A 57671-nucleotide genomic window follows, 5' to 3' on the forward strand; every position below is an offset into this window, starting at 1 on the left:
AAGAATGATAGCATCCGTTTCTCCAGGAACAGAGAGGTTATCAGAATGATATTTCCCTATAATAAGAGGTGGATATCATTTTTTTTTCGTACATTTGCAGTCATAGTGGAGAGTATTAAACTTGTACTCTTACCAACCAGTTAGGATTCATAATGGATAATAAAGAAGCGACATTAGAGTTAGGAACGAAGCCTGTAGGCAAGTTATTGGCACAATATGCAATGCCAGCTATGATAGCTATGACAGCCGCTTCGCTCTATAACATCATTGACCGTGTCTTCATTGGGCAGGTGGTTGGTCCTTTGGCAATATCCGGACTGGCGATAACTTTTCCCTTCATCAACCTTGGTGCAGCCTTCGGAGCAGCCGTTGGCATTGGTGCATCAACGGCAATCAGTGTGAAACTCGGGCAACGTGACTATGCAACAGCACAGAATATCCTTGGCAATACGGTGACATTGAACCTCATTGTCGGTATCTCTTTCTCCATTGTATGCCTCCTTTTCCTTGATCCCATCCTACGTTTCTTCGGTGCAAGTGACGCCACTATCCCCTATGCACGTAGCTTCATGGAAGTGATATTGGCTGGAAACGTCATCTCCCACATGTACTTTGGTATGAATGCTCTGCTGCGTGCAGCATCCAAACCACGGCAGGCAATGATGGCAACCATCTTCACTGTCTTCATGAACATTGTCCTGGACGTCATCTTTATATGGTGGTGGCATTGGGGAATACGCGGTGCAGCCTTTGCAACAGTTATCTCTCAGGCACTGGCTTTGTGCTGGCAGATGAAGCAGTTTGCCGATCAGAAAGCCTTACTTCACCTGAAACGGGGTATCTATCGACTGAAGAAGCATCTGGTAGAAAACATCATTTCAATCGGTATATCCCCCTTCCTGATGAATACCTGCGCATGTATCGTGGTCATCTTCATCAACAATCAGCTCGTCCGATACGGTGGTGACCTTGCAGTAGGAGCCTACGGCATAGCCAATAGCATAGCGATGATCTTCATAATGTTCATCATTGGATTGAATCAAGGTATGCAACCGATAGCCGGTTATAACTATGGTGCCCAGCAAACCGACCGTCTTATGCGTGTGTTGAAGTACGCTATCATTGCCGCAACATGTATTATGGTTACGGCATGGTTGATAGCTCACCTTGCACCTTACTATTGTGCACGTATGTTTACGACAAGTCCTGAACTGATAGAGCAGGCTATTAAAGCCTTAAAGATAAACATGATGATGTATCCAGTCATAGGTTATCAGATGGTAGTAACGAACTTCTTCCAGTGTATTGGTAAAGTGAAAATCAGTATTTTCCTCTCCCTCTCCCGTCAGTTGTTGTTCCTTATTCCTCTGCTTCTCATCCTTCCGCAGTTTTTCGGACTGAATGGAGTATGGGCATCTCTGCCTGTGAGTGACATAACAGCAGCCATTACGGCAGCTATCATCATGACGATTTACATGCGACGCATACGTCGTCAGAACGTAAAAGAAGTGAAACAATAAATGATAATCTAAAGATATGGATAAGAAACTGATAATAAATATTGGCCGACAGATAGGTAGTGGCGGTCGTATTATAGCAAAGATGCTTGCCGAAGAGTTCGACTGTCAGTTCTTCGATCGTGAGATTTTGAACCTTGCAGCCAAGGAAAGTGGATTCTCGGAGAAGTTCTTTGAGCAGAACGATGAGCAGAAAGGCTTCCTGAAAAGCCACTTCCATATTCATCTTCCGATGCTGGCTGACAACAATTTCTACAAGAGTAACTTCTCTCAGGAGAGCCTTTATCAGTTCCAAAGTGATGCTATCCGCGAGGTAGCAGAGAAGTATTCACGCTGCGTTTTCGTGGGTCGGACGGCTGATTACATCCTTCGTGACAACCCCAATACGGTCAATGTCTTCATCACGGCATCGCTTAAGACACGCATTGCCAACGTATGTGAACGCCGTGGATGTACGGAGGAAGAAGCACGAAAGATCATTGAAAACGGTGAGAGTGAGCGTGCCAAATATTACAATTACTACACAGCCAAGACGTGGGGATACGCTGAAAGCTATGATCTTTGTATCGATGCAAGCATCTTAGGACTGGAAAAAACCAAGGACTTGATAGCAGATTTCATAAGAAAAAGGTGAAACACATCGGTATAATATCAGATACTCACGGCTATTGGGACGATAAATACGAGTATTATCTTGGCGAATGTGACGAGATATGGCACGCTGGTGACATTGGTTCCATGGAGGTTGCAGACCGCTTTGAAGCCATGAAACCCATCTTCAGGGCTGTGTATGGTAACATTGACGACTATGATATGCGTGCTCGTTATCGTGAGATACTTCGCTTCAAGTGCGAGGATGTCGACGTACTTCTTAAGCATATCGGAGGTTATCCTGGGCGTTATGACCGCTCAGTGCAGAGCATGCTCTACGCATCTCCGCCTAATCTCTTCGTAGACGGGCATTCACACATCCTTAAAATACAGTTTGACAAGACGCTGAACCTTCTCCATATCAACCCAGGAGCAGCCGGAATGAAAGGCTGGCACAAGGAACGTACATTGGTAAGGTTGACCATTGATGGTAATAAATTCACTGATTGTGAAGTTATAACATTAGGAGATAAGACGTCACGTATATAATATAATAATGTATAAAGCCTGATTATTATTAACAGAAAACAAATTAATAGATATCGATATGAAAACTTACTTAGTAACAGGTGCCGCCGGTTTCATTGGCGCTAACTACATCAAGTATCTGCTTCACAGGAAGTATGAGAACGAGGACATCAAGGTTATCATCCTCGATGCATTGACTTATGCAGGTAATCTCGGGACAATTAAGGACGACATTGACGACAAACGCTGCTTCTTTGTGAAGGGTGACATCCGTGATCGTGAGCTTATTGACCGTCTCTTTGCTGAGAATGACATTGATTATCTTGTTAATTTCGCAGCAGAAAGCCATGTTGACCGTTCTATTGAGGACCCACAGCTCTTCCTTTCAGTGAACATCTTGGGTACACAGAACCTCATGGACGCAGCACGTCGGGCATGGGTGACAGGCAAAGATGCCCAGGGTTACCCTACATGGAAGGCTGGTAAACGTTATCATCAGGTATCAACAGATGAGGTATATGGCTCACTTGGTGCTGAAGGATACTTCACTGAGAAGACTCCACTGTGCCCACATAGCCCCTACTCTGCCAGCAAAACAAGTGCTGATCACTTCGTAATGGCTTATCGGGACACCTATCATATGCCTGTAAGTATCACCCGTTGTTCTAACAACTATGGACCTTATCACTTCCCAGAGAAGCTCATTCCGTTGATAATCAACAATATTCTTGAAGGTAAGAAGCTTCCAGTCTATGGCGAAGGACTGAATGTTCGTGACTGGCTTTACGTCGAAGATCACTGTAAAGCCATTGATATGGTGGTACGAGAGGGGCGTGAAGGCGAAGTATATAACGTTGGTGGACACAACGAAATGAAGAACCTCGACATCGTAAAGCTCACCATCAAGACTATTCATGACATGATGGAAGCTGACAAGAGTCTGCGTTCTATCCTCAAAAAGCAGGTGAAAGAGGCCAATGGAGACATCGATATCAGCTGGATTAACAATGATCTCATCACTCATGTGCCTGATCGTCTGGGGCACGATGCCCGCTATGCCATCGATCCTACAAAGATAAAGGATGAGTTGGGATGGTATCCTGAGACCAAATTTGCTGATGGTATCGTTAAAACTATCCGTTGGAACCTCGACAATCAGGACTGGATTCAGGAGGTAACATCGGGCGATTACCAGAAGTATTACGATATGATGTACACCAAAAAAGGAAGATAAGACATGTAAACATAGGGACAAGCTCATGCAGCTTGTCCACCTTTTTATGATAAAACCTTCTCTCACATGAAGAAAATCCTACTATTAGGCTCAGGAGAACTGGGTAAAGAGTTTGCTATTGCAGCCAAACGTGCAGGGCAATATGTCATTGCTTGCGATAGCTATGACAATGCTCCGGCTATGCAAGTGGCTGATGAATCGGAAGTAATAGACATGCTTGACGGTACAGCACTTGATGCTGTGGTGAGTTTTCACAGCCCAGATCTCATCATTCCAGAGATAGAAGCGATACGGACAGAGCGTCTTTTGGAGTATGAAAGACAAGGTATTCAGGTCGCACCATCGGCTCGTGCCGTCAATTTCACTATGAATCGGCGGGCAATACGTGACCTTGCAGCACGCGAACTGGGACTACGTACTGCCAAATACTTCTATGCTAAGACTTACGAAGAGTTCCGTTCAGCCGCTGATGATATTGGTTTCCCATGTGTTGTGAAGCCTTTGATGAGCTCAAGTGGGCACGGTCAGAGCTACGTTCACAATGATGAAGAGCTTGAAGAGGCGTATCGTAATGCCATGGAGGGCGCTCGCGGAGATGTGAGAGAGGTCATAATAGAGGAGTTTATAGACTTTGATAGCGAGTTTACGTTGCTAACTGTCACGCAGAAAGACGGTCCAACACTCTTCTGTCCACCTATTGGTCATATCCAGAAGGGTGGTGATTACCGTGAGAGTTGGCAGCCTTACGCTATCTCTGAGGATGCTTTACGACAGGCAGAGCACATTGCTGATGAGGTAACACGGGCTCTTACAGGGTATGGTATATGGGGAGTTGAGTTCTTCCTGACCAAGAAAGGTGAGGTAATCTTCTCTGAATTATCTCCAAGACCACATGATACGGGTATGGTAACATTGGCACATACAACGAATTTCAATGAGTTCGAACTGCATTTTCGGGCTGTTATGGGACTGCCAATCCCTGCCATTCACCTTGAACATGCTGGTTGTTCAGCTGTTATCTTGTCACCATTTGAGTCGGGAAAGCCACTGTCTTACAACTTAGAAGATGCCTGCAAGGAGGACCGTACACGCCTTCGCATCTTTGGAAAGCCCGTTGCTCATGTTGGCAGACGTATGGGTGTAGCCCTTTGTTATGGGGAAGTTGGGACCGATATGGATGCTTTACGTGACAAGACAAAGCGTGTTGCAGCCACCGTTTTGGGTACTGATCCCTACATGAAGAAGTAATATTTGAAGGCATTTCGTCGTTATATAACAAAGAAAAGCAGTACTTCCATAGTTCATCAGATGATAAACTGATAGGAAAAAGCAGTACTTGCATAGGTCTTTAGTTGATAAAATGATGGAGAAAAGCAATACTTCTTTAGGACAGATAATATCACTTCCGAAGGTTGTTGACCCACGTGGCAACCTCACAGTAGCGGAGAATATGAAGGAAATACCCTTCCATATCTCTCGTGTTTATTGGACTTATGATGTCCCATCTGGCTCCTTTCGCGGTGGACATGCCCATAAACACTGTCGTGAAGTTATTGTTGCTGTCAGTGGATCGTTCACCATTACGCTCGACAATGGACGTGAAAAGAAGTCTTATACACTCAACCGACCCTACCAAGGACTGCTTGTTGACACTGATATATGGCGCACACTTGATGATTTTTCATCAGGTTCTGTGTGCCTTGTGTTGGCAGAAGACCTCTTTGATGAGGATGATTACATCCGTAATTACAAAGATTTTATTGACTATTTAAAGCAGAAATAGCTATGAAACAGCGCTATTATTCTAAAGTAGATGCTTGGCTTTTCATCGCTTTAGCAGCTCCTTTCATCGCCTTGGTATTGTTTTTTATCGTTCCAGAAGACCCATTTAATGACGTATGGGAGCTCATTATACCCACTATTATTGTTGCTTTCTGCTACTTGATAATCTTCCTTTGCCTTCCATGTTACTATGAAATTGATGGCAAATACTTAAGAATACGAAGTGGAATCATCGTAAAACGCGATCTGCTTATCCCTGAAATTCGCGAAGTTAAGGACTCTCATGACCCGATTACTGCCCCTGCTATGTCTTTAAAGCGTATCTGTATAACAACGAAAGGCGGTTCTGAAGCACTCATATCACCAAAGAATAAAGAAGAGTTTATTGCTTCTTTACTCCGTATCAACCCTAATATTAAATGTTCAAAGTAAGACAATACACGAGAGAGGACGAACTTGAATGGAATAACTTCGTAGAGAATTCGAAGCAAGGAACGTTCCTTTTCAATCGTTCTTACATGGATTATCATGCTGATAGGTTCCATGATTGCTCGTTGATGGTCTATAGGAAGGACCGACTCTATGCCCTTTTGCCTGCCAATAGGGTTGATACTACGCTTTATTCACACCAAGGACTGACCTACGGAGGACTCATTACGAATGCAGAAGCTACTGCTGTGGGGGTGTGTGAAGCCTTTCTTGAAATCAATAAATACCTCTATGGCATAGGAATACAGCATGTTTTGTATAAGTGTATGCCCTGGATTTATCATAGGATACCGGCTGAAGAGGATTTATATGCACTCTTTCATGTATGCAAGGCACGTCTTATACACCGTTATATAGCATCTACTATCGACCAGACAAACCCCATTAAATGGCGAAAAGACCGGCAACATGGGGTTAAGAGTGCATTAAAAGAAGGGTTGATCATTGAGCGTAAGAGCAAGGATCTGGACTTGTTTTGGGATATTCTCACGAACAACTTACAGGCAACTTACCATGCCAAACCTGTCCATACACTTGAGGAAATGACATTATTAACCCATCATTTCCCTGATAATATACCCCTATACATGGCTCGACAAGGTGATAAATACCTTGCAGGAGTACTCCTCTACGTCACATCTAACGTTGTTCACACGCAGTATATATCAGCAACAACAGAAGGAAAGGAACTCCATGCCGTTGATGCTATCTGTCATCAGATCATCAAAGAAGACTATAAAGATGTGCACTTCTTCGACTTTGGTACTTCAAATGAGGATTCTGGAGACTATCTCAATGCTGGTCTTATCCAGCAAAAGGAGGGCTTTGGCGCACGAGCTGTATGTTATGACCAATATGAATGGGACATAACAGAAGATATTCTAACCCCTTATTCCCTACCGACAATACGAAAACAAGATGATTGATTACCTCTCTTTAAAGCGCATAACAGACTTACATGCTGCTGAGATAACGGCAGCTGTCAACCGAGTTGTGGGTTCAGGATGGTATCTGCAAGGACAGGAGACGCAGCAGTTTGAGACAGAATACGCCCAATACATAGGTACTAAGCACTGCATAACATGTGGGAACGGACTCGATGCATTGTCTCTTATCCTTCGTGCTTACATGGAATTGGGATGCTTAAAGGAAGGAGATGAGGTCATTGTACCCGCCAATACGTATATAGCAACCATCCTTTCCATCACCGAAAATCGGTTGGTACCAGTCCTTGTAGAGCCAGATATCAACACATTAGAGCTTGACGAACGACTCATAGAACAAGCTATTACATCGAAAACACGTGCTATTATGCTCGTACATCTCTATGGAAGATGTGCCTATACACCCCTGATTACCGAACTTTGTCAGCATCATAAGCTCCTGCTTCTTGAAGATAATGCACAGGCACATGGTTGTTATTATAAGGAGAAACGCACTGGAAGTCTTGGCAATGCAGCTGCCCACAGCTTCTATCCGGGTAAGAATCTCGGTGCATTGGGTGATGCTGGAGCAGTCACAACAGATGATGAAACGCTGGCAAAGACCATAAGAAGTCTTGCAAACTATGGTTCTTCCCGAAAATATGAGTTTACTTTCAAAGGCAGAAACAGTAGGATGGATGAGATACAAGCGGCTGTCCTGCGTGTCAAACTACCCTATTTAGATGAAGAAAACCGCCGAAGAAAAGAGATAGCAAGGCTCTATCAATCGGCTATCCATCATCCCAAGATAACGATAACGGCTGATAACGACCGTGATAACGTCTATCATATCTTTCCCATACTATGTCCTGAACGGGAGGAAATGCAGCTTTATCTGAGAGAAAAGGGTGTTGGAACGATGATCCACTACCCCATTCCGCCCCATCAACAACAGGCTTATCACGAATGGAACAACAGACATTATCCCCTTACGGAGCGTATCCACAGAGAAGAACTGTCACTCCCTTGCAATCCAACGATGACGGATGACGACTGCAAATACATTATAGAACAAATCAATCATTACCCATCAAACTTTTAACCCAAATGAGAACAAGACATTATCTCTCATCGACGATGTTGGCATTGATGGCATTAAGCACACAAAACACTGATGCTTCGTGCCTCCGAATATCCCCTTCAACAGTGCTCAGTTGTCCTGCTGATGCTGTAAAACTACTATCAAAACGTCCGAAAGAGGCTGACAGACTGTTCCGATCAGAAGCTGTTGAGAAAGAAATACAACGCATTCTGCGTCAGATAACCAATAAACGACTGGCATGGATGTTTGAGAATTGCTTCCCAAACACACTCGATACCACTGTGCATTACAGTGAAGACGACAAAGGAACACCCGATACTTTCGTCTATACAGGCGACATTGCAGCCATGTGGTTGCGTGATTCCGGTGCACAGGTGTGGCCTTACGTACAACTGGCAGGCAAGGATAAGAAGCTGAAGAAGATGCTTGCAGGAGTCATAAACAGACAGATGAAGTGCATAAACATTGACCCTTATGCCAATGCCTTCAACCAAAAGCCCGACCCGAAAGGCCCTTGGATGACTGACGATACGGCTATGAAGCCCGAATTGCACGAAAGAAAGTATGAGATTGACTCCCTTTGCTATCCCATCCGACTGGCTTATGAATACTGGAAGGTGACGGGTGACACGAGTGTCTTTGGTGAAGAATGGATCAAAGCCATTGAGAATATCCTCAAAACCTTCCGTGAACAGCAGAAGAAAGACGGCAAAGGAAGTTACAAATTCCTACGTGTGACGGACAGAGCACTTGATACTATGAACAATGCAGGCTGGGGTGCACCCGTAAAACCTGTGGGATTGATAGCTTCAGCATTCCGTCCTTCGGATGATGCAACGACCCTTCAGTTCCTTGTTCCCTCCAATTTCATGGCGGTTTCATCATTGCGTAAGGCGGCAGAGATACTCAATAAGGTGAACCACAACGACAATCTTGCACGGCAATGCAGTGATCTGGCAAACGAAGTGAGTGCAGCACTGAAGAAATATGCCGTCTATAATCATCCGAAGTACGGTAAAATATACGCCTATGAGGTGGATGGTTTCGGCAATTACTTCCTTATGGACGATGCCAACGTGCCCAGTCTCCTCGCAATGCCTTATCTTGGCGACGTCAGTCAGGACGATCCTATCTATCAGAACACACGCCGCTACGTGTGGAGTGAGGACAATCCCTACTTCTTCCGTGGTAAGGTTGGAGAAGGAATAGGCGGTCCGCACGTAGGATATGACATGGTTTGGCCAATGTCAATCATGATGCGTGCCTTCACATCGCATGATGATAAGGAGATAAAAGAGTGTGTTGAGATGTTAATGAATACGGATGCTGGCACAGGATTCATGCACGAGAGTTTCAACAAAGATGATGCTTCAAAGTTTACACGAGACTGGTTTGCATGGCAAAATACACTCTTTGGTGAGCTCATCATAAAACTTGTAAATGAAGGAAAGGTAAATCTTTTGAATAGTATTAAGTAACAAGTAATCTTCTATATAACCTTATAACACAGAGAATAGGCAGATGTGGGATATTACACTATATAATAAAAGAAGAAGTTGTACGTTATGCGATATTTAAAGAAAACAAAGAATAAATCGAATATTTTACGTTCTTTAACATTAAATATTTGCATGTATAGTTTAATTCCCATATCTTTGCAACGTGTTTTTCATGGTATTAGATTATTAAGGTTAGAAGATTAGTTGTTGTGAAACAAGTAATCTTTCAGTCCCAGACCAACAGTCTGGGACTTTTTTTATTTCTATTGGTTAACACTTTATTTCCTTCTATGGTTTGAATCACGGCTCCTACCCATTTTTAACGTCTTTTTACAGCACTCGACTGGTGAGGTTCTATGCCTCAAAAGGGCTGAAATATTGTATTAAGAAAAGTCCTTACATATTTTGCACTACTAATGAATGGAAATCAAAGGAAAATGGTTCATTTTCACTTTTGTAACCATCAGACAATCAATAGCTTACAGAAGGCAAAGTAAAAGGTGCCCTTTTGCGATGTAAAAGACGCCCTTTTGCATGGTAAAAGGGCACCTTTTGAAGTGTAAAAGGGCATCTTTTAGAAGGCAAAAGAGCATGTATTGCTATCCTATCATGACTTTTCATTTACATTATCTCCATCAAACGTGTACGAATATGGGCTAAAACGACTGTTGAATGGCGTCCTTTCGGCTCTTCATCCTCCATGAAACGCATGGCAATCTTTGCTTTTTCATCCTTGTATTGCATGTGACAGACCTTTCGTTTCCAATCAGTCAGCAAAGCATTACAGTCTGTTTTCATCATCCCTCTCCCACTGATGACATACGCATCTGTGACAGTTTCATGCACGTTTTATTGCTTTTATTCTTTTAATATGGATACAAAAGTAACAAAAATATTCTAATATCGAATAAAAGAAGATGATTTTCTGTGTTTTTAATGATATTTTCCTGCAAAACAGAATATATATACAGTAATTCTGTAAGAAAGGCTTTTATGATTGAAGCGTGCCGTTTTTCGTTTGAAACATCGTACCTTTGCATGCCGAAAAGAAAATGATGAGAGAATTATTTGTTCACGACAGAAGCGTTATGACACCACAAAAAAGTATTTTTCAGCGCCCAGTATGGGTTACAGTCTTTGCTCTTACGGCAGCCATAGCATGGGGTTGGGCATATCCATTGATAAAGTTAGGATTCGGAGAATTTGGTATTACACCTGACATGACAGGCTCAAAGATGCTCTTTGCAGGCATTCGTTTCTGTATATCAGGGCTTATAATCCTCTCTATTGCTGGGGTGACAAAGCGTGAATTTAAGGTTCGTGAACGCAGTGACTGGTGGTATATTCTTCTTTTCTGCATGCTGAACACCACCCTTCATTATGCTTTCTTCTATTTTGGACTGTCGCATAGTGAAGGTTCACGAGCAGCTATTCTCAACTCATTGAGTGTCTTTTCGGTTGTTATCTTCGCTTGTTTGTTCTTCAAGAGTGACCGTATGACAGCCAATAAGGTTATTGGTTGTATCATAGGCTTTGCTGGTATCGTGTCATTAAACCTTGGTGGAGCTGACAGTGGACGCTTTTCTTTGTTGGGCGATGGCATGATTATCCTCAATGCTCTTTGTGGTGCATCAGCCTCTTTGCTGATTCGTGGATTGGGAAAGCGTGTTGATGTGTTCGTAGGAACGGGTTACAGTCTTGCTATTGGTGGGACTTTACTGGTTCTTCCTGGTATCTTTTTAGGTGGAGAATTCCCCATGGTAACAGCCACGGGAAGCCTTTATTTGGTATTACTCATCGCCATTAGCACGATGGGCTTCACTCTTTACAACAAGCTTCTTACGTGTAATCCCGTTGGAAAGGTTGCCATTTACAATTCTCTGATACCTGTTGTGGGGGCTGTTACTTCTTGTTTATGCCTTGATGAGCAGTTCCAAATAAAGTATGTGATTGCTGGTGCGTTAGCAGCTACGGGTATATACATTATTAATAGGAGTAAGTAAGTGGATGAGTTGAGTGCTAAATGTAATATTCTGCAGCATCAACCAACCCCATTCTCATGGCATAACGGATGGCTTCATAGACGTTATTGACGCCTAATTTACGGAAGATATTCTTGCGATGTGTGTTTACTGTGTGGAAAGAAGAAAAGCGTTTCTCCGCAATCTCACGTGTTGTCATGCCCAAAGCAATGTCTTTCAGAATCTCAGTCTCGGTCTTTGTCAGTTTAGTCGACTCCTTATCGGCAGCAGAAATAGGCGTAAGTAACATCTCGGTAACGTGCTGACAGAGGTAACGTTCACCCCTTAAAGCATATTCAATGCACTGTTGTATCTCCGACATGCGGGCATCTTTCAGAAGAATACTTATCTTATTGTCCATGTTAACAACGCTTTGAATGAACTCAAGGCTAAGATCTTCACTCCAAAGAATGATGTGTGCACGTGGGAAACGCAGTGTGATGATCTGCAAATCAGTCTCTCCCACAAAGTCGAAGAGCGTGTAATCAACAATAATCACAGACTCCGGCTGTTCCTTTAATTGTGCAATCAGTCCGCTTTTATCGGTTACCATTTGACAGGAACATCCATCAATCTGAGACAGAAGATAAGTTATTCCTGCCCGTGTGATGTCTTGATTGTCTGCAATAATAATATTTCTCATTCCGACGATAGTGTTTATTACTCTCCTATAGAGCACAAAAGTAGGGAAAAAAGTCGAGATATTGAAAAATAATTTGTAAGTTTGCAACAATAATAAACACTTTATCTAAGATGAAAAAGATACTTATTTTTGTTGCTGGACTATGCATGTCACTTGCTGCCAGTGCACAGATCCAACGCCCGAAGCTGGTGGTTGGTTTAGTTGTTGACCAAATGAGATGGGATTATCTGTACTATTACTATAATGAATATGGCACAGATGGCTTGCGAAGACTTGTTGATAACGGGTTCTCTTTTGAGAATACTCACATCAATTATGCCCCTACTGTCACCGCCATAGGACACAGTTCAGTATATACAGGGTCGGTTCCTGCTATCACAGGTATCGCTGGGAACTACTTCTTTCAGGATGATAAGAATGTTTATTGTTGCGAAGATCCAAACGTGAAGAGCGTGGGTTCAGATAGCAAAGAAGGACAGATGAGTCCGCACAGACTGCTTGCTTCTACCATAGGAGACGAACTTCAGATATCTAATGACTTCCGTTCGAAGGTCATTGGAGTGGCTTTGAAGGACCGTGCATCTATCCTTCCGGCTGGTCATGCAGCTGATGCCGCTTATTGGTGGGACACTTCTGCAGGGCATTTCGTTACCTCTACGTTCTATACAGACCATCTTCCACAGTGGGTTATAGACTTTAATGAGAAGAATCATACCGCCCCTAACTTCAATATCAAGACCTCTACACAGGGTGTTACCATGACTTTCAAGATGGCAGAGGCAGCATTGAAGAATGAAAACCTTGGTAAAGGGAAAGAAACTGACATGCTTGCAGTGAGCATTTCATCAACAGATGCCATCGGACATGTCTACTCTACACGTGGAAAAGAGAACCATGACGTGTATATGCAGCTAGATAAAGACCTCGCACACTTCCTTAAAACACTTGACGAACAGGTGGGTAAAGGCAACTATCTGTTGTTCCTTACGGCTGACCACGGTGCTGCTCACAACTACAATTACATGAAAGAGCATCGCATTCCAGCTGGTGGTTGGGACTATAGGCAGTCTGTTAAGGACCTCAATGGCTATCTTCAAGGTAAGTTTGGCATTGCTCCTGTCATGGCAGAGGACGACTATCAGTTCTTCCTTAACGACTCTTTGATAGCTGCATCAGGCTTAAAGAAGCAGCAAATCATTGACGAATCAGTTGAATACTTAAAGAAAGACCCACGATATCTGTATGTTTTCGATGAAGAAAGGATATCAGAAGTAACGATGCCACAGTGGATTAAGGAGCGAATGATCAATGGTTACTTCCGTGGAAGGTCTGGTGAGATAGGTGTAGTGACCCGTCCTCAGGTCTTTGGAGCCAAGGATTCACCAACTTATAAGGGCACTCAGCACGGTCAACCGTTCCCTTATGATACACATATTCCGTTCCTTTTGTATGGTTGGAACGTGAAACACGGAGCTACAACACAGCAGACTTACATCGTAGATATCGCTCCAACGGTGTGTGCTATGCTGCATATTCAGATGCCAAATGGATGCATTGGTACCGCAAGAAATATGGCTTTAGGCAATTAAACAGTAACAATCAACGTTTAATAGACCAAGAAACAAGAACTTAAGAGTAAGTAAATGCACATTGCAATTGCAGGAAATATTGGCAGCGGGAAGACAACTTTAACAACAATGCTTGCCAAAAGATATGGTTGGACACCACGGTTTGAGTCGGTAGACTATAACCCTTACATGGAAGATTACTATAAAGACATCAAGAGATGGTCGTTTCCTATGGAGGTTTTCTTCCTGAAAGAGCGCTTCAAAGACCTCCTTGAGATAAGCAGAAGTAAGGAGTCTGTTGTGCAAGACCGCTCCATTTACGAAGGAGTATACGTCTTTACGGAGAACAATTACGCCATGGGGAACCTTGAAAAGCGTGATTATGAAACGTATATGGAGCTCTTTGAGGACATGACAGACGTTGTTCAATACCCTGATCTGATGATTTATCTTCGGTCAACGGTGAGCCATCTTGTCACAAACATTGAGAAAAGAGGACGTAAATATGAGCAGACAATACCCTTAGACTACCTCGAAAACCTCAATAAACGCTACGAAAACTTCATTAATGAGAAGTATAAAGGACGCGTATTGACCATTGATGTGGATGAACTTGACTATCAAAATCGTCCAAAAGACTTTGGTTTTATTACTGATAAGATTGACCGTGAACTCTTCGGACTGTTCAATAATGCTTGCAAATAAAGGGCATATTACTGAAAGAAACAAAAGCGATTACATTCAAATAAACATTCAATAAATACTTCTATCATAAGAGAATATGCATATTGCAATAGCAGGTAACATCGGAGCAGGTAAGACAACACTCACCAAAATGCTCGCTAAACGTTACGGATGGAAGGCTCATTTCGAGCCTGTTGACGACAATCCATACCTGGAAGATTACTATAACGACATGAAACGATGGTCGTTCAATCTCCAGATATACTTCCTTAACAAGCGATTTCGTGATGTTGTAGACATCTCAAGGTCACAGGATACAATCATACAGGACCGTACTATCTTTGAAGATGCACGTATCTTCGCCCCTAATCTGCATGACATGGGGCTCATGTCTGAGCGTGATTTCAATAATTACTCCGACCTTTTCGAACTCATGATGTCGTTGGTGAAGCTCCCAGACTTGCTCATTTACATCAGATGTTCCATCCCTCACCTCATTGATCACATACAACAACGAGGCAGAGAGTACGAACAAACAATGCGGATAGACTACCTTCGCGGTCTGAACCAGCGTTATGAGGACTGGATAAAGACCTATAAAGGGCACTTGATGATAGTAGATGGTGACACAACAGACTTCCAATGCAACCCTCAAGACTTCAAGAAAGTCACCGATATGATTGATGATCGACTCTTCGGTTTGTTCCCAATGGAATAAGAAAAGGGAGGAAATTGGATTCATCGTGTGCGTTTATTTTGGCATGATAATTGATAGATTAAATAGTAAAGAAAGTATTAATTGCGCCTGACATACTTACTTTCGTTGGGCGACAGATAACATTTAGATATTACAATGGAAAAAGTTAAGACCCTTATAATTGGTAGTGGACCAGCCGGTTATACTGCTGCTATCTATGCAGGAAGAGCGAATCTGCAGCCAGTTCTTTACTCTGGACTACAGCCGGGAGGCCAGTTGACTACCACAACCATCGTTGAAAACTTCCCAGGATTCCATGATGGCATTGATGCTAACCAACTAATGATGGAGATGAAGCAGCAAGCTGAGACGTATGGAGCCGACGTTCGCGATGGTTCTATCGTAAAAGCAGACCTTAGTAGTCGTCCTTTCCACGTTGAAGATGAGCGTGGTAACCAGATAGAAGCTGACACTCTCATCATCGCAACAGGTGCCAGTGCCAAGTATCTGGGCCTTCCTGACGAGGAGAAATACCGTGGTCAAGGTGTCAGTGCATGTGCTACCTGCGACGGATTCTTCTATCGTAAGCGCACCGTAGCAGTAGTTGGTGGAGGCGATACTGCCTGTGAAGAGGCAATGTATCTGTCTGGTTTGGCTAAGAAAGTGTACATGATTGTGCGCAAACCACAGCTCCGTGCAGCTGAGATCATGCGTAAACGTGTTACTGAAAAAGAGAATATTGAGATTCTATATAACACCAATACCGTTGGACTCTTCGGTGATGACGGTGTTCAAGGAGCACATCTCGTACGTTTCAAGGGCGAACCTAACGAAGAGAAGTTCGACATTGCAATCGACGGTTTCTTCCTTGCTATCGGTCATACTCCTAACACTGACCTCTTCAAAGGGCAACTTGAGATGGACGATCATGGGTTTATCGTGACGAAACCAAAGTCAACTGCCACCAATATTGAGGGTGTTTACGCAGCAGGAGACGTTGCCGACCCAACCTATAGACAAGGTGTTGTGGCTGCAGCAACGGGTGCTATGGCTGCCATTGAGGTGGATCGATTCCTCCAGAAACAATAAAATAACAGTCCCGTTTCCTCTTTTTACAGAAGAGAAACGGGACTTTTTATATCAAATAGAGACCATTTTCTCTGAAGGGACACCACCCGTCAGACCATTCAAGACTAAATATAATCAGATGAAACCAATGCGAAACTTGTTCTCAATCCTATGTACGCTTGTTTTTTCCTTCATCGTTCAGGCTGCGGGCTGCAGCATTCTGATGTCGGGAATGACGGCTTGTACCAATAAAACAAGAACCATTATGCAACAAAATGATTCCGTAACATTGCCCAAGAAGCATTATTCCAAACCCAGTGATGCCACTCTCCGCAAGTTGCTTACACCCGAACAGTATGCCGTAACACAGCATGCTGCCACGGAACGACCGTTCAACAACGCTTACGACCATGAGTTCCGGGAGGGTATATATGTTGATATCACAACGGGAGAGCCGCTCTTCTCATCAACAGATAAGTATGATTCAGGCTGTGGATGGCCAGCTTTCTCAAAGCCTATCGCCCCGAGTTTAGTTACCAATCACACCGATCGTTCTCATGGAATGGTGCGAACCGAGGTCAGAAGCAGCACGGGTAATGCCCATCTTGGCCATGTCTTTGACGACGGACCAGCCGAAACGGGTGGTAAACGATATTGTATCAACAGTGCTTCCCTGCGCTTTATCCCTATTGAAGACATGAAAAAGGAGGGTTACGGGGAGTATATTAAACTATTAAGACCTATGAAAGAAATCTATGTAGCAGGTGGATGTTTCTGGGGAACAGAGCATTATCTGAAACAAATACATGGCGTTACGGCAACAGAAGTGGGTTACGCCAACGGTGTTATCAAGAATCCAACGTATGAAGAGGTGTGCACTGACAGGACAGAGTTTGCTGAAGCCGTGCGCATAACGTATGATCCGAAGGTGATAAGTCTGAAGTTTTTGCTTGAACTTTACTTCAAATCAATCGACCCAACAAGTGTGAATCAGCAAGGAAACGACCGTGGGACGCAGTATCGTACGGGTGTTTATTACACTGATCCAGCTGATCTTCCCGTCATCAAGCAGGTGTTTGCCGAGGAAGAGAAAGCCACTAAGGGCAGACTTGCAGTAGAGATGGAGCCGTTGAAGAACTTCTATAAGGCAGAAGACTACCATCAGGACTATCTCGACAAACACCCAACAGGCTACTGCCATCTGCCCCAAGCACTCTTCGAGTATGCTCGTAAGGCAAGAGAGAAGAAGTAATCTGCAGACGAAAAAGCAATTGATTGACAGCTTTGAAAAGACCTTACAAATGTTCAAAGCATATCACTTCAAAAACAAGAGAAAACGTCTTGTTTCCTACTTTGTAACTATCACGTAATCAAACGATTACAAAAAGCAAAATAAAAGGTGCCCTTTTACGATCTAAAAGGGCACCTTTTGCGTTGTAAAAGGGCATCTTTTACCATGCAAAAGGGCGTCTTTTACATTGCAAAAGACGCCCTTTTAAAATCCAATAGTGAAATACTTTGACACCAGTAGTTTATTTACTGGTTGCCAAACCACTACGTTTTGGTCGTTTATAGGACCGATAATCATCCAGTTCTATCTCTACATCTGGTTCCACAAGTGCCCCTTCAGCAGGCAAACGGAACTTCATGTACTTGATGTTCAGTCCGCGTTCAATCCATTGGTTCTCATAGTAAGTATGAATACCAAGTATCTCGTGCGTCTTATCATCCATCTGATTGTCAGCCCTACCCTGCTCTGTCAGCTCGTTACCATAGAGGTCTTCCGTGCGGAAAAGCACTGGCAGATGGTTCACATCAACCATATATGTGGTGTAAGTGAAAAGGAAATTGGAATCAGTTTTCAGATGAACGATACCTCCATCAACCAGGAATCTTCTGTAACGCTCCATGAAGAAGGTTGAAGTAAGGCGCTTATGCACATTCTTCATCTGTGGGTCAGAGAAGGTAAGCCATATCTCCTGCACCTCGTTTTCGCCGAAAAAGCGGTCAATAATCTCAATACTCGTGCGCAGAAAAGCAACGTTCTCCAGTCCTTCTTCCAATGCCTGCTTGGCACCAGTGTATATTCTCGCCCCTTTGATGTCAACTCCGATGAAGTTGATGTCAGGATAAACACGTGCCAATCCTACGGTATACTCACCCTTTCCACAGCCCAATTCAAGAACAATGGGGTTATCATTGTGGAAATATTGCTCTCTCCAGTGACCTTTCATGTCGAAAGGTGTGTCGCTGATCACGCTGAATGGGTACTGAAAGACGTTCTTAAACGTCTCCATTTCCGCAAATTTCTGTAACTTACCTTTACTCATACGTGCAAAGATACAACAAAAATAAGGAATGACACGTGGCTTATTGGCATTTTTAATCAGATGTTGCTTACTTTACAAGGACCTTCTTCGTTGTTCCGTCAGCCCGTTTTACGATGTTCAAACCTTTCTGTAAGTGTTGCAGTCTGCGCCCATCAACGGTGAAATAGCTCTCTTTTGAAGCATCATTCGCCGTGATATTCTCTATTCCGTCAGTGACAACTACGGTGCTCATCGGTGCACTGAGATACTTCTTTCCCCCCTCTTCATAAACCATTATGACGGTAACATTCTCAATGTTCGGGTCATAGAAGTGCAGGATACGCTGATCATCACTCTTCTTTATGTCGTCATTCTTCTTGTCAGAGTAGTTGAATGGGATGTCGGTGATGTCCTTTTCAAGATAGTAATATCTTGACTTCTCAAAGGTAAATGGCGTCTTACTGTCGTTGAGATATATGTTATAATACATCTTTTCAGGGTTGAGATATTTGCCATCCACACTTACATTCTTTACGTAAAACGCCAAAGTGGTTATCTTTTGTGTGTAATCATAGCTGTCAGCAGCTGAGCAATAATGCAGTTTCGGTGTCTCTGGCTTGCCTGCAACAGCCTGATAAGGAGTCAGAACAAGCTCTTCATAGCTCTCAAGGTCAACCATTGGCATGTTCGTAGCACTGCTTTTACCAAACATTATCTTAAGGATATTATTGGCGGTAAGCACTCCCGTGGCTGCATTCACACTGAATTCCAGTTCGTTAGTGGCAGCTGCTGCATCATTGAAGACGGCTGCATAAGTGTGATAAGCTGATGTATCATTTGAAAATCTCATGTAATCTGTCGCCTTCGTCACGCCCAAATACTGGTTGGAAAGCATCACAGCCTTGTCGCCTTGACGTGTTATTTTCACCCATACATTGGCAAGTTTCTCACTCTTAAAGAGTCCTTTCAGATAGATATCATTCCCTTCTACGGCAGCATCTATCAGTCGTGGCGACGTGTTTTCCCGTGAAGTAACCGTGTACTGTACGTTCTGTGCAGTGTTAGGAGGTGTAATAAGCTTGTCAGTAGAGGTCTGAATCGTCACATTCCAGTCACCATAACGACTCTCCCACTCGTCCTCTCCGTAGACAACTCCTAATATTTCGTTCTTCGAACCAGCACCTAACATCTTCAAAGTCTTCCCATCCCAGGTGTATTCCATGTAGTTTTTGCTGGCTTCAACAACCTTATATTGGTCTTTTCCAGTAGATATCATACGGTTAAGTTTGAAGATTCGCTCCGTGTTTCCACCTTCTTCGTCATCGTCATCACCACCATCGTTGTCCTTAAAGATTATCTGTGGCAGGACAGCCTTGTATCTTCCTTCGCCCACTTTCTCCAGTTTCAGCCATGAATTGCTATTGAATCCAGAGAGCGGATTGTATACATAGAGATATCCGTCATCGCCTTCCACAATCTTAGATGCCAAGCCTTCGTACTTACCAGGCTCCATACTCGTCCAGCCTTTCTTAACCCATGAGTCGCTATTGCGGTACATGTTGTCGATAAGTTTCCCTTTCGGAGTAGTAAAGATCTGTGCTGAAGCAGTGAGATTCAGTGCCAAAGCACAGATAAAGAATAAAGTTTTCTTCATAAATATGTTATTTTAGATATTATTAAAAACGTTCTCTCTGTTAGAAATCATAGCCTAACCCAACGGTAAGATAGCTGTTTTTAGCCTCCGTTGTACCCAGCATGTAGCTGCCATTCAGGCGCAATCCCTGGTACTTAATGCCTGCTCCCACGGTGAAATGGCTAAGGTCATGATTGCCATATTCATAGCCTGCACGCACTGAAAGCATCTTGTTATAGGTGTATTCTGCGCCAGCGCCAGCCATGGTCATGCTGTGATTGTCAACCTCACAATAGTAACTTGCTGATGCAGCTATGCCTATTTGATGCTTGTCAGACACATCCACTGTCAGTGCTCCACCGCCTGTTATGTGTGTTGGCATTGATGTCTTATAGCCGTTTCCATAGTCGAGTTTTGGACCAATGTCGGCAACTTTAGCATCAATCATAAGCTTTGCAGGACAATTTAAGACGTTGATTTCATTGTTCTGATAGGCTCCTCCGATGGTAAATGCTGCTCCATTGGCATTCTTTGAGAGGTGACTGAAGAGGAAACTCCCCGTTGCATAAGCTGAGAAACCATTGCCAATCAGGTAAGAATAACCAAGATCAATGGTCCAATCATAGGGCTTATAGTCCTTAGTTGGGTTCCCAAGCATGTCGAATCCTTTGAGTTTCAATCCGCCAGCATACCTGAATCCTGCAAAGACAGCATGTCTTTTGGCAAGTTTATAACCCATGGTTGCAGCGTACAGACCGTATCTTCCCTCTATATCTTCATCCTTTTCGAAGAGAGAAGCAGACACATCAGCCGTCCATTTCTTATCAATCGTGAAGAAAGCAGCAGGGTTTGTGTATAGGAACATCCCTTCAGCAGCTACCGAAGCATTGCCCATTGCTGCTGTTCGGGCATCAGTATTCATCGTTAAGATGGGCAAACTCTGCCCCTGAGCATCAGCCTTCACAGTACAGAAGAGTACTGCGAAAGCTGTTATCATCATGTGTTTAATCTTCATTTTCATTGTGATTATCGTTTAATAAACATCTGTGTGTGCTTTCCTTTGCTTGTATGAACGGTGAGTTTGTAGGTCCCTGGATGCAGAGTTGACAGGTCCATTGTGGCTACATGGTCCTTGTCAGGTGTCACTTCTGTCTGCTTCAAGCGTTCTCCTACAGTGGAACTGATGATCATTTCAGCCTGCTTCACCTCTGGGTTGAGCAATATGTGAATGTCTTTTCGTACTGGAATAGGATATACAACATACACAGGAGCCGACTTTTTCTCGACTACTCTTACCTGGAATGAGCCTTCTGAAGAGGTCTGCTGACCGTCTGATGCAAGGATATTAACACGTGTTACGCCCGTCTTCAATGGTCTCAACTGTAGGTTTTCATTGTTTATTGAAGCGTCAGCGATACCGTTATTCATAACATTTGCCTTGTATGTAAGCTGCTTGTTACCACTGTGTGTGTAGTGATTGTTCAGAGAAAGACTTACAGAACCCTCATCCAAACCAATGATATAGTTATCAAATGGTGTCTCTAATGTCGGTGGAACATACTTAAGAATACGGAAAGGGAGTGTCTTAACAGTAACTGCACCTAAGTCATCAGTGAATATAAACGAGCAAGTATAGCTTCCTGGAGCAAGGACTGGGACTATATTGACCGTCACAATGCCGTGGTTCAGACTGTAAGATACACCCTTTGTCTCACCATTAGTCTTCATACTCCATTCCTGACCATCAGGGTCAGCAACCTTAAAGTTGAATGTTTCCTTGCCATCAGTGGGCACATCAAGAATCTTTTCGGGGAAGTCTGTGACCTCAGGAGCATGGTTCAGCTTCGTTTTACAGTGCTGAATGACTGGTTGAGAACTGTTTCCCCAACGGTCAACAGCCACTATTGCAATGTTATAAGACTGATCATCTCGGAGGTTATCAAAGGTGAAATGCAGTGTTTCACCTAACTTATGACCAACTGCATTGACCTCTTTGTAAGTCATATTCTTGATGTTTTCCGTCGTCAACTCATCCTGACTGATGTACAAACGATAGAAAGTAGCAGTCTTATCTTCGTCCTTTACAACACTCCATGTTGCTGTTATATCTGTGAAATCAGGTGTTAGTCTGAGAGAATTAACCTCCTCTGGGGCAATCTTTGTATCTGATTCAAAGGCTGCTTCAGCATCAATGAAACCATTACCCAGCTTGTTTTTATAGGTAGGATTCAGTTCATTGATGTTATAAGGACGGTAAGCTGTGGTCAGACGGGTCTTCAATTCCTCATTGGTAAAGCCCTGTTTACCAAAGTAAGAAGCAATAAGTGCAGCAATACCAGACACATGTGGACATGCCATAGACGTCCCTTGGAAGTATGCATAGCCTGATGCTGCCTTGCTTTTAGGCACCGTACTGAGCACACCTGCTTGTGTTCCGAAGGTGTCTTGGTCACCTCCTGGGGCCGTAATGGTCACCCATTTGGCATAATTACTATAACTTGCTTTACTGAAATCCCATGCCATTGCAGCCACAGATACCACCTTTGAGTAGCAAGCGGGGTATGCTGAGAAGTCCTTATTCTCGTTACCTGCAGCAAAAATCACCACTCCTCCCTTCATAGGAGAGTCTGCTTTCTGTTGTCCGGAAGCGTCACATCCAGCGTTCTTGATGAAGTAATCGATTGCTTCCTTCAGCATTTCAGGCATCTCAGTGACGCCAGCTGTAGACGAATAGCCCCAAGAATTCTGGCAAATAACAGCCCCATTGTCCGCAGCATACTTGATTGCAGCAGCTGCATCACCCTGTTCGTTCTTGTTACGGAATATCTGGCAGCTCATAAGATGTACCCCACTGCCAGTCGAACCATCACCACCAGCGATACCAGATACGCCCTTTCCGTTGTTATTTCGTGCTGCAACAGTACCTGCAACATGGGTCCCATGCCCTTCATCATCAGGTTCAATGGTACCTCCAACGACGTCTGTTGCCTCTACGAAGTTATATCCATTGACATCGTCAACGAACCCATTTCCATCGTCATCAACGCCCGGTTGCCCGTTTTTCTCCTTCTCATTGACATAGAGATTATCGACCAAATCCTCATGCGTAACGTCTATTCCACCATCTACAACGGCTACAATGACATTGCTTTTACCCGTTGTATACTTCTCCCAAACAGGTAAAACGTTACAGTCAGCACCCTTTTTAGCGCGTGGACTGATGGTCCCATCATTATAATAATGCCATTGTTTCGACAGTAGAGGGTCATTGAAAGCACTGTTCCCCGACCGTGTCTGCATGCCAGAAGCTGATCCTTCGTAAGGCACAAAGGTCTCTTTTGGCTGTGAGATAGGCAAGATTCGCTCTGCAAACTCTACCCCTTTCACCTTATTAAAGTGCTCAATTACAGCTGAAACATCCTTACTCTCATCGAAATATATGGTGTACCATCTGTCAAGACCTGCTGCCTTGGTGCGTGCTTCATAGACTCCTGCGGGCTTAAAGACCCTCTCCATCCTGTAAGCACCAGCATAATTCATTGCCGAAAGCATAGGAGAAGGAACGCTCTGCATATCTATTTTCCCACTGCGAGTAGCTGGAATGGCACGTGTAGCAGCCTCGGTCAGCTTCACATTGATACGTCCTTTAACAGCAAAGACATTCTTATCAATGATCACAGAACGTGTGTTGGAATTGGAAGAATCCGTCTCCAGGCTATCCTGACACGATGTTGTGAGCATCAGACCAGCAACGGCACACGCACATAAGTATATAATCTTCTTATTCATTGCATTAAGATTGAAAGTTATTTCCTTGTTTTGTATTCCTTAATCATGCGTTCTATCTTCGCCATTCTCTGCTGTCTGCTACCTGCAAAGAGCGATGGCTTGTAGAGAACACTTATCTGCATGACTGGTTTTCCATCATTGACATCGGAGTATTTTCCGCCAGATATAGCCAGAGTTAGATAGTCTGAACGACGTGCATAGACGTGATGTCTACCGTTATAACTCACAAACTCGAAACCATTTGACGTGAGTAAGTTGTCAAATTCACGTGTGATGAACCACTCATTGCCGTACTGCCAGATGCCCAAGTTAGGCTGACTGAAGCTCAAGATGTACTGTTCAACACTCCCAACCATATCCGCTGCAGCTGGATTATCCCCACCTCGCATATAGAAGAAGTAGGTTCGTGCCACCTGAACAGGGTCGGTTGTCTTGTAAACAATAGCTTCAATCTCTCTGTTTCGGGATACTTGTCGCTTCACTTCCTCGCTCTTTTGTCCTGCTTCAAACGACTCAACATCACTGATTTTCTTGTCTTTCTGATTCAAAAGAGCCAACGGTCCGAGGTCAAGATGTGTGAAAGTATCATACGGACGGTCCTGTGTATGGATCTGATCAAAGAACAAAACAACACTGTTATTGCTCTCCATGATGTCCACATCCATGGTCATCTGGTCCTTGATATTGACGTAATGATTCGTGTCTTTAGCGTCTCTTGTATAGCCATTTGCCGTAAGGAACTCCTGGAAAGCTTGTGATTTCACAGCGTCAACACCCTCTTTCACCAGTGAACGGGTATATATACGAGTAGCCGTAGAGTGCTCTGTATCATGCACATAAACAACATCTTTAAACAAAGGCGACGGTGTTTTGAAGAAGTAACTCTCCTCATAGATACCGTTATCAGGGTCAGGTGAGCCATACTCCGACAGTATACTACCTCGTCGAATCTCGTAATCCATCATCTTATGGAGGCTGAATGGGTTCCCAGGATTGCATGCTAAGATGAATAAAGCCACACCCGGTTGACGGACAACAACGCTAAAGGGCTTTTCACCAACAGTCAGTGTGAGGGTCGTTTTCCGCTCTGTTGTTGTGTAATTAGGCTTTGAATAGAACTTCAAAGCATGCTTCTTCTTCACAATCTGCAGCCAATCAGTGGTTTCATGCTGACGTAATTCATACGTATTGTCACCGTTTCCGACATCAACAGACGTTGTCCCACCAGCCTGAGGCAGCATAATCTCACCGTTAGCAATGCTCAATGTGAAGTCGGAAGAGCTTTGTGTCACTGCTATTTTCTCAACTGCTAGACCGCCATCAACAAGGATGTAACTACTACGTTCAGCCCCCGTGGTGTTCGGATCAGCCTTTACTGCAATCTGATTTCCGCTCACTGTGAGGTGAATCCACGCCTTTGGTGTTGTAGCAATCCACTCTTTACAGTTCGTATTCACAGTGATTGTCTGTTCATCAACCTGTCCGGAGAAGTTAATCTCCTTCTCTGAGACATTCAGATAGGGTTGTTCAAAACTGTCTTTCTCGGCACATCCCGCCATCAATGCTACCAGCATACTGAGCAGAGAGAGCCGAAACAGTTGGTATATATTTGTTATACGCATATCCTATTATATATAAGGTGTAACACACTTCATTAGAATTTCAGTGCCTTTTTGGCTGCAACAAACTTCTGTTCCATCCTCTCCTGTGCCTTAACAGCCTTGCTTCCTGCACCAGAAACGGTAGCATCAAAGTTGTAAAGAAGTGCCAAAACAGGTTGATTATTGTCCAAAACGCAGGTCACATCAATAACAAGATGGTCGCGTTCACGTGCAAAGAAGTGGTTATTACCTGATGAACGGAGGAAAGAGAAGCCCTCTTCACCGAGTTTCTTGCGTAACTCTTTCGTCACGATCCACTTCGTTCCGTACTTCCATACACCAAGACTTGTGTTCTTAAAGATAAGTGCTCCAATCTGTACACTACCTAAATTATCTGGGGTTTTACCGTCTTTATCCGTCGTATAGAACACATGAATACGCCCATAGGCTGCCATTGGATCCGTATTATCCTTCAGAGTATATTGCAATTGTGATACTTCTGTGTTCTTATATTCGTTCATGGTGCGTTCTTCTTCCTTGCTTCCAGCATTCTTTTCATATGCTTCAACATCGGCAACCTTTACGTTCGACTTCTGTAAAAGCTCAAGCGGATAGTAAGGAAGAGCATTGAATGTCTTGTAATCCCCCACCTGTTTAATGATTGGAGTGAATGTAAGATTAACGCCTTCATTGCTCTCTTTCTCAGAGATATACACCTTCAGCGTCAGCAATTCCTGCTCATTGGTGTACTCTCTGTCCGACTCGGAGTTACTTCTAACATAGCCATTGTCCATGAGGAACTTATCAAAAGCCTTGTCTTTTACTGCTGCAATGGCTTTTGAACCATCACCAACAGTGATGATCTGTGACGGTGTTATACCGTCTGAACTGCAGTACTGAATGAGGGTAAAGATAGGAGAAGGTGTGATGAATGTGTACATCTCTTCCAGTCCGTAGGCTGGCATTGCAGCCTGATACTCGCGGAGATAACTACCACGTCCAAGCTCATACTCCATTATTTTGTGCACATCCTGCGGAGCACCAGGGTTTATTGGGACGATATAACGTTGTATTCCAGCCTGTGAAACAACGATCTCACGGATGACACTACCGCTCTTTGTATAGAGTTTCACCTCACGTTGCTGATAGCTGTCGTTGCGTTCTGCAACCAGTTTTATCTCCTCTTCCGACTTGATAATCTTCAACCAACTGACCTCTTCACTGGGTGTCACATCGTAAACGGCGGCGTTTGTAGTGACATCAACAGTCTTTTCACCACCCGTTTGAGGAAGGTAGATAGCCGTAGGAACGACATCGAGCGTCACGTCAGCAGCACTCTGGCGCACCTCAATCTTAGCCGTTGCACCGTTAGCGTTGACGATGACATAGCCCGTACGCTCTGTTCCCATCGTGTTTTCGGTAACTTTCACCTTCAGAACGTTGGCATCCTGAACCACTGAAAGCCAATCACCTTCCTGTGGAGACGACGCTATCCAGTTGCCTTGATTGGTCGTTACACTGATGGTTCTTTCGTTTACACCCTTGTCAAAGGCAATGCTGTTCTCCGAAAGAACTAATGTTGGCGACTCGAATTCATCTTCCTTTGCACACGAGAACATACAAAGAAGAATGCTTCCTAACAATAGGAAAAGAATGTTTTTTTTAAGATTCATACTCTTCAAGGATTTAATCAAGATAAAAAATATTTAGATTTTGTTTCGTAAACATGGTTGTCAGACTTACTTATCGTAAGCGGAACGGATACTGATTATTATGCTTCTGTTTAGGCTTTTATTCAGATTAACATTGCAAATATATTATATAATAAGGAAAAAAGCAAGTTAATTCCCTTAAAATGCCTTTTCGTTTCGGTTTTGTGATCACTTTCTTTCGGTCTATATTCAGTATTTATAGGGTAAGTAAAATTATTGTGCAAAGGTACTTTCTTCCCACAAATGCAACAATACCTAATATTAAGTAAATTTTAAAACAGTATTGTGAAAAGTGCTTATCATGATCCCTTATGTAATGATTTATTCACATATGGAAAGTGAACTACGCCCTTTTGCATTGTAAAAGGGCATGTTTTGCATTGCAAAAGGGCATGTTTTACATTGCAAAAGGGCATCTTTTACACTGCAAAAGGGCACCTTTTACGAGCCTGTTTGCAACCTATTGATTTTCTGTTGGTTACAAAGTTGATTTTGAAACATTTTCGATGAAAATACAACTTATCATGGTCTGATTATTGTAAGATTATTTCATAATATGCAATCTACAGTTCTCAGTAAGTCAACTGACTCCCTTTGTCTCTGCAGTCATACCCCCTCTCCTTCCCTGATTATACTAATTTAATCGTTGGTTTTGATTTTTTTATCCATTCATAGGCTATGTTAAAGAGATTAATTATACTTTTGCAGTGTATTTAACGACAAATAGAGAGAACGTAAACGAAAAAGGTTTAAGCATGGATAAGCAAGTTTTTCAAACTGATTCCCGCCAACGTTGGAATCGGTTCAAGTGGACATTACGTGTTTTAATAACGATAGCCATACTGCTGGGAGTGGTATTCGTGGCAATGTTTGCATTGGAAGGTAGTCCGCAGATGCCCTTCCGTCACGATTACCGAAGCGTTGTTTCGGCAAGTGAACCACTATTAAAAGACAACAAGAGAGCTGAAGTTTACAAGTCGTTCCGTGACTTCTTCAAGGAACAGAAGATGCACAGTAACTATGCAAAGGTGGCTGCAAGACAGCGTCGTTTCGTAGGTCATACGGACAATGTGACGCAGAAATACATCAAAGAATGGACTGATCCACGCATGGGAATACGCTCTGCATGGTACGTAAACTGGGATAAACATGCTTACATCTCGCTGAAAAACAATCTTAAACACCTCAATATGGTGCTGCCAGAGTGGTATTTCATCAATCCAAAGACCGACCGTATTGAAGCACGTATCGACCAACGGGCACTTAAACTCATGCGCCGTGCACACATACCTGTCCTCCCTATGCTGACAAACAACTACAATTCAGCCTTCCGTCCAGAGGCTATCGGACGCATTATGCGCGATAGTACGAAGCGAATGGGGATGATCAATGAGTTGGTTACAGCTTGTAAGCGTAACGGTTTTGCTGGTATCAACCTCGACTTGGAGGAACTGAACATCAATGATAACGCCCTTCTCGTCACACTTGTGAAGGATTTTGCACGTGTTTTCCATGCGAATGGACTCTATGTAACGCAGGCTGTTGCACCATTCAATGAGGATTATGACATGCAAGAGCTTGCAAAATACGATGATTATCTCTTCCTTATGGCTTATGATGAGCACAATGCAGGAAGCCAGGCAGGCCCTGTCAGCTCGCAAAGATGGGTTGAGAAAGCCACAGACTGGGCTGCAAAGAATGTCCCAAATGATAAGATTGTACTCGGTATGGCTACCTATGGCTATAATTGGGCACAGGGTCAGGGAGGTACAACCATGTCTTTTGACCAGACAATGGCTACGGCTTTGAACGCAGGAGCAAAGGTAAACTTCAACGATGATACGTATAATCTGAACTTTTCTTACCAAGATGAAGATGACGGAACACTGCATCAGGTGTTCTTTCCAGATGCTGTCACAACGTTCAACATCATGCGTTTCGGTGCTACATACCATCTTGCAGGCTTCGGTCTGTGGCGTTTAGGCACTGAAGATCGCCGAATCTGGAAGTATTATGGCAAGGATTTGTCGTGGGAGAGCGCTGCTCGGATGCCAATAGCAAAGATAATGCAACTCAGTGGGACGGACGATGTGAACTTTGTTGGCTCTGGTGAGGTACTCAATGTTACTTCCGAACCCCACGCAGGACGCATTGGTATCGTGTTGGACAAGGACAATCAGCTCATCATTGAGGAACGTTATTATTCCCTTCCAGCTACTTATACGGTGCAAAGGCTCGGAAAATGCAAGGAGAAACAGTTGGTTCTGACCTTCGATGATGGCCCAGATAGTAGATGGACTCCGAAGGTTCTGAGCATATTAAAGCACTATAAAGTGCCTGCAGCGTTCTTTATGGTGGGCTTACAGATGGAGAAAAACATCCCGATAGTTAAGGATGTGTTCGACCAAGGATGCACGATTGGCAATCACACCTTCACCCATCACAACATGATTGAGAACTCTGACCGTCGCTCTTTCGCCGAATTGAAGCTCACAAGAATGCTTATTGAGAGCATAACAGGTCAGAGTACGATCCTCTTCCGTGCTCCTTACAATGCCGATGCAGACCCAACTGACCACGAAGAGATATGGCCTATGATCATAGCAAGCCGTAGAAACTATCTTTTTGTTGGGGAATCTATTGACCCAAATGACTGGCAACAGGGTGTAACAGCTGACCAAATATACAAGAGAGTGCTTGATGGTGTGCATCAAGAGTACGGACATATCATCCTGTTACATGATGCTGGAGGCGATACACGTGAGCCAACAGTTACGGCATTGCCCCGTATTATCGAGACATTACAGCGTGAAGGTTATCAGTTTATATCCTTGGAGAAGTACTTAGGGATGAGCCGTCAGACCCTAATGCCACCTATTAAGAAGGGTAAAGAGTACTATGCTATGCAGGCAAACCTTAGCTTAGCAGAGCTGATTTACCATATCAGTGACTTCTTAACGGCGTTGTTCCTTGTCTTTTTGGTGCTTGGTTTCATGCGACTTGTCTTCATGTACGTGCTTATGATACGGGAGAAAAGAGCTGAAAACCGCCGTAATTACGCTCCGATTGACCCACTGACAGCCCCTGCAGTGTCAATCATTGTCCCTGCATATAACGAGGAAGTGAACATCGTTCGTACGATAAGTAACCTCAAAGAGCAGGACTATCCGTCACTGAAAATATATCTTGTGGATGATGGAAGTAAGGATAATACACTTCAAAGGGTAAGAGAAGTATTTGAGAATGATGATAAAGTCGTCATCATAAGTAAGAAGAATGGTGGTAAAGCATCTGCCTTGAATTACGGAATAGCAGCCTGTTCAACAGATTATATAGTATGTGTTGATGCTGATACACAGCTCTATAAGGATGCAGTCAGTAAGTTAATGAAGCATTTCATAGCCGACAAAACAGGCAAATTAGGTGCTGTTGCAGGCAATGTAAAGGTAGGAAATCAACGCAATATGCTCACCTATTGGCAGGCTATTGAGTACACTACAAGCCAGAATTTTGACCGTATGGCATACTCTAATATCAATGCTATTACGGTGATTCCGGGGGCTATTGGTGCCTTCCGCAAGGATGTTCTGGAAGCTGTAGGAGGCTTTACTACCGACACGTTGGCTGAAGATTGCGACTTAACCATGAGCATTAACGAGCATGGATACCTAATAGAGAACGAGAATTATGCCGTTGCCATGACTGAAGCACCAGAGAGTTTACGTCAGTTTATCAAGCAACGTATACGTTGGTGCTTCGGTGTTATGCAGACCTTTTGGAAGCATCGTGCATCATTATTTGCGCCATCTAAGGGTGGATTTGGTATGTGGGCAATGCCTAATATGCTTATTTTCCAGTACATTATCCCTACCTTCTCACCTATAGCAGATGTCCTTATGCTCTTCGGACTGTTCTCAGGTAACGCCAGTCAGATATTCATTTATTACCTTATCTTCCTCCTTGTAGATGCCAGTGTATCAATCATGGCTTACATCTTCGAGCATGAAAGTCTGTGGGTTTTGCTGTGGATCATTCCACAACGGTTCTTCTATCGTTGGATAATGTATTATGTATTGTTCAAGAGTTATCTAAAGGCTATCAAGGGAGAGTTACAGACATGGGGTGTACTGAAGCGTACCGGACATGTGAAAGGAGCACAGACTATTTCTTAGTCAGTGCTCTTCCCGTATCCCAAAGCAGACGTTTTGCCCATCGAAGAACAACGATTGCACTGATAACAGCCACTGCTGAGTCAATCCAAGTGATACTCCAGAACATCGCACAGACCAGTCCTATGATGGCACCTATCTCCGTTAGCGCATCAGAAAGCACATGAAGATAGGCTGCATGGGTGTTATAATCAGTCGTACCGTGGTGCCCATGCAGTACGGAAGCACTGATAGTATTAGCAATAAGACCCACGAAAGCCGTAGCAAGAGCGAACTCGTAATTGATAATCGTACAGCCTGAGGTGAGCCGTTCTATTGCTTCTGTGATGATGAAGACAGCCATCAGCACCAGAAAAATACCACTTGTAAAGGCTGAAAGGTTCAGAATCTTATCCCCATCGTACTGTGTTGCGTCCTTGCTATTCAGTCTTCTAACCAAGACATAAGCACCCCAGTTGAGTCCTATCACAAGCACATGCGACCCCATGTGTACTCCATCGGCAAAGAGAGCCATAGAGTACGACGTCAAGCCGACGATGATTTCAGCCAGCATCATGCAGAAAGTGAAGATCACAACAAAGGCTGTTCGCTTCTCTTGTGCCGACCGTTCTATCTTGTTTGTCATTCTTCTGTTCTTCTTTCTATTACTTATTCCAGCAGACCAAAGTGTTTGAAAGCATTCAGTATGCCGTCTTCATCCACGCTTGTCGTTACGTAATCAGCCACTGATTTCACATCATCATTGGCGTTCCCCATGGCAACACCGATGCCGGCAGCCTGCAGAATACTGATGTCATTGCCCCCATCTCCGAAGGCAATGCACTCCGAAGGACTGATACCAATGTGTGCTGCAACCTTCAAAAGAGCATTGCCTTTGTCGGCTCCCTCCACGGTTATGTCGGTAAAAGAAGGATTCCAGCGTGCTGAAATACAGTGTGGCATATGCGGAAGTATCTCCTTTTCATCCTCTACAGAGAAGAAAGGTGTGAGCTGTAAGACGGGCTTTTGCAGGAGTGGATCAACTGATTTATGAATGTCTATGTTGTCAACTCCGAGGTTTCTGACGAAGATTTCGTCAAAGATATGCGTATGATTGCGAATCCCAATGTCCTTCTTTCCACAGACAACAACGGCATAACCCCGTTTGTCAGAGTCTTCAATCATAGCTTGCACAGCCTCTTTCGGTAAAGGCATCATCGTGATATCTTCGTCTTCAATAAAGCTACATGCACCGTTAAAGGTGATGTATCCGTCGACCAATGGGCGTACAGCATCAATGTTGTTGATGATGGCTACGGGCCGACCGGTAGATATAAAGATCTTCACACCACGCTCTTTCACTTGCTTAATAGCCTCAATCGTAGAGCTTGGAACCTGATGTGTGCGGAACGAAACAAGTGTCCCGTCGATATCAAAAAATGCTGCTTTTATTGCCATAAGTTTTCTTTTGGACTACAAATTTAGCTATTTTTTCCCACTTATCAGTCTGTTTCTACAAAAAACAAAGGCGTTGAAAGGAAAATACCTAATAGTAATTATTTGCTGATTTGGCATGAACTAAGATGTTTTTCAAGGATTGTAAACCACATGATTCGATAGTTATTTCCTACTTCATAAAGACAGTTCAGCGTGCATTCTCAGATGAAGTATCATCTGCGTAAGAACTACCTGCACTGCAAACCTGCATGTTTTAACCAATATGAAAAGCCCTTACAAAAAAGGAAACCAAATCTTTAAGAAAACAACAAAATATCCTTTTTAGGTCGGTTTGTAACCATCAGACAATCAATACATTACAAAACCGTTTCTAAAAGACGCCCTTTTACCATGTAAAAGATGCCCTTTTGCATGGTAAAAGGGCATCTTTTGAAGTGCAAAAGGGCATGTTTTACAACGCAAAAGGGCATGTATTGAAAAGCCGTTGTGAATAAACTTTACAGTGAAGGGATGATGATTATTTCATCCCTCACCATGATCAGCCGTTGAAATGCTTCAGAATGTCATCTCACCAAAGACGATTCTGCCATCCGTTGTCATTCCTTCTACGATGACTCTATAGCCTGAACGACAGGTTGAAGGAAGTGAGAAACGCACTGACTGACCGCGAAGAGACGGGTTCCAGAAAGGTGTCTGCCACGTAGGAGTATACGGTTGAGAAGGCTGATAACCCAGCGTTGTGAACGTCTTGGTATTGCTTTTCCGCATGGCTTTTGGCTCAAAACCGCCTTTTTTCGTGGTTATGGAGATAACTCCCATGCCTCCTATGGCGCCCCAGATGGCTGTTGATCCCGTCTTAAAGACATCGACACGCTCAACATCCGACAGCTGTATGTTGTCCAAATCAAAGTCTTCATTCATGAAAGTACCGTCAATGGCAATCGCAGCAGGCTTCCTTCCGTGTATCGTAGCACCACTCCGAACATAGCATTTATCCATTTCTACGGTCAATCCTGGTACTCTTCGGAGCAGTTCATGCAGGCATGTGGCACCGATAGCCTCGATGTCTCGCAGTCCGAAAGAGAAGTCGGCAGTACGTGCATAGGCATCTGAACGTGAAGCATACGTAGGACGATGTGAGACGATGTCTACTCCTTTGAGGAGTATTGAACCATTCTTCTTATATAATAAGGAGTCATCGTCAGACGTATTGTTGCTCTTTATCCATCTGTAAGGAGGGAGCTGTGCAGTAAAAGGAGGGAAGGTTTCCTCATCCAACTGTAGTCTTACCGCAGGCTTTCCTGCTTTGTTGAAGGCGTTCAACACGTATTGCGTCCCTTCCGGATAGTCCATTCCTTCGAAGCAAAAACGCCCTGTAGCATCAGTCGTTGTGACTGCAAAGAAGCCTTTGTTGGGTGAAATGAGGTTTACTGAAGCCCCTTCAACACCTTTGTTTCTTATGAGTTGCAGTACCCTTCCACGTATGCAGGCTGATGATTCCTTCTCCTTAGATGCTCTTTTGCAGATACCACGTATCACAGAAGGCATGTCATAACGCAGCCAATGTCCGCCTTGCAGCAGGCTGTCGGCTACTTCTGGTGACAGAACGGAAGCTGGTTCTTCTTTGTTTCCAGCCATATCACTTGCCAAAAGGAACTCGGATAGGATGTTTGAGTGGGTAGCTGGACTGTCAACCGTGGCTTTTGACACTCTTACAACGACATTTATTAGCTCATCTTTGTGCAGATTAGGAGCCGTAATGATGCCCTCTATCGGATCAGCAGACTGTCCTCCGGCGGGTTTAAGCATGATCTTTACAGGGCAAACGTCCTTTCCCTGCTGTGAGAAGATGAGCTTTTCGTCAAGTGAGTTAAAGCCTGCATCAAGGAGAATGAACGACAAAACGCCATCAGGCAGACTGTCATTCCGAAGAAGAAGAGGCTTTTGAGGACTGATTTCTCCGAAGTAAAATGGCATAGAACGACAATGACCAAGGAGATGAAGAGGCGTTTTTACAGGGTCTTTCATGTCTAAAACAGACACTTTAATAAAGTCTTTATCCCGCTTAATAGCCAGTTTGTTATTACTGTTTACACCCTTAACTTTCACAGAAGGATTCTCAGCAGATGGCAATAAACGTGCCCTTCCTCCGACAAAGATACTCTTCAGACAGTCATATCCTTCCACATTCTGCATGTTACGGGTATAACAACGGAGCAAATAATGCCCTTTTGCAGCATCCACAGGGATGTCTATATACCCTGTAAAGCCTGATTCATTGCGCAGAATACGCACACGGGACATGACAACACGGTTTGAATCAATCAGTTCCGTATAGATATAATTGCTCAAACTGTCCTCTTGATGCGTCATAGCGTTGACCAAAAAAACATGGAAAGAGATGCGTCCGCCCGGTTGATAACTGTCGGCATCCGTGCTGATATAGGCTTTCTCCTGCGGGAAAAGCATGGTTTGCCGTATGATTCTGTCATAAAGAACATTCCCCGTCTGTGCCTTCATTGTGGCAAAGACAGATGATAGCAGGATTAAGAGTAGTGTCTTTCTCATCATTATTGTTTAATTTAGTCATATTACCATTGTTCTTCGAACAAGTAAAAGGTTATGATTTCTTTTCGCAAATATAGTATTTTTATTTGTAACTGTACCTAATATCACATGTAAAATAGCAAAAAAAGAACATTTTAAGCAAAGAAATGAGTAACTTTGCAAAGAATAATCAATAGGTAAGAAAGGAAATAACAAACATGATATATCCAAAGAACTTCGAACAAAAGATTGGCTTCACCGAGATAAGGGCACTTCTTCGCGAACGCTGTCTGTCCACTTTAGGTAAGGAAAAGGTGGATGAAATGGCTTTTACCACTGATGCTGTGCAGGTGAATACATGGATGGAAGAGATTCGAGAGTTCAGGAAAATACAGGAGGGAGTTGATGATTTCCCTCTTGATAACTTCTTTGATGTGCGCCAGAGTGTGGCTCGTATCCGCTTGGAAGGAACCCATATGGAGGTGGATGAACTGTTTGATCTCAAGCGTTCGTTGGAGACGATCATCGCCATCGTTGGCTTTCTGAGTCGTGGAGAAGAGACAGAACAGGGCGAGATACGCCACTATTATCCTGCACTCTATGCCCTTGCCGACGGCGTTGCCACCTTTCCTCTCCTTGTTCAGCGCATCTCTCAGATCATTGATAAGTTCGGAAAGATGCGTGATAATGCGTCTCCCGACTTGCTAAAGATACGTCAGGAGCTCGCACGTACCGAAGGAAGCATATCGAGAACACTCTATAGTATCCTGCGTTCTGCCCAAGGTGAGGGATTAGTAGAGAAAGATGTGACGCCAACTCTGCGTGATGGACGCCTCGTTATACCTGTTGCACCGGGGTTAAAGCGTAGGATTTCGGGTATCATACATGATGAAAGTGCTACGGGACGTACGGTTTATATTGAGCCAACGGAGGTTGTTGAAGCAAATAACAAGATACGTGAGCTGGAGAATGACGAACGTCGGGAGATGATAAGGATACTTACTGAGTTCGCAAAGAAGGTCCGCCCGAATGTGAAAGAGATTCTTGACTCATACAATCTGTTGGCTGTTATCGACTTCATTAGGGCTAAATCGGAGTTGGCAAGGCTCTTTAAGGCTTTCGAACCACAAGTGTCTGAAGAGCCACACATCGACTGGATTCGTGCTATTCACCCACTGTTGCAATTGTCTTTGGAACGGAAAAGCCATCAAATGGTAAATCGTTACGAGTCAGGAGATAATGCTTCTACAGATAAAGTGACGGTAGATGGTAGCTTAAAGGAGGATGAAGAGACGGTCTTGGAAGAGGAGAATGCAACGCGAAACGTACCATCGAGTGTTGTTCCTCTTGATATTCAACTCACCAAAGAGAAGCATCTGCTTATTATTTCAGGTCCTAATGCTGGTGGAAAGTCAGTCTGTCTGAAGACTGTTGGATTGCTGCAATACATGCTGCAATGTGGTCTTTCCATCCCTATTGGTGACCGTTCTACAACGGGAATATTCAATGATATCATGATAGACATCGGTGATGAGCAGAGTATTGAGAATGATCTCAGTACGTATTCATCCCATTTGATGAACATGAAGATCATGATGCGCCGTGCAAATGGCCGTACATTGATCCTCATTGATGAGTTTGGTACAGGCACAGAGCCGCAGATTGGCGGCGCAATAGCTGAGTCTGTGCTTCGTCAGTTCTGGCAAAAACATGCCTGGGCAGTGATAACTACACACTATCAGAACCTCAAACACTTCGCAGAAGACCATCCCGGAACCGTAAATGGTGCTATGTTATATGATAGACACATGATGTGTCCGCTCTTCCAGTTGGCTATTGGACGTCCAGGAAGCTCCTTTGCAATAGAGATAGCACGCAAGACGGGTATACCAGAGGAGGTTATTCGGGATGCATCAGAGATAGTTGGATCTGATTATATACAAAGTGATAAGTACTTACAGGACATTGTTCGGGACAAACGTTACTGGGAAAATAAACGTCAGACGGTACATAGTCATGAGAAAGAGCTTGAGAAACGCATTGCACAATACGAGAAAGAGATAGCTGCTTTGGAGCAAAGTAGGAAAGAAATCATCAACCGTGCCAAGGCTCAAGCTGAGGAAATCATACGTGAAAGCAACCGAAGAATAGAGAATGCGATACGTGAAATAAGAGAGAAACAGGCTGAAAAGGAGGAGACAAAACGTATTCGTCAGGAGCTGGCTGCCTATGAAGCGGGGTTGATAGATGGTGATAAGGTAGCAGGAAAAGCATCATCAACGGATAAATCTGGCAAGAAGAAGATTAAAAACAATGGTCTTTTATCGGATGAAGACTTCCAAAAGAAGGTTGAAAAGATAAAGAATCGGAAGGAGAAACATGCCCAACACCTAAAGGAAAAGGCTGGAAAGCAGGAAGAAGCAGCCGCTGCTTTGAAGAAAGCTGTACGTGAAAAGCAGGCAGGAGGGGCTATTTTGGCTGGCGATGCAGTACGTATCAAGGGCTTAACAAGCGTTGGTAAGGTTGAATCCATTGATGGTAAGCAGGCTACAGTCATCTTTGGTGACATGCGAACGAAGATGGCTTTGAGTCGATTAGAGCATATTGACGCTCCTACTTTACAGCAAGAACAAAAGCAATTCCAGGCTTATAACTATAGCAGAGAGACCCGTGAGACGATTGATAAGCACCGTAATCAATTTCGACAGGAGCTGGATGTAAGAGGAATGCGTGCCGATGAAGCCCTTACACAGGTACAGTATTTCATTGATGATGCCATCCTTGTCGGTGCAAGTCAGGTCAGAATACTCCACGGAAAGGGCAATGGCATACTACGACAGCTCATCCGTCAGTACCTTGGAAGCGTCCCTAACGTCACCAATTACCGTGATGAACACGTGCAATTTGGCGGCGCTGGCATCACGGTTGTAGAGCTATAAATATCCCAAAGGCAATATAATGGCGTGCAATACGTTACATAAGATAGTATGAATCATCAGCATTTCGTCTATATAAGTCCATCAAAATGGCTCAGAATCATGATGACTGTGTGTCTAATCGTGCTTCTGACAGGTTGTGGAGTGGACAGAAACATAAAGAAAGGAGAGAAGTTTCTTTCCTTAGGGGAGTACTATGACGCCGCAAATCAGTTCAAAACAGCTTATCAACGTACGCCTCCCAAAGACCGAAAGCAGCGGGGTGAGATGGCAAATAAGATGGCTCAAGCCTATGAACGCATCTCTTCTTCGCAACGAGCAGCGGCAGCTTACAGGAATGTTATCCGTTATAAGCAAGACAATGGGGATACTCACAGACAGTTAGCAGCATGCCTTATGAAGGAAGGTGACTATACTGAAGCTGTTAAGGAATATCAGATTGCACTTGATTCTATGCCCGATAACCAGACGATTGCTGCTGAATTGGAGGCTGCAAAGACTGCTTCAGCCGCCAAAGAACGCGGTTCTAAGTACATAGTAAGCCGCATGGACGTCTTCAACTCCCGTCGTCAGGACTATTCACCGATGCTTTATGGCGATCAATTCAACCAGTTGTACTTCACATCTACACGTAATGAAGCACAAGGAGATGCGATAAGTGGCATCACAGGGGTCAAGGCTGGCGACATATTTGTGAGTGAAAAGGATGACAAAGGGAAATGGAGTACACCACAGGATATCGTCTCTGGACTGAATACTAAGGATGATGAAGGTACTCCAGCATTCTCTGTTGATGGGCGAGAGATGTACATTACGCAGTGTAAAACTGACCCAAACTACCCTCGATATGCGCAGATTGCTGTCAGTAACCGTGCTGATGCATCATGGGGAGCAGCCAAAAAGCTTGAGATTAGTCGTGACTCTCTTTCCAATTTTGCCCACCCAGCCCTGTCACCAGACGGCAATTGGCTCTATTTTACCAGTGATATGCCGGGTGGAAAGGGAGGACTTGACATCTGGAGAGTGCGTCTTAGCGGTGGTACAACAGGTGGTGTTGAGAACTTAGGGGAACCTATTAACACACCGGGAGATGAGGAATTCCCCACTTTCCGACCGAATGGTGACCTTTATTTCTCAAGCAATGGACATGGCGGTTTGGGTGGTTTAGACATCTTTATAGCCAAGGTTGGGGATGATCATCACTATCATTTGGAACATCCGGGCTACCCATTGAATTCTCAAGGTGATGACTTTGGTATGACATTCGAGGGTCTTCACAACCGTGGTTTCTTCTCTTCTAACCGTGGAGATGCCCGTGGATGGGATCATATCTACAGCTTTGAACTGCCTGAAGTGATACAGACTGTCAAAGGATGGGTCTATGAAATGGATGGCTATGAGTTACCTGCTGCACAGGTTTTCATGGTTGGTGACGACGGAACAAACAAGAAACTATCGGTCAAAGGAGACGGTTCTTTTGAGCAAGAGGTCAAACCTGGCGTTACATATATCCTCCTTGCAACCTGTGATGGGTACTTGAATCATAAGGAAGAGATACACGTCACACCAGTTGAAGACTCCAAAGAACACACCTTACAGTTCCCTTTGGCTGGCATACATGTACCTGTTTTGATTGATAACATCTTCTATGACTTCGACAAAGCGACGCTTCGCCCAGAGTCAGAGAAGGCATTGGACGGACTGGTTAAGCTACTAAACGAGAATCCAAACGTAACAATTGAACTGTCAGCACACACTGATTACATTGGATCAGCTGACTATAACAAACGTCTTTCACAACGTCGTGCAGATGCAGTAGTGGCTTATCTCACCGCACATGGCATCGCTCGAGACCGTCTGACACCAGTAGGTTATGGCAAAGAGAAGCCTAAGAAGATCAGAAAGAAGCTCACTGAGAAGTATCCATGGCTAAAGGAGAACGACGTTTTGACCGAAGATTTCATCAAGAAACTTGATAAAGAGAAGCAGGAAATAGCCAATCAGCTCAACAGACGTACGGAGTTTACGGTGTTGAGAACAACATATGGTATGTTTGATGACAAGGGAAATCTCAAGCAACAACCCAAGCCTAAGCCCAAAAAGCCAATAGATGACGACGAAATTATCATTGAATAAGGAATACGAAGCTGAACTTCCGAAGGAGTTTGAGGCATATACACAGGAGCTTTTTGGGGAAGAACGTTATCGGAAATACCTAAAAGGACTCACCGAAAGTGCACCTGTCAGCATCCGATTGAACCCTTTTAAGCTATCAGAAGATGAGTCTATCAATAGCAATTTAAGCCCTGAAAGGGTGCCATGGTGTGATGAAGGATACTGGTTAAACAGGCGTCCCGACTTCACTTTCGACCCTCTTCTCCATGCAGGAGCCTACTATGTGCAGGAGGCTTCATCTATGTTTCTATCGCATGTGCTGCGCCATTGGGTGAAGAACCCAGTCCTTGCACTCGACCTTTGTGCTGCTCCTGGAGGCAAAACCACCTGTGCTCGCACGGCACTTCCTACTGGTTCATTTCTTTTTTCAAATGAACCGATAGGCAAAAGGGCACAGATCCTGGCTGAGAACGTACAGAAATTCGGGCATAAAGATGCCCTTGTAACCAATAATTACCCACGTGATTATAAGAAAACTACCCTTTCTTTCGATCTGATCATTGCTGATGTGCCCTGTTCTGGGGAAGGAATGTTCCGCAAAGACCCACAGACAATTACGGAATGGAGCACACAGAACGTTGAGAACTGCTGGAAATTACAGCGTGATATCATTGCAGATATATGGCAAAACCTCAAACCCGGCGGTATACTTGTGTACTCTACGTGCACGTTTAATGCGTATGAAGACGAAGAGAACGTGGCATGGATACTTAAAGAATATGATGCTGAACTGCTCAATGTCCCAACAGAAGCGTCGTGGAACATAACTGGTTCACTTGTAAACAACCCACTAAAAAACGGAAAAGCATTCCCTGTTTATCGTTTTATACCCGGAATAACCCATGGAGAGGGACTCTTCATGGCGGTAATCCGTAAGCATGGAGAGGATGATACACTGTGTCGTCCGACGGATATTCCTGTGGATAAAGCTGTAGCAGAGGCACGTAAGAGACTCCGTGTACTGTCTTACGGGGTGAAAGAAGGCATCGTGAAGGGAAAGAACATCATCCCCGACCATACCCTTGCACTTGCTATTGAGGCTGACAAGAGTGCCTATCCAGCCGTGGAAATCAGTTATGAACAGGCAATAAGCTATCTGAGACACGAGGCAATAACGCTTCCTGAGAATACACAAAAGGGCATTGTGCTCCTCACTTATCATGGTCATGACCTTGGATTTGCGAAGAATCTTGGCAACAGAGCCAACAATCTCTATCCACAGGAGTGGAGAATAAAGAGCAGTCACATACCCGATAACCCTAAAATACTTATCTCGAACATTAAAACAAACGAATTATGAAACAATATCTTGACCTCCTCAACCGCATACTTGATGAGGGTGTACAGAAAGGTGACCGCACAGGAACGGGCACACTGTCGGTATTTGGAAACCAAATGCGCTTCAATATGCAGGATGGTTTCCCTCTTCTCACAACGAAGAAACTACACTTAAAGAGTATCATCTACGAACTTCTGTGGTTCCTACGTGGGGATACTAACGTGCTTTACCTGCAGGAACACGGTGTGAGAATATGGAATGAATGGGCTGATGAGAACGGAGATCTCGGACCTGTTTATGGTCATCAGTGGCGTTCATGGCCTGATTATAAGGGTGGAACGATTGACCAGATAGCAAACGTTATCGACCAAATAAAGCATCATCCAGACTCTCGTCGTATGCTCGTAACGGCATGGAACCCAGCTGAAGTAGACCAGATGGCTCTCCCACCCTGCCATTGTCTCTTCCAATTCTATGTTGCTGACGGCAAACTATCCCTCCAACTCTATCAGCGTTCGGCTGATACGTTCCTTGGTGTACCGTTTAATATTGCTTCATACGCCCTCTTGTTGCAGATGATGGCACAGGTTACAGGACTTGAAGCGGGAGAGTTCATCCACACAACAGGCGACACGCATCTCTACTTGAACCATCTTGAGCAAGCTAAACTACAGCTCACACGTGAACCAAGACCGCTACCTAAGATGAAGATTAACCCTGATGTGAAGGACTTGTTCAGCTTCAAATACGAAGATTTTGAGCTGACTGATTATAACCCATGGCCGCATATAGCAGCCGATGTAGCAGTATAAAGAACCATAGACTATGCAACTTAACATCATTGCAGCCGTAGCTGAGAACCGTGCTATAGGCTATCAGAACGACATGGTTTACTTCATTCGCGAGGACCTTAAGCGTTTCAAACAACTCACAACGGGGCATACGGTCATCATGGGGCGCCGCACTTTCTATTCATTACCTAAGGGTGCGCTACCTAACAGACGAAACATTGTGCTCAGTAGGACCGAGACTGACTTCCCTGGATGTGATGTTTACAAGTCGCTTGATGAAGCTCTTCAGCACATAGGTACCGACGAACAGGCTTTTATCATTGGGGGCGCAAGTCTTTATAAGGAAGCTCTTGCTGTTGCTGACCGGCTCTATCTGACTGAGATAGCAGCTGTTCCGCCACATGCTGACGTCTTTTTCCCTGCTTATGATGACGGTACATGGAAGGTGGAATCACGTGAGGAACGTCCTGCAACGGATGATAATCCTGCCTATGCTTTTGTGGATTACGTGAGGAAGGATGCTTAAACTGTTCACTGTTGTTGGTATTCTGTTGTAGAAGACACCGTCTTTTATCTTTTTATATGCAGAAGAATTGTGGTACATGAAATAGTCTTACAAAAAAGAAGCTACCAACAACTGCAATTTCATTCATAACCGATTATTTTCGGCTTTGTAACTAACACGTTTCCAATAGGTTACGAAACGCATTTCAAAAGGTGCCCTTTTACCATTCAAAAGGGCACCTTTTACACTGCAAAAGGGCATCTTTTACACTGCAAAAGGGCGTCTTTTACAATGCAAAAGAGCATCATGTAGAATGCATAGGGTGAAATTATCTTACATTCACCATACTCTCCTACTCTTTTATTGATTCTTTCATGTACTCTTCAGAGCGTCTGTTGAGTGTACAAGAAACGAAAGAAGGTGTGCCGATAGTCCCTTGAAACGGGAACTCGGCACACCTTTTCTCTTTTCTTCAAACCCTGCCAGAAGCAATCAGTTGTGGGTTGTTCTGACGGTGAAAGGTTCTTATCTGTTCAGATATTTCTGGTATTGTGCTTCAGTAAGAATCTGCTTTAGCTCTGCATCATAAGCCTTGCGCTTAGCACACTGCTCACCTTTCTTGCACTCAGCCTTACCGTCTTTCTTGCTGCAATTAGCTCTATCCTTGTTGCATTTCTCTGCCTCTGCCTTCTTGCAGTCGGTCTTCTCCTTGCAACAAGCAGGTTTCTTAGCCTGTTCTTCCTTCTTACAACAACTTGGAGTAGCACCGTTTGCCTTCTCATTCTTATGACATTCAGCTGATTCACCACGCTGACCAGCGAACAGATCGGCGTACTTCTGATTCAAAGAAAGGAGCTTCAAGCCCTGTTCTTGGTTGAGTCCGAGCTTCGCAACCATCTTTGCTGTCACCTGCTGAGGGGTCATCTTACCCTTGCAACAGCTCTTTTCTTTCTGCAGAACGACGGCTGTGCGTGCCTCGAATGTGGTGTTATTACTTGCTGATACGCTTGAAGCAGCCATCAAAGCAGCTGCAAGAAGTGAAAATGTTATACGTTTCATATCGTTTATTTGTTAATTATTAAACATTCATCAGAGCATACTTCTTGCTCTGACACGCACAAAGATACGACAGTAAAACGACATGTGCAATAGTGAGAATGGCGTTTTCTGTCGTACAAGAGGTTATTTAATGATTATTAATTAAAGATAGTTGATAAGTTCAAAGGGATATATTGTATCTTTGCAACGGTATTAGTTGTGGATTAATTGACTCACATTGGTAAATTTAAACAGTAACAAATGAAAGAAGGAAATAGACTGAAAGCGCAGGAAAGGCTTAATGATAGCAATGCTTATAAGGCTATGGAACAGGTGCAGAAGCTAATGGATACTTATTATTTAGATGGTGTCATAGGTCTTCTTCCCTTTGGTATTGGCGATATTCTGGCAGCACTTTTCGCTGTGCTCTACGTGTGGTTTGCCATCGCAAAGGTACGTAGTATCCCGCTTTCACTCGCCATTATCAATAACAGTCTGCGTGATGTGGCATTGGGATTGATTCCGTTTTACGTGGGAGATGTCATTGATTTCTTCCACAAAGCCAACCGACAGAACATGGAATTGGTGCGAGGCTTTGTGGAAGGAGACAAGGATGTCATCCGAGATGTTAACCGAAAGGCTATTCAAAGTGCATTACTCATTGTCCTGATGGTGGTTATTATCATTGCAATGATGGTACTCCTGGTTAGTCTGACGGGCTGGATCTGGCATAACATCATCATGCTTTTCAACCGTTAGTCACGGTGAATGACGCTGCCACTGCCCTGATGTGTAGCCAGAACAAGCACTTCTGCAATCTGCACATGGGCTGGAGCGGATGCCGCATAGTAGGCAACATCGGCAATATCGGCACCTGTTAACGGCTTGATACCATGATAAACGCTGTTCGCACGCTTGTCATCTCCGTGGAAACGAACGTTAGAGAAGTGTGTTTCTACAAGCCCTGGCTTCACATTCGTGACCCTTACGGCAGTGTGGGCAACATCAATTCGGAGTCCATCTGTGATGGTTTTCACTGCAGCCTTCGTGGCGCAATAGACGTTTCCACCAGCATATGCAGCGTCACCAGCCACTGATCCTATATTAATAATGTGTCCACTGTTACGCTCAACCATCTTAGGAACAATGAGACGGGTCATCGTCAGGAGTCCTTTTATGTTGGTATCGATCATCGTATCCCAGTCTTCAAAGTCGCCTTCGTACTCTGGTTCCAATCCAAGAGCAAGCCCTGCGTTGTTGATAAGGACATCTATCTTTGCCCATTCTGTCTGTAAACTCTTAATAGCCTTTGTGGCTGCGGCACGGTTTCGGACGTCAAATGCAAGTGCAAGGACCTTTGTCTCGCCTGTCTCAAGCTCCATTTTGAGTGCTGCAAGACGCTGTTTGTTACGCCCAGTAATAATAACATCGTAGCCACCTTGTGCGAATTTACGTGCACAAGCCTCGCCAATTCCACTGGTAGCACCAGTAATTAATGCTGTTTTTCTCATTGTTTTTATTTATTAGATATAATCACTCCTGCAAGAATCAGTGCACTTCCCACATACGCAATGGCTGTCATTGGCTCGTCAAGGACGAACGCACTGATCACAACAGTACTGATCGGATTCAGGTAAAGGTAGTTGGATGAGGTCATCGCACCTATCTTTGCGATCACCAATGTCCATAAAACGAAACATAAAAAGGATGCTATCAGCCCTAAAAAGAGCAGATTCAATACCACTTTCGGCGTAAAGAGCATGGCGGAAGTGGCTGTCCAAGGATCAAAAAGGAAAGCTGGTAACACCGTAAGGAGCCCATAAAAGAAGATCTTTCGGGTGATAAAGACAGCTGAATATTGGTGTGATATCCGCTTCATCAGCAAGGAATAGACAGCCCAACATACTGATGCAAGCAGTGCAAGGAGGTCTCCCCAGGGGTTAAGGTGCAACACCAGACTACCATTAAAGATGACTATGGCTACTCCAAGCAATGCTATTACAGAGCCAAGGATAAGACTCCACGTTGCTTTGATGCTCTTTACGAACATAATACCAAGGATTACTGTCATCAAAGGGGCTGTACATACAATGAAACTAACGTTGTTTACATAGGTCAACCCTACTGCATAATTCTCCGCAAGGAAGAAAACTGAGCCGCCAGTGATGCCCAATAACACCATAATAAGCTCATCCCGCCATGTTTTTGAGAAGAGTTTACGAGGTGATATGAACCAAATACAGACGTAAGCAATGATGAAACGGAGGACAAAGATCTCTAAAGGAGTGAGTCCACTGTTGAAAAGTACTTTCGTGTTGACGAACGTTGCACCCCATATACCTACTATTGCAGCAGCGAGAAGGTGCCAATGTAAAGTGTTATTCTTCGTTATTGACATAAGAAATGTAATGGATTGGGCAGTCTTCTGCCCTTAGTTATCAGAATTAAGACGGAAGTTATGATTAAAATGAGGCCTATTACGACCGTGATTGTCAATGGTTCACCCATCAATGTGATACCAATTGCCATGGCAGTAAGCGGTTCGAAGGCTCCAAGGATGGCTACACTGGCTGAATCTATCAGTGTTAGAGACCGTACAAGGGTAACATTGCTCACCGTAGTAGGTACCAATCCCAACAGAATCAACGATAAAAGAGAACTCCCATCACTGATTCTGTCTATCCCACCAGTGGTAAAATTGGAGTAAAGGATCAACAATAGCATTGCCATAAAGAATATATAGAAGTTCACTTTCAGTGCTGGTAGCTTGCTGACACGCATGTGTGGGAATATAACCATGTATATGGCATAGAGCAATCCGGACGACATTGCCAGGATAACACCCATGCCTGACTTTATACCTTCCGTCTGTCCGATGCCTCCAAGGAAGAAAACTCCAGCTATGGCAAGCACTATTGCAAGGCTAATACGCAGTGTCAGACGCTCATGAAAGAAGAGAATCAGGAGTATTTCGGTCCAAACTGGATACGAAAAGAGCAACGTTGTTGCCACACCACCAGGCATATACTCATAACTTCCGAACAAACAGACAGCTGAAATGGCGTACATCAGTGCAAGAAACATGATCCTTAGTCCTTCTCCCCAGCTTATATGCAGACTCTGTTTGCGCCATAACAGTACGGCAATCATAAACAGACAACCGAAAGCAAAGCGATAAATCAAGACCGAAGGAAGCTGCATCCCTGCCTCCATTACAGGTATAGAGAAGAGCGGAATCGTACCAAAGGTTATGGCAGAGACGCTTGCATAGCCATAACCTTTTATGTTTGATGATAAGTTCACAACTTGTTGATTACATTAAAGAATAACGTTTACAAGTGCAAAAATACTTATTTTTTTTGTAATATCAGCCGTGATGCACCGTGAAAGATTATGTTTTACAGTATAGAACACACCACTTCGCAAGATTACAGATGCTTTGTAATCTTATTACAGATGCTTTGTAATCTTATTACTGACGCCTTGTAGTCTTATTACCGACGCCTTGTAATGGTTTGTAATATCGTCTTTGGGATGGTATTCTTACGGAATATCTTCGTAATTCTTCTGCTTTTCAGCGAGTTCCTTATCGCTCATCTTCGTGTAACATGCTATGCCATAGTGATCACGAAGCTGGCCGTTATTGACGTTAACCTTCCCCAAGTAGAGCACCAAAAGCAGCTTTGTATCTGTGCAAGAGTACACTCTGTCGAAAGGGTTAGGGTTCTCCCCGATGTCAATAGCATTGTTTGAACTGTCATAATGATAATTAGCTGTTGACTTGTTAAGCTTCCCCAACGCATCATTATAGAAGAATTTCGTTATCTTATCCTTACTGAAATAGAAGTCAGAAGGGCCATAACCTATTGCACCTTTATAGTAATCAGTTGAAGAAAGACTACCATCCGACAGGATTTCATAGGTCCCTAAATGCTTCCAACCACGGTCAACAACCTTTGAGAAGAACTCATCTGAAGTAACCGTCGGCAGTTTGTTAAGGTCAATCTTACCCTTCGGCAAGAGATGGGTGACACTCTCTTCGCCCTCATTATCATCACTTGAACAGGCTGTAAAGCACCCTATTGCAAGCAGAGCGACTACTAAAAAAAGTAAATAATGTTTCATCATGCTATGTATTTTAAGATGTTGCAAAGATAAGAAAATACTTTATAAGGATATTGATATATAACTTTTTTAACTTAAAGAATTACCTCTGAAGATTTAGTTAACAATAGATAATTTATTTATAGAATATTTGGTACACCCAAAAGGAATACCTACCTTTGCATCGTTTACAATAAATCATATTTTATTAACAAACCTGCTATTGATGGGAAGTAATCCCTTTAGCATGTATAAAAACCTAAAGCACAGTTTAGAAGATGAAACGTACAGTAGTACTTATGGTCGCCGTAATGGCATTCGGATTGACAGCTTGCACACAGAATAACAAGCCTTCAAATAACAATAAGGCGCAGGCGAACGCTGAAATCAGTATCAAGGGTGACGAGACAAACAGTCAGGAAGAAGGCAATGAGCAGAGCATGAGCGTTAAAGAGATGAACGCTGAGATGTTCAAACACAACATAATGGATTACAAAAAGAATCCAAATAAATGGCAATTCAAAGGTGATAAGCCTGCGATTATAGACTTTTATGCAACATGGTGTGGCCCTTGTCAGATGACAGCACCTATCCTTGAAGAGGTTGCACGCGACTATAATGGGCAGATAGATGTCTATAAAGTGGATGTTGACAAGCAACGCGAACTGGCTGAACTCTTTGATATTCGTGCTATCCCTGCCATCCTTTTCATCCCAAAGGTGGGTGAACCAAAGATGAAAAAGGGTGCAATGAACAGAGAAGAGTTCGAAGAAGCTATTAAATCTACCTTGCTGCAATAATCAAATTGAGCATGTTCTTCTCTCCTTTCTCCTCTGCTTTACGGAGGAAAACGGACGAGACAAGATACAAAAAGGGGACAGATCACACGGTCTGTCCTCTTTTTTTGTTGCAGCATTCATACTAAAACAAACAATACAACGTTATGTCTACAACATATAATCTTGGTCATATACAAAACTGAAGATGATGAATGCCATGAAACGTCCCTATATATAATAAGGTGTAAAGACAGAAAAGAAAGAGCAGAAGTTAGGTTATTGTAAACAGTAAAGTAAACTTACAGATTTAAGAACATGAAGAAGACCAAAACAAATGGAAATGATCTTTTTACGACTTTGTAATACAGTCACTATCAAATAGTTACAGATGGGCTTGTAAAAGGGCATGTTTTGCATTGCAAAAGGGCATCTTTTACCATGCAAAAGGGCATCTTTTACAACGCAAAAGGGCATCTTTTACATTGCAAAAGACGCCCTTTTAAAAGTCGATATGTAATTTGTTTTACAAAAAGAGACTCTTATGTGCAGTTTGATCCATAAAGTATCGACTCAGAAACTGATTACGTTCACTTAGAGATGAAGTGGGATGAGCATAACAAAACATAGCATCTTGCATCAGAAAAAACAGATGTTCTACATTGAATACAAAGTCTCTTCTGGTAGGAAAACACCCTATTCCAACGGGAAGAAAGCACTATTAATCTCATAGAAAGAAGTGTTGCTCATCATTAAATAATAAGTATTGAAAGAGGAAAACTTATGATTTATAGCTTGATATACATCAAAAAACGCAATATAACACGAATGTTTTAATCTTGAAATTTGTACAATTCAGAAATATGTTATAACTTTGCATACATAAAAATAGATTGTTTAGGTTAGTAGTAAATAGATTTAGGTTTTAGTTATTTTAGGTAGAAAGATTATTGTTTCAGAGGAAACGAAAAGATCAACGGCTGTGAAGTTCGATTGATCTTCTTACAAGAAAACACGTAGACTGACTGTTGTCAGTCAAAAGAATAGGCACAACAAGCAGGTGACTGCAAGTTGTGCCTCTTCTTTTTTATTGTCGTTTGCCTTAGCAACCAGTACCATCAAGATTGCATGCAGCACCTGATGGGACATCGCCCGAGTGTAATCCAGCCTCTTCAGGAGACAGTGTTACGGTGCCATCTTCCAGCACAAAGCATGGAATACCAGCATAACCGTACTTCTTTGCATCATCGAAGACGGCATTATTATCACGCAATCGAAGGAATTCCTTCAGGTTTTTAACGTGCTCACCAATATCTATCACCTCGTAACGAGCGTTACCCTCTACTTGTTTGTCAACAGAAATACAATCTGGACAAGTCTTCATTCCATAAATCTTAATCATAATTTACTCCTTAATAATTAATTAATAAAAGGACTCTTCACCGTCTTAATGGTTACAAATCTTGCTACTGTCAACAGTGAAACCAGCTGATGCAGGCATGAATTTTCCCCTTTCAGCCAGGAAATCAACCAACTCTGAAGCCGTCATTCCCTCTGCTGAACAGGTGTGAAAAAGCTCATCAGCACCGAAATGTGCGATGATTGCCTTCACCAAATCCTCTTTTGTGTCATAACTATTGCCCTCCATCATGTGGAGAACATCATGTCCATGTGCCATAAAAAATACACCTTTATTTATTAATATTACGTTACAAAGATAGTCACTCTTCGTAACAAAGGTACATATTCTGTACCTTATATTTGCCTATAAAGGGTATGCTAAATGTTAAATTAACCAATTTTATGATATTAAATGTCACAACATAAACTTATTTTAATTACTTTTGTATCCATAAATGGGAAGTCTTGCTTTGACGAACAACTCACTTTTCCCTAATAAAAACATAAAGGTTTTCAACAATATGAAACAGTTATTATTTCTCTTTGGCGCCATAATACTATTTTGCACATCGTGTAGTACGCACAGAACCCTTGTGGAAAGTAACAAAGAAGTTAGTTTCACAGAGGGTAAAAACTACTTCCATATTGGTAAGGAGACGAAACCTACCATCATGAAAATTGCTTCACAACCTGAGTTTGAGAAGCAGTTTGGTATGGCAACCTTCATGGGTAAGGGTGGAGAAGCAACTCCTATAGACTTCAATAAGAGCTTTGTTATTGCCTATATCCTACCAGAAAGCAATCGCAGAACAGAACTTAGACCTCTCTCTTTGACGAAGAAAAGAAAGAAACACCTCGTCATGAAGTACTTCATGAAGGAGGGTGTGACACAGAGTTTCACCACACAACCCTTCTTTATCATGATCGTTGATAAGGCTTTCTGGGACTATAAGGTCACTGAAGAATAGTAAAATAGCATCTAAGTGTTGTAGGAATAACTGCTGAAAACGCATAAAACAGAAAATAAAAGGAAATAGATTAAAATTCAAACATAACAAAAAAAGACAACTCAAGAGAGTTGTCTTTTTTGTTGATAAGCACCTTGGAGCGGAATACGGGAATCGAACCCGCCTCTCAAGCTTGGGAAGCTCGTGCACTACCGATGTGCTAATTCCGCATAAAGAGCCGATACCCGGACTCGAACCGGGGACCTACGCATTACGAATGCGTTGCTCTACCAACTGAGCCATATCGGCGATTTACGGCTGCAAAGATACATCAAAAAAAACAAACAGCCAAATGATTGAATGCTTTTTTCAATGTTTTCACGGTGTGGAAGGCCTGCATATACGGTGTGAAAAGTCTACAGATAAGATGTGGGAACTCTATGCATAATGTGTGGAAAGTCTACATATAAAATGAGGAAAGCCGACATATAATGTATGGAAAGCCTACATATAAGATGTGGGAACTCTATGTATAATGTGTGGAAAGCCAACATACAAGATGTGGAAAGCCCACATATAAGGCGTGGGAAGTCTACAGATAAGGTGTGGAAAGCCCACATATAAATCGTAAACGAATGCTAAAACAAGAATAAAATGAAATTAATTTAGTATCTTTGTAGCATCTTTAAGTATTATAATATTAGAAATGTGATACCGACAAAACCATAGATTGAACAACATGATAGGAACTAAAAACGTAAAAAACACGGTCTTCGTAATTGTATTATTGCTGTGTTCAATAGCCATGAATGCGTCTCCAGCATGGCCAGGGGTAACCAAAAGCCTACTACTAAAAGACGGAACGACAGTCAAAGCACACCTTAGTGGAGACGAACATGCCAAATATTGGCTGACAGATGACAAGCGAATCTTTGCTTATGAGCCCGTAAACGGAGTATATACAGAGCTCTCTGAAGCACCCAAACCCAAGGATTTCATTATGACAAGACCTGCTTCCCGTATCGGAGGAACCGTCCAGAAGGTTTCAGGAAAGCGCAAGTCATTGGTCGTATTGGTCTCTTTTGCCGATCAAGACTTCTCTGTCAGCGATCCAAAGACCCTCTATCAGCACGTACTTAACGGCAAAGACTATAAGAATGGTAACTTTAACGGTTCTGCACGAGACTATTTCCTGGCACAAAGTCAAGGTAAATTCGATGTGACTTTCGATGTTGTAGGTCCTGTAAAGCTATCAAAAGGATACGCAAAGTACGGATATAACAACAACGGACGCGATGCTGCGCCAGAGGAAATGGTAACAGAAGCACTCAAAAAAGTAGCCTCTCAGGTTAATTTCAAGGACTATGACTGGGACGGAGACGGTGTTGCGGAGAACATTATGTTTGTATATGCAGGCCACGGAGAGGCTGATACGGGAGAAGCTGACCGCATCTGGCCACACCAATGGTCACTGGTTTACTACCAAGGATACACCCAACGCTTCCCCACTGGTGAGGCAAATACCTACGCATGTGCGCCAGAGCTCAACTCAAACGGCGATGTTGCAGGTGTCGGAATCTTCTGTCATGAGTATTCACATGGCCTTGGTCTCCCTGATTTATACAACACTGCAAGCTCAGGTGACTATGGTCCAGCCTACTATAGTATAATGTCTATAGGCAGTTACTTGGGCAATGGATACAAGCCATGTAACTATTCTGCATACGAAAAGAACTTCGTTGGATGGGTGAAACTCGAAGAATTGAAGTCGGGAGAATACAAAAACGTTGCCACAACGAACAAAAACGGCAAGGCATTCGTTGTCTATAACCAGACCAATCGTAACCAATATTACATCCTGGAGAACCGAGAAAGAGAGTCATGGGACATCTATTATCCTGTTCAAGGACTGGTGATGACAAGCATAGACTACAACAGTAACACGTGGGCTAACAACACTGTGAACAATGATCCACAACGATATGGTGTTGCAATGCACCAAGGACAGAAGGGAGAAAAGCTCTATAACTATACTCTTAGCAACACAAGTATCAACGCCAACGGTACGTTGAACTTCTTAATCACGGGCACAGACACTCCTACTCCATCGGGAGAAACGACTGTATTCAGCGAGTCTTTCGATAATTGTAACGGCACTGGCGGCAACGATGGGCAATGGGATGGCGACACTTTCTCTGCCACATTCAATCCCGATAACAGTGGATGGTATTGCGACTATCAAGGTTCGGGCTATCAATGTGGAAGCTTTGGCTATCCAGACAAGGACTATACGCTCTATCTTCCACAGTTCAATGCCAACGGACAATGCAAGATTTCCTTCAAGGCAGCAGGTATTGAATCGGACAATGCTACCCTATCCATGGTCATAAACGGTGCAGCAGGTAACCCAATACATTTGAAAAAGAATACGCTGAAAGGCTATAACGGTACGTTCGACTCCAACGAAACAACGACGATAACCTTCAGACTACATGGTCAGATAGTATTGGATGATGTGAAAATCGTATTAACTGGGAAGCCAACAAAGATTGATGGCGTTGTCAATGTCACCCCAACCGAGCCACAGAAAGTCTATGATCTGCAGGGAAGATACGTAGGTAAAGACACGAAGAGTCTGCCGAAAGGCATATATATAATAGGTGGAAAGAAAGTCGTTGTGAGATAAACACAAAGCTTTCAGCCGTCATAGAAAACCCTAACATCAGAAGAATGAATCGGTAAAGAACAACCATTGTTGTAAAACTAATTCACATCTGCATTTTAAAAGACGCCCTTTTGCGTTCTAAAAGACGCCCTTTTGCATGGTAAAAGGGCGTCTTTTGATGTGTAAAAGGTGCCCTTTTGAATCGCAAAAGGGCACCTTTTACTTTGCCTTTTATAACCTATTGACAATCTGATGGTTACAAAGCAGGAAATAAACCGTTTTCTACTATATTGCAGGGAAAACCCTACTAAATATTGTAAGATTATTTCTAAACACATAATATCTTATCCTTGAGTATACAGAACCCCCATACGTATCTCTTTAAAAGCAAGCATACAGAAGCCGTTTATTCACAATATAAAATCTAAACCATGGACCTCAGAAGGCGCTTTCATCAACATTGTCATCCCCCATCATTCCCTTTTCAGCAACAGGAACTTTGGATATAAATGTTATTTTACCTAACAAAGGATAAAATATTTCTGTTTTATCAACATCTATTTCACCCATTTACCAATATTTATTAATATCTTTGCAAAGAAGATAGAGTTGAAAAGAGAAATCCAAACACATGGAAAGAGACCAGCAAATCATTCGAACCAGTATCGTAGGCATCGTTGCCAACGTACTCTTGGCAGGTTTCAAGGCAGCTGTAGGACTGCACACGCCCTCTACAACACTATTGATCACAACGCTTTAGAGAACAAATAACTTTAACCATAACTAATAAACACAATGAAAAGAATCTTTATCCTATTACTATTAACAATCAGTCTGAATGCTGTTGCACAGGATTTCAAACAATACTTTGACGATGCAACACTGCGAATCGACTACATTTTCTCTGGTAATGCCAAGCATCAGGCAATTGCAGTAGATGAACTTTACCGCCTTCCACATTGGTTCGGGAAGCACGAAAGACTGTCGGAACTGCCCATAGAGGGCAACGGTCAGATCACCGTTCGCGATCATCGTACACAGAAAGTCATCTATCGTAATTCCTTCTCTACCCTCTTTCAGGAGTGGCTTACGTACGATGAAGCCAAGAAACCAAGCAGTAAATCATTTGAAAACGTCTTTCTTGTACCTTATCCAAAGGACTCTGCCGACGTGACTGTTGAACTTCGGAACAACAGAAGAGAGGTGACTGTCTCCATGACACACCTTGTTGCACCACAAGATATCCTCATTCGACACATGGGAGAACGCAATGTCACACCGTACGAGACGCTCCAGCAGGCAGCAGACCCTTCCCGTTGCATACACATTGCATACATTGCTGAAGGATATACGGAGGCTGAAATGCCCGTATTCATTAAGGATTGCCGCATCGCAATGGAAGCTCTTTTTGCTCATGAGCCCTTTAAATCAATGCGTCAACGCTTCAATATCATTGCCGTAAAAGCCCCATCAGCAGAGAGTGGAACGTCTGAACCATCGAAAGGAATATGGAAAAACACTGCTCTACATTCACATTTCGACACCTTCTACAGTGACCGTTATTTGACAACACTGCATCTAAAAGACCTTCATAACTGGTTGGCTGGTACGCCATATGAACACATTATCGTACTGGTTAACACAGAAAAATACGGAGGTGGTGGTATATTGAACTCATATAACCTATCTATGGCACACAATGATTACTTCAAACCAGTCGTAGTTCATGAGTTCGGACACTCCTTTGCAGGCTTAGGCGATGAGTATGCATACGAGAAAGAGACCATAAACATGTATCCAACAGATGTTGAACCATGGGAACCTAACCTGACAACACTCGTTGATTTCCACGGAAAATGGGAGAATCTCATCAATAAGAAAACCCCAATTCCAACACCACAACCCGCTGATCTTGACAAACCTAACGCCCGTCGGGACAAGTGGAAGATAGGTGCTTATGAGCCAGCAGGCTATGCTCAGCATGGAGTTTATCGTGGATTCCCCGATTGTAGGATGCGAACCAACGTTCATCCAGAGTTCTGTCCGGTATGTACGCAGGCTCTTACACGCCTCATTCAGTTCTATACAGGGGAATAAACAGAATACGTTTCTGATGCAGATGAGTCCGTATTGGGAACAAAGTGGTTTGATATTGAGAACAAAACCATTTAATATTGAAGATTGAATAGTTCTATATTCAGAATTAGACCGTTTGATATTGAAGATTGAATAGTTTAATATTGAGATTTTAGCTGTTCTGTATTCAGATTAGAATCGTTCGATGTTGAGATTAGAATCGGTCAACATTGAGATTTGATTCGTTCGATATTAAGAAATTAACCCATTTATTTTGGGAAATAAGCCATAAGAAAAGACCGCAGTATTCACGAACGAACACTGCGGTTTTTAACTTTTTTTTATTGCTATATAAAGGTTATATCGCTAAAAAATGGTAACTTTGTGCGAATTTAATCAGTAAGTCGTGACTAAAGATATAGTCAAAAAAAAGGTTCGGGATATCTTAGATGGATATCTCGAAGTTAATAATCATCGTAAGACATCAGAGCGATATGCCATCTTGGATGCCGTCTATGACATCGGAGGACACTTCTCTCTGGATGAGTTAGGAGCAGAGTTAGAGGCTCGGAACTTCCGTGTCTCACGTGCTACATTATATAATACTATGCGACTCTTCATAGAGTTGCGCCTCGTTGTCAGACATCGTTTCATAGGTCAAACCAAGTATGAAGCATGTTATGCCAACGAAGATCACATCCATCAAATATGTACTGTATGTGGCAAAGTAACGGAGATTGAGTCTCCAGAGATTGCCGATGCCATCAAAGAAACAAAGCTTTATCGCTTCAGAAAGGATGGCTTCTCACTTTATATCTATGGTATATGTTCCCGTTGTCAGGCTGCTATTTCGCGCCAACGCAATAAGCTTCTGACACAGAAACAAGATAAAAACTCACAGAAAAGCAAATGAACACAGGTAAAGTTGACGTCCTGTTGGGTCTCCAATGGGGTGATGAAGGTAAAGGAAAGGTTGTCGATGTGCTGACACCCCGTTACGATGTAGTGGCCAGATTCCAAGGAGGTCCTAACGCAGGGCATACGTTGGAGTTCGAAGATCAGAAGTATGTGCTCCGCTCAATACCGTCTGGTATCTTCCAAGGGGGTAAGGTTAACATCATTGGTAATGGTGTTGTGCTGGCTCCAGACTTGTTTATGGGTGAGGCAAAGGACCTGGAAAAGAGTGGACATCCACTCAAAGAGCGTCTTAAAATATCAAAGAAAGCCCACCTTATCATGCCTACTCACCGCATTCTTGACCGTGCTTACGAGGCTGCAAAGGGCAAAAACAAGGTTGGAACGACTGGAAAAGGCATCGGACCAACGTACACTGACAAGGTAAGTCGCAATGGTTTGCGCGTAGGAGATATCCTTTCCGACTTCGATCGCAAGTATTCTGAGCACAAAGAACGCCATATGAAGATGCTTGCAGCAC

General features: G+C 43.3%; 49 protein-coding genes and 2 tRNA genes (1 of these 51 cut by a window edge). 30 read left to right on the forward strand and 21 right to left on the reverse strand.

Features of this window, described 5'->3' with window-relative positions; translation table 11 throughout:
* The first annotated feature begins 152 nt into the window (after nucleotides 1-152).
* From ACZ48L_RS09275 to ACZ48L_RS09320, 10 genes are all read left to right on the forward strand, one after another.
* Complete coding sequence (locus ACZ48L_RS09275; RefSeq protein WP_025790802.1) at nucleotides 153-1520, forward strand: MATE family efflux transporter; 1368 nt, start codon at nucleotides 153-155, stop codon at nucleotides 1518-1520.
* Between the two features lie 16 nt (nucleotides 1521-1536).
* Nucleotides 1537-2151: a cytidylate kinase-like family protein gene (locus ACZ48L_RS09280; protein ID WP_025790800.1), complete on the forward strand. Its 615-nt coding sequence runs from the start codon at nucleotides 1537-1539 to the stop codon at nucleotides 2149-2151.
* A complete protein-coding gene (locus tag ACZ48L_RS09285; RefSeq protein ID WP_008823119.1) occupies nucleotides 2148-2657 on the forward strand; it encodes a metallophosphoesterase family protein in 510 nt (169 codons plus the stop codon). The genes ACZ48L_RS09280 and ACZ48L_RS09285 overlap by 4 nt, the downstream gene beginning before the upstream one ends.
* Before the next feature lie 58 nt (nucleotides 2658-2715).
* Entirely contained in the window at nucleotides 2716-3870 is a 1155-nt protein-coding gene (gene rfbB, locus ACZ48L_RS09290) for a dTDP-glucose 4,6-dehydratase (RefSeq protein WP_025790797.1), read from the forward strand.
* A 66-nt stretch (nucleotides 3871-3936) separates the two neighbouring features.
* Complete coding sequence (purT, locus tag ACZ48L_RS09295; RefSeq protein WP_025790796.1) at nucleotides 3937-5118, forward strand: formate-dependent phosphoribosylglycinamide formyltransferase; 1182 nt, start codon at nucleotides 3937-3939, stop codon at nucleotides 5116-5118.
* Nucleotides 5119-5233: 115 nt separating this feature from the next.
* Nucleotides 5234-5653: a sugar 3,4-ketoisomerase gene (locus tag ACZ48L_RS09300; protein WP_008823122.1), complete on the forward strand. Its 420-nt coding sequence runs from the start codon at nucleotides 5234-5236 to the stop codon at nucleotides 5651-5653.
* 2 nt (nucleotides 5654-5655) lie between these two features.
* Entirely contained in the window at nucleotides 5656-6084 is a 429-nt protein-coding gene (locus ACZ48L_RS09305) for a PH domain-containing protein (RefSeq protein WP_025790795.1), read from the forward strand.
* Nucleotides 6072-7067: a GNAT family N-acetyltransferase gene (locus ACZ48L_RS09310; RefSeq protein WP_219444945.1), complete on the forward strand. Its 996-nt coding sequence runs from the start codon at nucleotides 6072-6074 to the stop codon at nucleotides 7065-7067. The genes ACZ48L_RS09305 and ACZ48L_RS09310 overlap by 13 nt, the downstream gene beginning before the upstream one ends.
* Nucleotides 7060-8166 carry a DegT/DnrJ/EryC1/StrS family aminotransferase gene (locus tag ACZ48L_RS09315; RefSeq protein WP_025790793.1) on the forward strand — a complete coding sequence of 369 codons (1107 nt, stop codon included), beginning with the start codon at nucleotides 7060-7062 and terminating at the stop codon, nucleotides 8164-8166. The genes ACZ48L_RS09310 and ACZ48L_RS09315 overlap by 8 nt, the downstream gene beginning before the upstream one ends.
* Before the next feature lie 5 nt (nucleotides 8167-8171).
* Nucleotides 8172-9644 (forward strand): glycoside hydrolase family 125 protein, encoded by a 1473-nt coding sequence (locus ACZ48L_RS09320; protein WP_025790792.1) that lies wholly within the window; start codon nucleotides 8172-8174, stop codon nucleotides 9642-9644.
* A gap of 642 nt (nucleotides 9645-10286) precedes the next feature.
* On the opposite strand, the gene ACZ48L_RS09325 is transcribed toward ACZ48L_RS09320, so the two are convergent.
* The gene (locus ACZ48L_RS09325; RefSeq protein WP_044113769.1) at nucleotides 10287-10466 is read right to left on the reverse strand and encodes a hypothetical protein; all 180 of its coding nucleotides are present in this window, start codon (nucleotides 10464-10466) and stop codon (nucleotides 10287-10289) included.
* Between the two features lie 287 nt (nucleotides 10467-10753).
* Here ACZ48L_RS09325 and ACZ48L_RS09330 point away from each other — a divergent pair, with 287 nt between their 5' ends.
* On the forward strand, nucleotides 10754-11668 hold the full coding sequence (locus ACZ48L_RS09330; RefSeq protein ID WP_025790790.1) for a DMT family transporter: 915 nt from the start codon (nucleotides 10754-10756) through the stop codon (nucleotides 11666-11668).
* A 16-nt stretch (nucleotides 11669-11684) separates the two neighbouring features.
* On the opposite strand, the gene ACZ48L_RS09335 is transcribed toward ACZ48L_RS09330, so the two are convergent.
* Nucleotides 11685-12329 (reverse strand): helix-turn-helix transcriptional regulator, encoded by a 645-nt coding sequence (locus tag ACZ48L_RS09335; protein WP_008823130.1) that lies wholly within the window; start codon nucleotides 12327-12329, stop codon nucleotides 11685-11687.
* Between the two features lie 110 nt (nucleotides 12330-12439).
* Between ACZ48L_RS09335 and ACZ48L_RS09340 the strand changes: the two genes are divergently transcribed.
* The 5 genes from ACZ48L_RS09340 to ACZ48L_RS09360 all read left to right on the forward strand — a co-directional run bounded on the left by ACZ48L_RS09340 (nucleotide 12440) and on the right by ACZ48L_RS09360 (nucleotide 17598).
* Nucleotides 12440-13918, forward strand: coding sequence for an alkaline phosphatase family protein (locus ACZ48L_RS09340; RefSeq protein WP_008823131.1), 1479 nt, complete (start codon nucleotides 12440-12442; stop codon nucleotides 13916-13918).
* Between the two features lie 54 nt (nucleotides 13919-13972).
* The gene (locus ACZ48L_RS09345) at nucleotides 13973-14602 is read left to right on the forward strand and encodes a deoxynucleoside kinase (RefSeq protein WP_008823132.1); all 630 of its coding nucleotides are present in this window, start codon (nucleotides 13973-13975) and stop codon (nucleotides 14600-14602) included.
* Between the two features lie 76 nt (nucleotides 14603-14678).
* Nucleotides 14679-15299, forward strand: coding sequence for a deoxynucleoside kinase (locus ACZ48L_RS09350; protein ID WP_008823133.1), 621 nt, complete (start codon nucleotides 14679-14681; stop codon nucleotides 15297-15299).
* Between the two features lie 135 nt (nucleotides 15300-15434).
* Nucleotides 15435-16367 carry a thioredoxin-disulfide reductase gene (trxB, locus tag ACZ48L_RS09355; protein WP_008823134.1) on the forward strand — a complete coding sequence of 311 codons (933 nt, stop codon included), beginning with the start codon at nucleotides 15435-15437 and terminating at the stop codon, nucleotides 16365-16367.
* 127 nt (nucleotides 16368-16494) lie between these two features.
* Complete coding sequence (locus ACZ48L_RS09360; protein ID WP_025790789.1) at nucleotides 16495-17598, forward strand: bifunctional methionine sulfoxide reductase B/A protein; 1104 nt, start codon at nucleotides 16495-16497, stop codon at nucleotides 17596-17598.
* 280 nt (nucleotides 17599-17878) lie between these two features.
* On the opposite strand, the gene trmB is transcribed toward ACZ48L_RS09360, so the two are convergent.
* The 6 genes from trmB to ACZ48L_RS09390 all read right to left on the reverse strand — a co-directional run bounded on the left by trmB (nucleotide 17879) and on the right by ACZ48L_RS09390 (nucleotide 27351).
* Nucleotides 17879-18676 (reverse strand): tRNA (guanosine(46)-N7)-methyltransferase TrmB, encoded by a 798-nt coding sequence (gene trmB, locus ACZ48L_RS09365; protein ID WP_025790788.1) that lies wholly within the window; start codon nucleotides 18674-18676, stop codon nucleotides 17879-17881.
* A 67-nt stretch (nucleotides 18677-18743) separates the two neighbouring features.
* Nucleotides 18744-20309 (reverse strand): hypothetical protein, encoded by a 1566-nt coding sequence (locus tag ACZ48L_RS09370; protein ID WP_025790787.1) that lies wholly within the window; start codon nucleotides 20307-20309, stop codon nucleotides 18744-18746.
* Nucleotides 20310-20349: 40 nt separating this feature from the next.
* On the reverse strand, nucleotides 20350-21303 hold the full coding sequence (locus tag ACZ48L_RS09375; protein ID WP_025790785.1) for a PorV/PorQ family protein: 954 nt from the start codon (nucleotides 21301-21303) through the stop codon (nucleotides 20350-20352).
* An 11-nt stretch (nucleotides 21304-21314) separates the two neighbouring features.
* Nucleotides 21315-24077, reverse strand: a complete 2763-nt coding sequence (locus ACZ48L_RS09380) for a S8 family serine peptidase (protein WP_025790784.1) — start codon at nucleotides 24075-24077, stop codon at nucleotides 21315-21317.
* Between the two features lie 17 nt (nucleotides 24078-24094).
* On the reverse strand, nucleotides 24095-25699 hold the full coding sequence (locus tag ACZ48L_RS09385; RefSeq protein WP_025790783.1) for a BACON domain-containing protein: 1605 nt from the start codon (nucleotides 25697-25699) through the stop codon (nucleotides 24095-24097).
* 32 nt (nucleotides 25700-25731) lie between these two features.
* The gene (locus tag ACZ48L_RS09390; protein WP_025790782.1) at nucleotides 25732-27351 is read right to left on the reverse strand and encodes a BACON domain-containing protein; all 1620 of its coding nucleotides are present in this window, start codon (nucleotides 27349-27351) and stop codon (nucleotides 25732-25734) included.
* 794 nt (nucleotides 27352-28145) lie between these two features.
* Here ACZ48L_RS09390 and ACZ48L_RS09395 point away from each other — a divergent pair.
* Nucleotides 28146-31562, forward strand: a complete 3417-nt coding sequence (locus tag ACZ48L_RS09395; RefSeq protein ID WP_025790780.1) for a glycosyltransferase — start codon at nucleotides 28146-28148, stop codon at nucleotides 31560-31562.
* Here ACZ48L_RS09395 and ACZ48L_RS09400 read toward each other — a convergent pair.
* From ACZ48L_RS09400 to ACZ48L_RS09410, 3 genes are all read right to left on the reverse strand, one after another.
* Nucleotides 31552-32184: a cation diffusion facilitator family transporter gene (locus tag ACZ48L_RS09400; RefSeq protein ID WP_025790778.1), complete on the reverse strand. Its 633-nt coding sequence runs from the start codon at nucleotides 32182-32184 to the stop codon at nucleotides 31552-31554. The genes ACZ48L_RS09395 and ACZ48L_RS09400 overlap by 11 nt on opposite strands.
* 23 nt (nucleotides 32185-32207) lie before the next feature.
* Nucleotides 32208-32996, reverse strand: coding sequence for a Cof-type HAD-IIB family hydrolase (locus ACZ48L_RS09405; protein ID WP_025790777.1), 789 nt, complete (start codon nucleotides 32994-32996; stop codon nucleotides 32208-32210).
* Nucleotides 32997-33551: 555 nt separating this feature from the next.
* Complete coding sequence (locus ACZ48L_RS09410) at nucleotides 33552-35567, reverse strand: TonB-dependent receptor plug domain-containing protein (RefSeq protein ID WP_464722066.1); 2016 nt, start codon at nucleotides 35565-35567, stop codon at nucleotides 33552-33554.
* Between the two features lie 194 nt (nucleotides 35568-35761).
* On the opposite strand from ACZ48L_RS09410, the gene ACZ48L_RS09415 reads away from it, so the two are divergent.
* From ACZ48L_RS09415 to ACZ48L_RS09435, 5 genes are all read left to right on the forward strand, one after another.
* Nucleotides 35762-38482: an endonuclease MutS2 gene (locus ACZ48L_RS09415; protein WP_025790774.1), complete on the forward strand. Its 2721-nt coding sequence runs from the start codon at nucleotides 35762-35764 to the stop codon at nucleotides 38480-38482.
* Nucleotides 38483-38581: 99 nt separating this feature from the next.
* Nucleotides 38582-40615 carry a PorE family type IX secretion system protein gene (gene porE, locus ACZ48L_RS09420; RefSeq protein WP_242401676.1) on the forward strand — a complete coding sequence of 678 codons (2034 nt, stop codon included), beginning with the start codon at nucleotides 38582-38584 and terminating at the stop codon, nucleotides 40613-40615.
* A complete protein-coding gene (locus ACZ48L_RS09425) occupies nucleotides 40590-41954 on the forward strand; it encodes a methyltransferase RsmF C-terminal domain-like protein (protein WP_044113767.1) in 1365 nt (454 codons plus the stop codon). The genes porE and ACZ48L_RS09425 overlap by 26 nt, the downstream gene beginning before the upstream one ends.
* Entirely contained in the window at nucleotides 41951-42745 is a 795-nt protein-coding gene (locus tag ACZ48L_RS09430; RefSeq protein ID WP_008823149.1) for a thymidylate synthase, read from the forward strand. The genes ACZ48L_RS09425 and ACZ48L_RS09430 overlap by 4 nt, the downstream gene beginning before the upstream one ends.
* A gap of 13 nt (nucleotides 42746-42758) precedes the next feature.
* Nucleotides 42759-43250 (forward strand): dihydrofolate reductase, encoded by a 492-nt coding sequence (locus ACZ48L_RS09435; protein WP_025790771.1) that lies wholly within the window; start codon nucleotides 42759-42761, stop codon nucleotides 43248-43250.
* Between the two features lie 504 nt (nucleotides 43251-43754).
* On the opposite strand, the gene ACZ48L_RS09440 is transcribed toward ACZ48L_RS09435, so the two are convergent.
* The gene (locus tag ACZ48L_RS09440; protein ID WP_025790769.1) at nucleotides 43755-44288 is read right to left on the reverse strand and encodes a DUF4890 domain-containing protein; all 534 of its coding nucleotides are present in this window, start codon (nucleotides 44286-44288) and stop codon (nucleotides 43755-43757) included.
* A gap of 240 nt (nucleotides 44289-44528) precedes the next feature.
* Here ACZ48L_RS09440 and ACZ48L_RS09445 point away from each other — a divergent pair, with 240 nt between their 5' ends.
* Complete coding sequence (locus ACZ48L_RS09445) at nucleotides 44529-45026, forward strand: DUF4112 domain-containing protein (RefSeq protein WP_025790767.1); 498 nt, start codon at nucleotides 44529-44531, stop codon at nucleotides 45024-45026.
* Here ACZ48L_RS09445 and ACZ48L_RS09450 read toward each other — a convergent pair.
* From ACZ48L_RS09450 to ACZ48L_RS09465, 4 genes are all read right to left on the reverse strand, one after another.
* Nucleotides 45023-45778 (reverse strand): SDR family NAD(P)-dependent oxidoreductase, encoded by a 756-nt coding sequence (locus ACZ48L_RS09450; protein WP_025790766.1) that lies wholly within the window; start codon nucleotides 45776-45778, stop codon nucleotides 45023-45025. The genes ACZ48L_RS09445 and ACZ48L_RS09450 overlap by 4 nt on opposite strands.
* Before the next feature lie 5 nt (nucleotides 45779-45783).
* The gene (locus ACZ48L_RS09455) at nucleotides 45784-46665 is read right to left on the reverse strand and encodes a DMT family transporter (protein WP_036871121.1); all 882 of its coding nucleotides are present in this window, start codon (nucleotides 46663-46665) and stop codon (nucleotides 45784-45786) included.
* Nucleotides 46656-47570, reverse strand: a complete 915-nt coding sequence (locus ACZ48L_RS09460) for a DMT family transporter (protein ID WP_025790764.1) — start codon at nucleotides 47568-47570, stop codon at nucleotides 46656-46658. Before ACZ48L_RS09460 ends, ACZ48L_RS09455 begins: the two co-directional genes overlap by 10 nt.
* Nucleotides 47571-47810: 240 nt before the next feature.
* Entirely contained in the window at nucleotides 47811-48395 is a 585-nt protein-coding gene (locus ACZ48L_RS09465) for a hypothetical protein (RefSeq protein WP_025790763.1), read from the reverse strand.
* Nucleotides 48396-48649: 254 nt separating this feature from the next.
* On the opposite strand from ACZ48L_RS09465, the gene trxA reads away from it, so the two are divergent.
* Nucleotides 48650-49171 carry a thioredoxin gene (trxA, locus tag ACZ48L_RS09470; protein WP_025790761.1) on the forward strand — a complete coding sequence of 174 codons (522 nt, stop codon included), beginning with the start codon at nucleotides 48650-48652 and terminating at the stop codon, nucleotides 49169-49171.
* A gap of 1078 nt (nucleotides 49172-50249) precedes the next feature.
* Here trxA and ACZ48L_RS09475 read toward each other — a convergent pair.
* A complete protein-coding gene (locus ACZ48L_RS09475; RefSeq protein ID WP_008823158.1) occupies nucleotides 50250-50549 on the reverse strand; it encodes a hypothetical protein in 300 nt (99 codons plus the stop codon).
* 45 nt (nucleotides 50550-50594) lie between these two features.
* Nucleotides 50595-50825, reverse strand: coding sequence for a YecH family metal-binding protein (locus ACZ48L_RS09480; RefSeq protein ID WP_008823159.1), 231 nt, complete (start codon nucleotides 50823-50825; stop codon nucleotides 50595-50597).
* A 316-nt stretch (nucleotides 50826-51141) separates the two neighbouring features.
* Between ACZ48L_RS09480 and ACZ48L_RS09485 the strand changes: the two genes are divergently transcribed.
* Nucleotides 51142-51516 (forward strand): hypothetical protein, encoded by a 375-nt coding sequence (locus ACZ48L_RS09485; protein WP_308339548.1) that lies wholly within the window; start codon nucleotides 51142-51144, stop codon nucleotides 51514-51516.
* Nucleotides 51517-51651: 135 nt separating this feature from the next.
* On the opposite strand, the gene ACZ48L_RS09490 is transcribed toward ACZ48L_RS09485, so the two are convergent.
* Both ACZ48L_RS09490 and ACZ48L_RS09495 read right to left on the reverse strand, forming a co-directional pair.
* Nucleotides 51652-51725: transfer RNA gene (locus ACZ48L_RS09490), tRNA-Gly, on the reverse strand.
* Nucleotides 51726-51731: 6 nt separating this feature from the next.
* A tRNA-Thr gene (locus ACZ48L_RS09495) sits at nucleotides 51732-51804 on the reverse strand.
* A 430-nt stretch (nucleotides 51805-52234) separates the two neighbouring features.
* On the opposite strand from ACZ48L_RS09495, the gene ACZ48L_RS09500 reads away from it, so the two are divergent.
* Nucleotides 52235-54181 carry a M6 family metalloprotease domain-containing protein gene (locus tag ACZ48L_RS09500; protein WP_464722067.1) on the forward strand — a complete coding sequence of 649 codons (1947 nt, stop codon included), beginning with the start codon at nucleotides 52235-52237 and terminating at the stop codon, nucleotides 54179-54181.
* Nucleotides 54182-54598: 417 nt separating this feature from the next.
* Here ACZ48L_RS09500 and ACZ48L_RS09505 read toward each other — a convergent pair whose 3' ends face one another.
* The gene (locus tag ACZ48L_RS09505; protein ID WP_257882142.1) at nucleotides 54599-54730 is read right to left on the reverse strand and encodes a hypothetical protein; all 132 of its coding nucleotides are present in this window, start codon (nucleotides 54728-54730) and stop codon (nucleotides 54599-54601) included.
* 61 nt (nucleotides 54731-54791) lie between these two features.
* Here ACZ48L_RS09505 and ACZ48L_RS09510 point away from each other — a divergent pair, with 61 nt between their 5' ends.
* The 4 genes from ACZ48L_RS09510 to ACZ48L_RS09525 form a co-directional block, all read left to right on the forward strand.
* Nucleotides 54792-54920, forward strand: coding sequence for a hypothetical protein (locus tag ACZ48L_RS09510; protein WP_257879477.1), 129 nt, complete (start codon nucleotides 54792-54794; stop codon nucleotides 54918-54920).
* A 35-nt stretch (nucleotides 54921-54955) separates the two neighbouring features.
* On the forward strand, nucleotides 54956-56257 hold the full coding sequence (locus ACZ48L_RS09515; protein WP_464722068.1) for a M64 family metallopeptidase: 1302 nt from the start codon (nucleotides 54956-54958) through the stop codon (nucleotides 56255-56257).
* A 385-nt stretch (nucleotides 56258-56642) separates the two neighbouring features.
* On the forward strand, nucleotides 56643-57149 hold the full coding sequence (locus tag ACZ48L_RS09520; RefSeq protein WP_025790757.1) for a Fur family transcriptional regulator: 507 nt from the start codon (nucleotides 56643-56645) through the stop codon (nucleotides 57147-57149).
* Nucleotides 57146-57671: the beginning of an adenylosuccinate synthase gene (locus ACZ48L_RS09525; protein WP_025790755.1), read on the forward strand. The gene runs 752 nt beyond the window's last position; 526 of the gene's 1278 nt are visible here — the first part of the coding sequence; it begins with the start codon at nucleotides 57146-57148; the stop codon falls past the right edge of the window. Before ACZ48L_RS09520 ends, ACZ48L_RS09525 begins: the two co-directional genes overlap by 4 nt.

This window comes from Prevotella histicola (assembly GCF_055385135.1).

Coding starts and splice junctions, on each gene's coding strand:
- ACZ48L_RS09275 (WP_025790802.1), top strand. CDS start 153: ATGGATAATAAAGAAGCGACATTAGAGTTAGGAACGAAGCCTGTAGGC.
- ACZ48L_RS09280 (WP_025790800.1), top strand. CDS start 1,537: ATGGATAAGAAACTGATAATAAATATTGGCCGACAGATAGGTAGTGGC.
- rfbB (WP_025790797.1), top strand. CDS start 2,716: ATGAAAACTTACTTAGTAACAGGTGCCGCCGGTTTCATTGGCGCTAAC.
- purT (WP_025790796.1), top strand. CDS start 3,937: ATGAAGAAAATCCTACTATTAGGCTCAGGAGAACTGGGTAAAGAGTTT.
- ACZ48L_RS09300 (WP_008823122.1), top strand. CDS start 5,234: ATGGAGAAAAGCAATACTTCTTTAGGACAGATAATATCACTTCCGAAG.
- ACZ48L_RS09305 (WP_025790795.1), top strand. CDS start 5,656: ATGAAACAGCGCTATTATTCTAAAGTAGATGCTTGGCTTTTCATCGCT.
- ACZ48L_RS09310 (WP_219444945.1), top strand. CDS start 6,072: ATGTTCAAAGTAAGACAATACACGAGAGAGGACGAACTTGAATGGAAT.
- ACZ48L_RS09315 (WP_025790793.1), top strand. CDS start 7,060: ATGATTGATTACCTCTCTTTAAAGCGCATAACAGACTTACATGCTGCT.
- ACZ48L_RS09320 (WP_025790792.1), top strand. CDS start 8,172: ATGAGAACAAGACATTATCTCTCATCGACGATGTTGGCATTGATGGCA.
- ACZ48L_RS09325 (WP_044113769.1), bottom strand. CDS start 10,466: ATGATGAAAACAGACTGTAATGCTTTGCTGACTGATTGGAAACGAAAG.
- ACZ48L_RS09330 (WP_025790790.1), top strand. CDS start 10,754: ATGACACCACAAAAAAGTATTTTTCAGCGCCCAGTATGGGTTACAGTC.
- ACZ48L_RS09335 (WP_008823130.1), bottom strand. CDS start 12,329: ATGAGAAATATTATTATTGCAGACAATCAAGACATCACACGGGCAGGA.
- ACZ48L_RS09340 (WP_008823131.1), top strand. CDS start 12,440: ATGAAAAAGATACTTATTTTTGTTGCTGGACTATGCATGTCACTTGCT.
- ACZ48L_RS09345 (WP_008823132.1), top strand. CDS start 13,973: ATGCACATTGCAATTGCAGGAAATATTGGCAGCGGGAAGACAACTTTA.
- ACZ48L_RS09350 (WP_008823133.1), top strand. CDS start 14,679: ATGCATATTGCAATAGCAGGTAACATCGGAGCAGGTAAGACAACACTC.
- trxB (WP_008823134.1), top strand. CDS start 15,435: ATGGAAAAAGTTAAGACCCTTATAATTGGTAGTGGACCAGCCGGTTAT.
- ACZ48L_RS09360 (WP_025790789.1), top strand. CDS start 16,495: ATGCGAAACTTGTTCTCAATCCTATGTACGCTTGTTTTTTCCTTCATC.
- trmB (WP_025790788.1), bottom strand. CDS start 18,676: ATGAGTAAAGGTAAGTTACAGAAATTTGCGGAAATGGAGACGTTTAAG.
- ACZ48L_RS09370 (WP_025790787.1), bottom strand. CDS start 20,309: ATGAAGAAAACTTTATTCTTTATCTGTGCTTTGGCACTGAATCTCACT.
- ACZ48L_RS09375 (WP_025790785.1), bottom strand. CDS start 21,303: ATGAAGATTAAACACATGATGATAACAGCTTTCGCAGTACTCTTCTGT.
- ACZ48L_RS09380 (WP_025790784.1), bottom strand. CDS start 24,077: ATGAATAAGAAGATTATATACTTATGTGCGTGTGCCGTTGCTGGTCTG.
- ACZ48L_RS09385 (WP_025790783.1), bottom strand. CDS start 25,699: ATGCGTATAACAAATATATACCAACTGTTTCGGCTCTCTCTGCTCAGT.
- ACZ48L_RS09390 (WP_025790782.1), bottom strand. CDS start 27,351: ATGAATCTTAAAAAAAACATTCTTTTCCTATTGTTAGGAAGCATTCTT.
- ACZ48L_RS09395 (WP_025790780.1), top strand. CDS start 28,146: ATGGATAAGCAAGTTTTTCAAACTGATTCCCGCCAACGTTGGAATCGG.
- ACZ48L_RS09400 (WP_025790778.1), bottom strand. CDS start 32,184: ATGACAAACAAGATAGAACGGTCGGCACAAGAGAAGCGAACAGCCTTT.
- ACZ48L_RS09405 (WP_025790777.1), bottom strand. CDS start 32,996: ATGGCAATAAAAGCAGCATTTTTTGATATCGACGGGACACTTGTTTCG.
- ACZ48L_RS09410 (WP_464722066.1), bottom strand. CDS start 35,567: ATGATGAGAAAGACACTACTCTTAATCCTGCTATCATCTGTCTTTGCC.
- ACZ48L_RS09415 (WP_025790774.1), top strand. CDS start 35,762: ATGATATATCCAAAGAACTTCGAACAAAAGATTGGCTTCACCGAGATA.
- porE (WP_242401676.1), top strand. CDS start 38,582: ATGATGACTGTGTGTCTAATCGTGCTTCTGACAGGTTGTGGAGTGGAC.
- ACZ48L_RS09425 (WP_044113767.1), top strand. CDS start 40,590: ATGACGACGAAATTATCATTGAATAAGGAATACGAAGCTGAACTTCCG.
- ACZ48L_RS09430 (WP_008823149.1), top strand. CDS start 41,951: ATGAAACAATATCTTGACCTCCTCAACCGCATACTTGATGAGGGTGTA.
- ACZ48L_RS09435 (WP_025790771.1), top strand. CDS start 42,759: ATGCAACTTAACATCATTGCAGCCGTAGCTGAGAACCGTGCTATAGGC.
- ACZ48L_RS09440 (WP_025790769.1), bottom strand. CDS start 44,288: ATGAAACGTATAACATTTTCACTTCTTGCAGCTGCTTTGATGGCTGCT.
- ACZ48L_RS09445 (WP_025790767.1), top strand. CDS start 44,529: ATGAAAGAAGGAAATAGACTGAAAGCGCAGGAAAGGCTTAATGATAGC.
- ACZ48L_RS09450 (WP_025790766.1), bottom strand. CDS start 45,778: ATGAGAAAAACAGCATTAATTACTGGTGCTACCAGTGGAATTGGCGAG.
- ACZ48L_RS09455 (WP_036871121.1), bottom strand. CDS start 46,665: ATGTCAATAACGAAGAATAACACTTTACATTGGCACCTTCTCGCTGCT.
- ACZ48L_RS09465 (WP_025790763.1), bottom strand. CDS start 48,395: ATGATGAAACATTATTTACTTTTTTTAGTAGTCGCTCTGCTTGCAATA.
- trxA (WP_025790761.1), top strand. CDS start 48,650: ATGAAACGTACAGTAGTACTTATGGTCGCCGTAATGGCATTCGGATTG.
- ACZ48L_RS09475 (WP_008823158.1), bottom strand. CDS start 50,549: ATGATTAAGATTTATGGAATGAAGACTTGTCCAGATTGTATTTCTGTT.
- ACZ48L_RS09480 (WP_008823159.1), bottom strand. CDS start 50,825: ATGGCACATGGACATGATGTTCTCCACATGATGGAGGGCAATAGTTAT.
- ACZ48L_RS09500 (WP_464722067.1), top strand. CDS start 52,235: ATGATAGGAACTAAAAACGTAAAAAACACGGTCTTCGTAATTGTATTA.
- ACZ48L_RS09505 (WP_257882142.1), bottom strand. CDS start 54,730: ATGGGTGAAATAGATGTTGATAAAACAGAAATATTTTATCCTTTGTTA.
- ACZ48L_RS09510 (WP_257879477.1), top strand. CDS start 54,792: ATGGAAAGAGACCAGCAAATCATTCGAACCAGTATCGTAGGCATCGTT.
- ACZ48L_RS09515 (WP_464722068.1), top strand. CDS start 54,956: ATGAAAAGAATCTTTATCCTATTACTATTAACAATCAGTCTGAATGCT.